The sequence below is a fragment of the Flavobacterium sp. genome (assembly GCF_036405015.1).
GTDB lineage: Bacteria > Bacteroidota > Bacteroidia > Flavobacteriales > Flavobacteriaceae > Flavobacterium.
Genome location: NZ_DASWYK010000187.1, coordinates 1 through 57,671, shown reverse-complemented (window position 1 = coordinate 57,671; position 57,671 = coordinate 1). Strand labels below are relative to the sequence as shown.

The 57,671-nt window shown below is 33.9% G+C and carries 51 protein-coding genes, 4 tRNA genes and 1 pseudogene; 13 read left to right on the top strand and 43 right to left on the bottom strand.

Annotated features, from left to right (window positions below; all coding sequences use genetic code 11):
* Window positions 1–196 precede the first annotated feature (196 nt).
* From rpoB to VGE71_RS15900, 17 genes are all read right to left on the bottom strand, one after another.
* Window positions 197–4,009: a DNA-directed RNA polymerase subunit beta gene (gene rpoB, locus VGE71_RS15980; RefSeq protein WP_144215157.1), complete on the bottom strand. Its 3,813-nt coding sequence runs from the start codon at window positions 4,007–4,009 to the stop codon at window positions 197–199.
* 255 nt (window positions 4,010–4,264) lie between these two features.
* Window positions 4,265–4,636 (bottom strand): 50S ribosomal protein L7/L12, encoded by a 372-nt coding sequence (gene rplL, locus VGE71_RS15975; protein ID WP_144215158.1) that lies wholly within the window; start codon window positions 4,634–4,636, stop codon window positions 4,265–4,267.
* Between the two features lie 89 nt (window positions 4,637–4,725).
* Window positions 4,726–5,226, bottom strand: a complete 501-nt coding sequence (gene rplJ / locus VGE71_RS15970; RefSeq protein ID WP_331139230.1) for a 50S ribosomal protein L10 — start codon at window positions 5,224–5,226, stop codon at window positions 4,726–4,728.
* Window positions 5,227–5,248: 22 nt separating this feature from the next.
* Complete coding sequence (gene rplA / locus VGE71_RS15965) at window positions 5,249–5,938, bottom strand: 50S ribosomal protein L1 (protein WP_008466920.1); 690 nt, start codon at window positions 5,936–5,938, stop codon at window positions 5,249–5,251.
* Window positions 5,939–5,951: 13 nt separating this feature from the next.
* Entirely contained in the window at window positions 5,952–6,389 is a 438-nt protein-coding gene (gene rplK / locus VGE71_RS15960; RefSeq protein WP_008466923.1) for a 50S ribosomal protein L11, read from the bottom strand.
* Between the two features lie 67 nt (window positions 6,390–6,456).
* Window positions 6,457–7,008 (bottom strand): transcription termination/antitermination protein NusG, encoded by a 552-nt coding sequence (gene nusG / locus VGE71_RS15955; protein WP_008466925.1) that lies wholly within the window; start codon window positions 7,006–7,008, stop codon window positions 6,457–6,459.
* Between the two features lie 11 nt (window positions 7,009–7,019).
* Window positions 7,020–7,217, bottom strand: a complete 198-nt coding sequence (secE, locus tag VGE71_RS15950; protein ID WP_008466927.1) for a preprotein translocase subunit SecE — start codon at window positions 7,215–7,217, stop codon at window positions 7,020–7,022.
* A gap of 18 nt (window positions 7,218–7,235) precedes the next feature.
* Window positions 7,236–7,306 (bottom strand) — tRNA-Trp (locus VGE71_RS15945).
* A gap of 55 nt (window positions 7,307–7,361) precedes the next feature.
* A complete protein-coding gene (tuf, locus tag VGE71_RS15940; RefSeq protein WP_331139229.1) occupies window positions 7,362–8,549 on the bottom strand; it encodes an elongation factor Tu in 1,188 nt (395 codons plus the stop codon).
* A gap of 55 nt (window positions 8,550–8,604) precedes the next feature.
* Window positions 8,605–8,676, bottom strand: a tRNA-Thr gene (locus tag VGE71_RS15935).
* A gap of 87 nt (window positions 8,677–8,763) precedes the next feature.
* Window positions 8,764–8,844: transfer RNA gene (locus VGE71_RS15930), tRNA-Tyr, on the bottom strand.
* 60 nt (window positions 8,845–8,904) lie between these two features.
* Window positions 8,905–8,978 (bottom strand) — tRNA-Thr (locus VGE71_RS15925).
* A gap of 90 nt (window positions 8,979–9,068) precedes the next feature.
* Entirely contained in the window at window positions 9,069–9,371 is a 303-nt protein-coding gene (hpf, locus tag VGE71_RS15920) for a ribosome hibernation-promoting factor, HPF/YfiA family (protein ID WP_008466930.1), read from the bottom strand.
* Between the two features lie 33 nt (window positions 9,372–9,404).
* Window positions 9,405–10,298 carry a tyrosine-type recombinase/integrase gene (locus VGE71_RS15915; protein ID WP_331139228.1) on the bottom strand — a complete coding sequence of 298 codons (894 nt, stop codon included), beginning with the start codon at window positions 10,296–10,298 and terminating at the stop codon, window positions 9,405–9,407.
* 99 nt (window positions 10,299–10,397) lie between these two features.
* Window positions 10,398–10,592, bottom strand: coding sequence for a 30S ribosomal protein S21 (gene rpsU, locus VGE71_RS15910; RefSeq protein ID WP_026730435.1), 195 nt, complete (start codon window positions 10,590–10,592; stop codon window positions 10,398–10,400).
* Between the two features lie 245 nt (window positions 10,593–10,837).
* On the bottom strand, window positions 10,838–11,980 hold the full coding sequence (locus tag VGE71_RS15905) for an acyl-CoA dehydrogenase family protein (RefSeq protein WP_331139227.1): 1,143 nt from the start codon (window positions 11,978–11,980) through the stop codon (window positions 10,838–10,840).
* Between the two features lie 13 nt (window positions 11,981–11,993).
* On the bottom strand, window positions 11,994–12,881 hold the full coding sequence (locus VGE71_RS15900; RefSeq protein WP_331139226.1) for a helix-hairpin-helix domain-containing protein: 888 nt from the start codon (window positions 12,879–12,881) through the stop codon (window positions 11,994–11,996).
* A 262-nt stretch (window positions 12,882–13,143) separates the two neighbouring features.
* Between VGE71_RS15900 and VGE71_RS15895 the strand changes: the two genes are divergently transcribed.
* Entirely contained in the window at window positions 13,144–14,610 is a 1,467-nt protein-coding gene (locus VGE71_RS15895; protein ID WP_331139225.1) for an APC family permease, read from the top strand.
* 51 nt (window positions 14,611–14,661) lie between these two features.
* Here the strand turns inward: VGE71_RS15895 and VGE71_RS15890 are convergent, their stop codons facing one another.
* The 5 genes and pseudogenes from VGE71_RS15890 to VGE71_RS15870 all read right to left on the bottom strand — a co-directional run bounded on the left by VGE71_RS15890 (window position 14,662) and on the right by VGE71_RS15870 (window position 20,250).
* On the bottom strand, window positions 14,662–14,889 hold the full coding sequence (locus VGE71_RS15890; RefSeq protein ID WP_008466940.1) for a PspC family transcriptional regulator: 228 nt from the start codon (window positions 14,887–14,889) through the stop codon (window positions 14,662–14,664).
* Window positions 14,890–14,948: 59 nt separating this feature from the next.
* The gene (locus tag VGE71_RS15885; RefSeq protein ID WP_331139224.1) at window positions 14,949–16,220 is read right to left on the bottom strand and encodes a DUF2851 family protein; all 1,272 of its coding nucleotides are present in this window, start codon (window positions 16,218–16,220) and stop codon (window positions 14,949–14,951) included.
* Between the two features lie 76 nt (window positions 16,221–16,296).
* Window positions 16,297–16,779, bottom strand: a pseudogene (locus VGE71_RS15880) (3'-5' exonuclease).
* Between the two features lie 81 nt (window positions 16,780–16,860).
* Window positions 16,861–18,222 carry a pyridoxal-phosphate dependent enzyme gene (locus VGE71_RS15875; RefSeq protein ID WP_331139223.1) on the bottom strand — a complete coding sequence of 454 codons (1,362 nt, stop codon included), beginning with the start codon at window positions 18,220–18,222 and terminating at the stop codon, window positions 16,861–16,863.
* 42 nt (window positions 18,223–18,264) lie between these two features.
* Window positions 18,265–20,250 carry a putative porin gene (locus VGE71_RS15870; RefSeq protein WP_331139222.1) on the bottom strand — a complete coding sequence of 662 codons (1,986 nt, stop codon included), beginning with the start codon at window positions 20,248–20,250 and terminating at the stop codon, window positions 18,265–18,267.
* 169 nt (window positions 20,251–20,419) lie between these two features.
* On the opposite strand from VGE71_RS15870, the gene VGE71_RS15865 reads away from it, so the two are divergent.
* Window positions 20,420–21,085, top strand: a complete 666-nt coding sequence (locus tag VGE71_RS15865; RefSeq protein ID WP_331139221.1) for a ribonuclease HII — start codon at window positions 20,420–20,422, stop codon at window positions 21,083–21,085.
* Between the two features lie 54 nt (window positions 21,086–21,139).
* Here the strand turns inward: VGE71_RS15865 and lipB are convergent, their stop codons facing one another.
* From lipB to VGE71_RS15845, 4 genes are all read right to left on the bottom strand, one after another.
* Complete coding sequence (gene lipB / locus VGE71_RS15860; protein WP_144215168.1) at window positions 21,140–21,838, bottom strand: lipoyl(octanoyl) transferase LipB; 699 nt, start codon at window positions 21,836–21,838, stop codon at window positions 21,140–21,142.
* Window positions 21,839–21,843: 5 nt separating this feature from the next.
* Complete coding sequence (locus VGE71_RS15855) at window positions 21,844–22,593, bottom strand: hypothetical protein (protein WP_331139220.1); 750 nt, start codon at window positions 22,591–22,593, stop codon at window positions 21,844–21,846.
* 67 nt (window positions 22,594–22,660) lie between these two features.
* A complete protein-coding gene (locus VGE71_RS15850) occupies window positions 22,661–23,443 on the bottom strand; it encodes a hypothetical protein (RefSeq protein WP_331139219.1) in 783 nt (260 codons plus the stop codon).
* Window positions 23,444–23,504: 61 nt separating this feature from the next.
* Window positions 23,505–24,230 carry a hypothetical protein gene (locus VGE71_RS15845; protein ID WP_331139218.1) on the bottom strand — a complete coding sequence of 242 codons (726 nt, stop codon included), beginning with the start codon at window positions 24,228–24,230 and terminating at the stop codon, window positions 23,505–23,507.
* A 305-nt stretch (window positions 24,231–24,535) separates the two neighbouring features.
* On the opposite strand from VGE71_RS15845, the gene lysS reads away from it, so the two are divergent.
* Entirely contained in the window at window positions 24,536–26,239 is a 1,704-nt protein-coding gene (lysS, locus tag VGE71_RS15840; protein ID WP_331139217.1) for a lysine--tRNA ligase, read from the top strand.
* 114 nt (window positions 26,240–26,353) lie between these two features.
* Window positions 26,354–26,491: a hypothetical protein gene (locus VGE71_RS15835; protein WP_331139216.1), complete on the top strand. Its 138-nt coding sequence runs from the start codon at window positions 26,354–26,356 to the stop codon at window positions 26,489–26,491.
* Window positions 26,492–26,495: 4 nt separating this feature from the next.
* Here the strand turns inward: VGE71_RS15835 and VGE71_RS15830 are convergent, their stop codons facing one another.
* The 8 genes from VGE71_RS15830 to VGE71_RS15795 all read right to left on the bottom strand — a co-directional run bounded on the left by VGE71_RS15830 (window position 26,496) and on the right by VGE71_RS15795 (window position 34,424).
* Window positions 26,496–27,092 (bottom strand): hypothetical protein, encoded by a 597-nt coding sequence (locus tag VGE71_RS15830; protein WP_331139215.1) that lies wholly within the window; start codon window positions 27,090–27,092, stop codon window positions 26,496–26,498.
* Between the two features lie 26 nt (window positions 27,093–27,118).
* Window positions 27,119–28,144 carry a 2-hydroxyacid dehydrogenase gene (locus VGE71_RS15825; protein ID WP_331139214.1) on the bottom strand — a complete coding sequence of 342 codons (1,026 nt, stop codon included), beginning with the start codon at window positions 28,142–28,144 and terminating at the stop codon, window positions 27,119–27,121.
* A 30-nt stretch (window positions 28,145–28,174) separates the two neighbouring features.
* Window positions 28,175–28,426 (bottom strand): DUF6755 family protein, encoded by a 252-nt coding sequence (locus VGE71_RS15820; RefSeq protein WP_113677752.1) that lies wholly within the window; start codon window positions 28,424–28,426, stop codon window positions 28,175–28,177.
* An 18-nt stretch (window positions 28,427–28,444) separates the two neighbouring features.
* Window positions 28,445–28,954, bottom strand: coding sequence for a Rieske (2Fe-2S) protein (locus VGE71_RS15815; protein WP_331139213.1), 510 nt, complete (start codon window positions 28,952–28,954; stop codon window positions 28,445–28,447).
* Between the two features lie 11 nt (window positions 28,955–28,965).
* Entirely contained in the window at window positions 28,966–29,535 is a 570-nt protein-coding gene (locus VGE71_RS15810; protein ID WP_331139212.1) for a 4Fe-4S dicluster domain-containing protein, read from the bottom strand.
* A gap of 19 nt (window positions 29,536–29,554) precedes the next feature.
* Window positions 29,555–31,771 carry a molybdopterin oxidoreductase family protein gene (locus VGE71_RS15805; RefSeq protein WP_331139211.1) on the bottom strand — a complete coding sequence of 739 codons (2,217 nt, stop codon included), beginning with the start codon at window positions 31,769–31,771 and terminating at the stop codon, window positions 29,555–29,557.
* Between the two features lie 127 nt (window positions 31,772–31,898).
* On the bottom strand, window positions 31,899–32,948 hold the full coding sequence (locus VGE71_RS15800; protein ID WP_331139210.1) for an MFS transporter: 1,050 nt from the start codon (window positions 32,946–32,948) through the stop codon (window positions 31,899–31,901).
* 6 nt (window positions 32,949–32,954) lie between these two features.
* Window positions 32,955–34,424: an MFS transporter gene (locus tag VGE71_RS15795; protein WP_331139209.1), complete on the bottom strand. Its 1,470-nt coding sequence runs from the start codon at window positions 34,422–34,424 to the stop codon at window positions 32,955–32,957.
* 285 nt (window positions 34,425–34,709) lie between these two features.
* On the opposite strand from VGE71_RS15795, the gene VGE71_RS15790 reads away from it, so the two are divergent.
* On the top strand, window positions 34,710–35,150 hold the full coding sequence (locus tag VGE71_RS15790) for a hypothetical protein (protein ID WP_331139208.1): 441 nt from the start codon (window positions 34,710–34,712) through the stop codon (window positions 35,148–35,150).
* A gap of 45 nt (window positions 35,151–35,195) precedes the next feature.
* On the opposite strand, the gene hemL is transcribed toward VGE71_RS15790, so the two are convergent.
* The 4 genes from hemL to VGE71_RS15770 all read right to left on the bottom strand — a co-directional run bounded on the left by hemL (window position 35,196) and on the right by VGE71_RS15770 (window position 38,716).
* Window positions 35,196–36,482, bottom strand: a complete 1,287-nt coding sequence (gene hemL / locus VGE71_RS15785; protein ID WP_331139207.1) for a glutamate-1-semialdehyde 2,1-aminomutase — start codon at window positions 36,480–36,482, stop codon at window positions 35,196–35,198.
* 107 nt (window positions 36,483–36,589) lie between these two features.
* Window positions 36,590–37,483, bottom strand: a complete 894-nt coding sequence (locus tag VGE71_RS15780; protein ID WP_331139206.1) for a glucosaminidase domain-containing protein — start codon at window positions 37,481–37,483, stop codon at window positions 36,590–36,592.
* Window positions 37,476–38,384 (bottom strand): 1-aminocyclopropane-1-carboxylate deaminase/D-cysteine desulfhydrase, encoded by a 909-nt coding sequence (locus VGE71_RS15775; protein ID WP_331139205.1) that lies wholly within the window; start codon window positions 38,382–38,384, stop codon window positions 37,476–37,478. The genes VGE71_RS15780 and VGE71_RS15775 overlap by 8 nt, the downstream gene beginning before the upstream one ends.
* Entirely contained in the window at window positions 38,381–38,716 is a 336-nt protein-coding gene (locus tag VGE71_RS15770) for a hypothetical protein (RefSeq protein ID WP_331139204.1), read from the bottom strand. Before VGE71_RS15770 ends, VGE71_RS15775 begins: the two co-directional genes overlap by 4 nt.
* A gap of 116 nt (window positions 38,717–38,832) precedes the next feature.
* Here VGE71_RS15770 and VGE71_RS15765 point away from each other — a divergent pair, with 116 nt between their 5' ends.
* The 8 genes from VGE71_RS15765 to VGE71_RS15730 all read left to right on the top strand — a co-directional run bounded on the left by VGE71_RS15765 (window position 38,833) and on the right by VGE71_RS15730 (window position 47,258).
* Window positions 38,833–39,012 carry a DUF5522 domain-containing protein gene (locus VGE71_RS15765; RefSeq protein ID WP_095928730.1) on the top strand — a complete coding sequence of 60 codons (180 nt, stop codon included), beginning with the start codon at window positions 38,833–38,835 and terminating at the stop codon, window positions 39,010–39,012.
* Between the two features lie 11 nt (window positions 39,013–39,023).
* A complete protein-coding gene (locus tag VGE71_RS15760) occupies window positions 39,024–39,998 on the top strand; it encodes a D-glycerate dehydrogenase (protein ID WP_331139203.1) in 975 nt (324 codons plus the stop codon).
* Window positions 39,999–40,299: 301 nt separating this feature from the next.
* On the top strand, window positions 40,300–42,276 hold the full coding sequence (locus tag VGE71_RS15755) for a urocanate hydratase (RefSeq protein WP_331139202.1): 1,977 nt from the start codon (window positions 40,300–40,302) through the stop codon (window positions 42,274–42,276).
* A gap of 34 nt (window positions 42,277–42,310) precedes the next feature.
* The gene (locus tag VGE71_RS15750) at window positions 42,311–42,850 is read left to right on the top strand and encodes a DUF4136 domain-containing protein (protein WP_144215190.1); all 540 of its coding nucleotides are present in this window, start codon (window positions 42,311–42,313) and stop codon (window positions 42,848–42,850) included.
* 252 nt (window positions 42,851–43,102) lie between these two features.
* Window positions 43,103–44,347: a threonine ammonia-lyase IlvA gene (gene ilvA / locus VGE71_RS15745; RefSeq protein WP_331139201.1), complete on the top strand. Its 1,245-nt coding sequence runs from the start codon at window positions 43,103–43,105 to the stop codon at window positions 44,345–44,347.
* Between the two features lie 79 nt (window positions 44,348–44,426).
* Complete coding sequence (locus VGE71_RS15740) at window positions 44,427–44,837, top strand: group III truncated hemoglobin (RefSeq protein ID WP_331139200.1); 411 nt, start codon at window positions 44,427–44,429, stop codon at window positions 44,835–44,837.
* A gap of 75 nt (window positions 44,838–44,912) precedes the next feature.
* The gene (locus VGE71_RS15735; RefSeq protein ID WP_331139199.1) at window positions 44,913–45,347 is read left to right on the top strand and encodes a hypothetical protein; all 435 of its coding nucleotides are present in this window, start codon (window positions 44,913–44,915) and stop codon (window positions 45,345–45,347) included.
* 138 nt (window positions 45,348–45,485) lie between these two features.
* On the top strand, window positions 45,486–47,258 hold the full coding sequence (locus VGE71_RS15730; protein WP_331139198.1) for an aromatic amino acid hydroxylase: 1,773 nt from the start codon (window positions 45,486–45,488) through the stop codon (window positions 47,256–47,258).
* Window positions 47,259–47,467: 209 nt separating this feature from the next.
* Here VGE71_RS15730 and VGE71_RS15725 read toward each other — a convergent pair whose 3' ends face one another.
* The 5 genes from VGE71_RS15725 to VGE71_RS15705 form a co-directional block, all read right to left on the bottom strand.
* Window positions 47,468–48,097, bottom strand: coding sequence for a DUF4230 domain-containing protein (locus VGE71_RS15725; protein ID WP_331139197.1), 630 nt, complete (start codon window positions 48,095–48,097; stop codon window positions 47,468–47,470).
* A 134-nt stretch (window positions 48,098–48,231) separates the two neighbouring features.
* Entirely contained in the window at window positions 48,232–50,550 is a 2,319-nt protein-coding gene (locus VGE71_RS15720; RefSeq protein WP_331139232.1) for a BamA/TamA family outer membrane protein, read from the bottom strand.
* A complete protein-coding gene (locus VGE71_RS15715) occupies window positions 50,534–55,642 on the bottom strand; it encodes a translocation/assembly module TamB domain-containing protein (RefSeq protein ID WP_331139196.1) in 5,109 nt (1,702 codons plus the stop codon). The genes VGE71_RS15720 and VGE71_RS15715 overlap by 17 nt, the downstream gene beginning before the upstream one ends.
* A gap of 139 nt (window positions 55,643–55,781) precedes the next feature.
* Window positions 55,782–56,738 carry a GSCFA domain-containing protein gene (locus VGE71_RS15710; protein WP_331139195.1) on the bottom strand — a complete coding sequence of 319 codons (957 nt, stop codon included), beginning with the start codon at window positions 56,736–56,738 and terminating at the stop codon, window positions 55,782–55,784.
* Between the two features lie 67 nt (window positions 56,739–56,805).
* Window positions 56,806–57,594: a hypothetical protein gene (locus VGE71_RS15705; RefSeq protein WP_331139194.1), complete on the bottom strand. Its 789-nt coding sequence runs from the start codon at window positions 57,592–57,594 to the stop codon at window positions 56,806–56,808.
* Window positions 57,595–57,671: the final 77 nt, after the last annotated feature.

Genomic DNA, 57,671 nt, shown 5'->3' with positions numbered 1-57,671 from the left:
CAGCTACTACCTCGGGTTACTTCTCTAAACTTCAAACTCTTGTTTGAAGCGCTAGTTATAAAATGCCTCGCATTGTTATAAAAAATCGGAACGGGTTACGGGTATAAATCTTTAAAAACTTGTAACATTTTGTAACAGCGTCAGTCCCAGTTTTCAGTGCTAAACTGAATACTGAGACTGTAACTGAAAACTTTTATTATTCTTCCAAACGAAGATCTAATCCTAGACCTTTCAATTCGTGCATTAATACATTGAATGATTCTGGTAAACCTGGTTCTGGCATAGTTTCCCCCTTAACGATAGCTTCGTAAGTTTTAGCTCTACCAATAACGTCATCAGACTTAACAGTTAAGATTTCACGTAGTGTACTAGAAGCTCCATAAGCCTCAAGTGCCCAAACCTCCATCTCTCCAAAACGCTGACCTCCAAATTGAGCTTTACCTCCAAGTGGCTGTTGCGTAATCAATGAGTATGGTCCGATAGAACGTGCGTGCATCTTATCATCAACCATGTGTCCTAATTTAAGCATGTAAATTACACCCACAGTCGCTTTTTGTGCAAAACGCTCACCAGTTCCACCATCAAATAGATAAGTATGTCCAAAACGTGGTACGTTAGCCTCATCAGTCAAAGCGTTGATCTCGTCTAGAGAAGCACCGTCAAAAATTGGAGTAGCAAATTTTCTACCCAAGTTCATACCAGCCCAACCTAATACAGTCTCATAAATCTGACCAATGTTCATACGCGAAGGTACCCCAAGTGGGTTCAACACGATATCAACTGGCGTTCCGTCTTCAAGGAAAGGCATATCTTCATGACGAACGATTCTAGCAACAATACCTTTGTTACCGTGACGTCCTGCCATTTTATCTCCTACTTTCAACTTACGTTTCTTAGCAATATAAATCTTAGCTAATTTCAAGATTCCAGATGGTAATTCATCTCCAACTGTAATAGTGAATTTCTCTCTTCTTAAAGATCCTTGTAAGTCGTTTAGCTTAATTTTATAGTTATGAATCAAATCATTAACCATTTTATTAGTAGCATCATCAGCAACCCATTGACCTTTGCTTAAGTGAGCGAAATCTTCTACTGCGTAAAGCATTTTTTGAGTATATTTTTTACCTTTTGGTAAAACTTCTTCACCCAAATCATTCATTACACCTTGAGATGTTTTTCCGTTAACGATCAAGAATAATTTTTCAACTAATCTGTCTTTTAATTCAACAAATTTAGTTTCAAACTCCATTTCTAAAGCCCCTAAAGCATCTTTATCTTGAGTACGTTTACGTTTATCTTTTACAGCTCTTGCAAATAATTTTTTATCAAGAACTACACCATGTAAAGATGGAGAAGCTTTTAATGAAGCATCTTTTACATCACCAGCTTTATCCCCGAAGATTGCACGAAGCAATTTCTCCTCTGGAGTTGGATCTGATTCTCCTTTTGGTGTAATTTTTCCGATCAAAATGTCGCCAGGCTTAACCTCTGCTCCAATTCTGATCATACCGTTTTCATCTAAATCTTTAGTAGCTTCTTCAGAAACGTTAGGAATATCGTTTGTTAACTCTTCGTTTCCTAACTTCGTATCTCTAACCTCTAATGAATAATCATCAACGTGGATAGATGTAAAGATATCATCACGAACTACTTTCTCAGAAATTACAATCGCATCCTCGAAGTTGTACCCTTTCCATGGCATGAACGCAACTTTTAAGTTTCTACCTAAAGCTAATTCTCCATTTTGAGTAGCATATCCTTCAGACAATACTTGTCCAGGAACAACTCTATCACCTCTTCTTACGATTGGTTTCAAGTTGATACTTGTACCTTGATTGGTTTTTCTAAATTTAATTAAATTGTACGTTTTCTCATCAGCATCAAAACTTACCATTCTCTCGTCTTCTGTACGATCGTATTTAATAGTAATGATGTTAGCATCTACGTATTCTACAGTACCATGCCCTTCAGCATTGATTAACACTCTAGAATCTGAAGCTACCTGACGCTCTAAACCTGTACCAACAATCGGTGCTTCAGGACGGATCAAAGGAACTGCCTGACGCATCATGTTTGATCCCATCAACGCACGGTTCGCATCATCATGCTCCAAGAAAGGAATCAAAGATGCAGAAATCGAAGCAATCTGGTTAGGAGCAACGTCTGTATAATGAACTACATTTGGCTCAACAACTGGGAAGTCCCCTTCCTCACGAGCAATAACATTGCTAGCTGTAATTTTACCAGTTTCATCCATTTCAATGTTTGCCTGAGCAATCATTTTTCCTTCTTCTTCTTCAGCACTTAAGTAAATTGGAGTACTTTCTAAATCAACTACACCATTAGTTACTTTACGGTATGGAGTTTCAATGAATCCCATTCCGTTTACTTTTGCATAAACACCAAGAGATGAAATCAAACCAATGTTTGGTCCCTCAGGAGTTTCAATCGGACATAAACGACCATAGTGAGTATAGTGAACGTCACGAACCTCGAAACCAGCTCTCTCTCTCGAAAGTCCACCAGGCCCAAGTGCAGAAAGTCTTCTTTTGTGTGTAATCTCAGCTAATGGATTCGTTTGATCCATAAATTGAGATAACTGGTTAGTACCAAAGAAAGAGTTGATAACTGATGATAATGTTTTAGCATTAATCAAATCAATTGGTGTAAACACCTCGTTATCTCTAACGTTCATTCTCTCACGAATAGTTCTAGCCATACGTGCTAAACCAACACCGAATTGTTGAGACAATTGTTCACCAACTGTTCTAACACGACGATTTGATAAGTGATCAATATCATCAATCTCTGCTTTAGAGTTGATCAATTCGATCAAATATTTTACGATTGTAATGATATCCTCTTTAGTAAGCACTTGCTTATCCATAGGGATATCTAAATCTAACTTTTTGTTCATTCTGTAACGACCTACTTCACCTAAGTTGTAACGTTGGTCAGAGAAGAACAATTTATCTATAATACCACGAGCAGTTTCCTCATCAGGCGGTTCAGCGTTACGCAACTGACGGTAAATGTGCTCTACAGCTTCTTTTTCAGAGTTAGTTGGATCTTTTTGTAACGTGTTGTGGATAATAGCATAATCTGCTTGGTTATTATCCTCTTTGTGTAACAAAATAGATTTTACGTTAGAATCGATGATCTCTTCAACATTATCTTTGTCGATAATAGTGTCACGATCAAGGATGATTTCGTTACGCTCGATAGAAACTACCTCTCCAGTATCCTCATCTACGAAATCCTCGTGCCATGTATTCAAAACACGCGCAGCAAGTCTTCTTCCAATATATTTTTTAATTCCTGTTTTAGAAACTTTAATTTCTTCCGCTAAGTCGAAAATCTCTAAGATATCTTTATCTCTTTCGAATCCGATAGCACGGAATAAAGTTGTTACAGGTAATTTTTTCTTTCTATCGATATAAGCGTACATTACGCTGTTGATATCTGTAGAGAACTCTATCCAAGAACCTTTAAAAGGAATTACTCTCGCAGAATAAAGTTTAGTTCCATTTGCATGGAATGATTGTCCAAAGAAAACCCCTGGAGAACGGTGTAATTGAGATACTACAACACGCTCGGCACCATTGATTACAAAAGTACCACTTGGAGTCATGTAAGGAATTGTTCCAAGATAAACATCTTGTACAATTGTTTCAAAATCTTCGTGTTCTGGATCTGTACAGTATAGTTTTAACCTAGCTTTTAAAGGCACACTATACGTAAGACCTCTCTCTATACATTCTTGAATTGTATAACGTGGTGGGTCAACAAAATAATCTAGGAACTCCAATACGAAGTTGTTTCTCGTATCTGTAATTGGAAAGTTTTCCATGAAGGTATTGTATAACCCTTCGTTGCCTCTTTCGTCAGATTTCGTTTCTAATTGAAAGAAATCTTTAAAAGATTTAACCTGTACATCCAAGAAGTCCGGATAGTCAGGGATATTTTTTGTAGAGGCAAAATTCAATCTTTCAGTCTGATTTGTTATCATCAATGGACAAAATTTTGATTAAAAAAAAGTAATTTGTTTTGTGTAAAAACACACTGTTTAATCTATACTTTCTTATTATAATCAATACATCTTTAAAAATTAATTCTAATTTTCTTTCTTCGTATTGATCAAAAACTTTTTCGTATTTTAAACTATGGGATAATAAAATTTAATATATATTTTATTATACGAAAAATGGTTTAGGCCTTTGAGTGTTAACTCAAGACCTAAACCTAGTTCTTAAACTGAGTTTAATTATTTAAGCTCAACTACAGCTCCAGCCTCTTCTAAAGCTTTCTTAAGACCTTCAGCCTCTTCTTTAGAAACACCTTCTTTAACGTTAGAAGGAGCACCGTCAACTACGTCTTTAGCTTCTTTAAGACCTAAACCAGTTAATTCTTTAACTAATTTTACAACAGCTAATTTAGAAGCTCCAGCCTCTTTTAATACAACTGTAAATTCAGTTTGTGCTTCTTCAGCAGCACCATCTCCTCCACCAGCAGCAACTACTACAGCAGCAGCAGCAGGCTCGATTCCGTACTCGTCTTTTAATATTGTTGCTAATTCGTTAACTTCTTTAACTGTTAAGTTAACTAATTGTTCTGCGAATTGTTTCAAATCTGCCATTTTTTCTATCGTTTAAAATGATTTGTAAAAATATAATTTATTTATTGTGCGCTAATTAAGCAGCGAGGAAGCAAGCTCCCTCACATGTATTACTCTGCTGCTTCTTCGCTTCCAGCGAATTTGTTTTGTAAAGCAGAAATAATTCTTTGAGCTGGAGATTGTAATAATCCAATGATTTCTCCAATAAGCTCTTCTTTAGATTTAATAGTAGCCAATGCATCTAATTGGTTATCTCCAATATATACTTCAGAGTTGATGTAAGCTCCTTTTAAAACTGGTTTATCAGATTTCTTACGGAAATCTTTAATAATTTTTCCAGGTGCGTTAGCAACATCAGAAATAAATATAGCACTGTTACCTGATAAAACTGTAGGTAAGTCACCATAATCATTAGAAGAAGCTTCCATTGCTTTTGCAAGCAAAGTGTTTTTAACAACCTCTAATTTGATACCTGCTTTGAAACAAGCTCTACGTAAGCTTGAAGTTGTCTCTGCGTTTAAACCAGAAATATCAGAAATGTAAATGATATTTGTACCAGCTAACTGCGCAGTTAAATTTTCAATCGCGATTGATTTTTCTTCTCTAGTCATACTAAAAATTTTTAACTACCAATTATACTGCTTTTGGGTCTAATGCGATAGCAGGACTCATTGTGCTTGTAAGGTGAATACCTTTAATGTATGTACCTTTAGCAGCAGTTGGTTTAAGTTTTATTAATGTTTGAATAATTTCGTGTGCGTTCTCAACGATTTGCTCAGCTCCGAAAGAAACTTTACCAATACCAGCGTGAACGATACCAGTTTTATCAACTTTAAAGTCAATTTTACCAGCTTTAACTTCTTGAACAGCTTTAGCAACATCCATAGTTACAGTACCTGTTTTAGGGTTTGGCATTAAACCTCTAGGTCCTAAAATACGACCTAATGGACCTAATTTACCCATAACTGCAGGCATAGTAATGATTACATCAACATCTGTCCAACCGTCTTTAATCTTTTGTAAGTAATCGTCAAGACCAACGTGATCTGCTCCAGCCTCTCTTGCTTCAGCTTCTTTATCTGGAGTAACCAATGCTAATACTTTAACGTCTTTTCCTGTTCCGTGAGGTAAAGTAACTACACCTCTAACCATTTGATTCGCTTTTCTTGGATCAACACCCAAACGAACTGCGATATCAACAGACTCATCAAATTTTGCAGAAGCAACAACTTTAATTAATGCAGCAGCATCTTTTAAAGAGTATAATTTGTTCTTTTCAATTTTTGAAGCAGCCTCTTTTTGCTTTTTTGTTAATTTTGCCATTTCTTTTTCTTAATTAAAAAGGAGCATCTCCTGATACAGTTATACCCATAGATCTAGCTGTTCCAGCAACCATACTCATAGCTTTCTCAATTGTGAAAGCGTTTAAGTCTGGCATTTTGTCTTCAGCAATAGTTCTAATTTGTTCCCAAGTAACGCTAGCTACTTTTTTACGATTAGGCTCACCAGAACCAGATTTTAGCTTTGCAGCTTCCATTAACTGAACTGCTGCTGGAGGAGTCTTAACAACAAAATCAAATGATTTGTCTTTGTACACAGTGATTTGCACTGGACAAATTTTGCCAGGTTTATCCTGAGTTCTAGCATTAAATTGCTTACAGAACTCCATGATGTTAACCCCAGCAGCTCCTAAAGCAGGTCCAACCGGTGGCGACGGGTTCGCAGCACCTCCCTTAACTTGTAGTTTAACTACCTTACTAATTTCTTTAGCCATTTTTAAAAAATTTAACACTGTAATCAATGGAAGCGATTACAATGGTTTATTATAGTGTAACAAAAAATTATACTTTTTCTACTTGCATAAAGCTTAATTCTAATGGAGTCTTTCTTCCGAAAATCTTAACCATTACCTCAAGTTTACGCTTCTCTTCATTGATTTTCTCAACAGATCCATTAAATCCATTGAAAGGTCCATCAATAACCTTAACCGTTTCACCAACACTAAAAGGAATAGAACGTGTATCTGTATTTACAGCCAACTCATCTACCTTACCTAACATACGGTTTACTTCAGATAGTCTTAAAGGAACAGGTTCTCCGCCTTTAGTTTCTCCTAAAAATCCAATAACACTAGTAATTGACTTAATAATATGAGGAATCTCACCAACCAAGTTAGCTTCGATCATAACATATCCAGGAAAATAAACTTTATCCTTAGATGATTTTTTCCCATCTTTTACGGTAACTACTTTTTCAGTAGGAACTAAAACTTGAGAAACATAATCCTCCATACCTAATCTAGCAATCTCAGTCTCGATATAAGCTTTCACTTTATTCTCTTGACCACTTACTGCTCTAACTACGTACCATTTTTTCACATTATTATCTGCCATCACAAAAAAAATTATCCTTTTAACCAGTTAAAAAATCCAGCCAAAGCTTTTGCAAAAAATTCGTCTACTCCCCAAGTTGCCAAAGCGAATAAGATCGAAAATACAGCCACAACAATTGTTAATTTTTGTACTTCAGCCCAAGCTGGCCAAGTAACATTTGACTTTAACTCTTCGAAAGCCTCTGATAAATAATTAGTAACTTTTGTCATTTGATATATTTTTTATTGCACGGGCGGAGGGATTCGAACCCCCATCAACGGTTTTGGAGACCGCTATTCTACCCTTGAACTACGCCCGTAATTAAAGCCAGTGATTAAAAAATAATCACTGGCTTCTCTTTTATTTTAATAGAATTACTCTACGATTTCAGTAACCTGACCAGCACCAACTGTTCTACCACCCTCACGGATAGCGAAACGTAAACCTACGTTCATAGCGATTGGGCTTAATAAAGCAACCTCGATAGTTAAGTTATCACCTGGCATTACCATCTCTACACCTGCTGGTAAAGAAATAACTCCTGTTACGTCAGTTGTACGTACGTAGAACTGTGGACGGTAGTTATTGTGGAATGGAGTGTGACGTCCACCTTCTTCTTTTTTCAAGATATAAACCTCAGCTTTGAATTTAGAGTGTGGTTTTACTGAACCTGGCTTAATAATAACCATACCTCTTTTGATATCAGCTTTATCAATACCTCTTAACAATAAACCTACGTTATCTCCAGCTTCACCTCTATCAAGGATTTTACGGAACATCTCAACTCCTGTAATAGTAGAAGTTAATTTTTCAGCTCCCATACCGATGATTTCAACAGGATCTCCAGTGTTAGCAACTCCAGTTTCGATACGACCTGTAGCAACAGTTCCACGACCTGTAATTGTAAATACGTCCTCAACTGGCATCAAGAATGGTTTAGCAACGTCACGTACTGGCTCTTCGATCCAAGCATCAACAGCTTCCATTAATTCGATAATTTTAGGTACCCAGTTTGGATCATTGTTTAATCCTCCTAAAGCAGAACCTTGAACTACAGGACCATTATCTCCATCATATTCGTAGAAAGATAATAAATCTCTAATTTCCATTTCAACAAGCTCTAATAACTCAGCATCATCAACCATATCCACTTTGTTCATGAAAACAACGATTCTTGGAATACCTACCTGACGTCCTAAAAGGATGTGCTCACGAGTTTGTGGCATTGGACCATCTGTAGCAGCAACTACTAAGATAGCACCGTCCATCTGAGCAGCACCAGTAACCATGTTCTTAACGTAATCCGCGTGACCTGGACAGTCAACGTGAGCGTAGTGACGGTTAGCAGTTTCGTACTCAACGTGTGATGTATTAATAGTAATACCTCTTTCTTTCTCCTCTGGAGCGTTATCGATTTGATCAAACGATTTTGCTTGACAGTAACCAGCATCTGACAATACTTTAGTAATTGCAGCAGTTAATGTAGTTTTTCCGTGATCTACGTGTCCAATTGTACCTATGTTTAAGTGCGGTTTGGAACGATTAAAATTCTCCTTTGCCATTTTACTTAATTTTTAATCTTAGTTATATATTAATTTTCAATTTCCTACTTACTTGAGCCAATGTCGGGATTTGAACCCGAGACCTCTTCCTTACCAAGGAAGCACTCTACCCCTGAGCTACACCGGCAGAGAGTTCTGATTTTAGAATTCAGATTTCAAATTTTAGATTTTATTAATCTAAAACCTACAACCCAAAACCTTAACTTCTTTTTAGTGGGGAGAGCAGGATTCGAACCTGCGAAGTTCACACAGCAGATTTACAGTCTGCCCTCGTTGGCCGCTTGAGTATCTCCCCTAATTTTTAAAATTCCATTATTTTAAAGAACCAATTTCAAATCGCATTTGAAATATTTTGAGCCGATAGAGGGACTCGAACCCACGACCTGCTGATTACAAATCAGCTGCTCTAGCCAGCTGAGCTACATCGGCGAATACATTAAAAAAGTCCGCTATTTCTAACGGACTGCAAATGTAGCTATTTTATCTTTTAATCAAAACATTTTTTGAAAAAAATTTCAATTATATATGCGCTCTTATTTTTTCTTTCCTTTTTACAAGCAAACGTTCTAACGATTCTGCCGAAAGCTCAACCGCTTCTTCAAAAGTTTTACACTGTTTTTTCACCAGAAAATCATCACCAGGAACATTAATCTTTATCTCCACCACCTTATTCTCTTTATCACTTGTTCTTTCAACTTTTAAAAAAACATCTGATGAAACCACTCGATCGTAGTATTTTTCCAGCTTACCCATTCTTTCTTGGATAAAATCGACCAATTTTCTGTCGACAGTAAAATTAACTGCATGAACATCTACCTTCATAATAAAAATTTTAGGATTAACATTTTAGAATCATTACTTATTTCTAGGATGCGCTCCTTTATACACTTTTTTAAGCTCCGCCAAACTATTATGAGTATAAACTTGCGTAGACGCCAAACTAGAATGCCCTAATAACTCTTTAACTGAATTCAAATCTGCCCCGTTATTCAACAAGTGAGTTGCAAAAGTATGCCGAAGCACATGCGGACTTTTTTTAACCTTTTCTGAGACCCTACTAAAGTATGAATTTATTAAACGATAAACAAAAGATTCGCTCAATTTTAACCCTTTCTTTGAAAGAAAAAAATAGTCAGAATCAACAACATCACTCAAATCCTCGCGTTCCTTTATATACAACCTGATTTGATCTGTTATAATTGGAAGAATCGGAACGATACGCTCTTTATTTCTTTTTCCTAAAACCTTTACAACACCAGATGAAAGATCCACATTTTTAATCATTAAATGAATCAACTCCGCACGACGCATTCCAGTCACATAAAACATCTCTACAATCAACTTATCCCGAATTTCTTCAAAACCAACTGGAAGCTCCATTTCAGTCAACAAATCACTCAATTCTTTCTCAGAAAAAGGAACCTGAACCACTTTTGGCATTTTTAAAGATTTATGCTTCAGCATCGGATTAACCTCAATTTGTTTTGACTTTAAAAGAAACTTATAAAAAGCCTTCAAAGAAGCCATTTTCCGATTTACCGTAACATTCGAAACATTTTGATCTACCAAGGCAACAATCCAACTTCTAACTTGACCATAATTAACCAAGTCAATACTATCCTGCTCAAACTCTTCTTTAACAAAAACCTCAAAAGCTTCCACATCTTTCAAATACGCCTGCACAGTATGAGGAGAATATTTTTTCTCCAACAAAAGATAATCCTTAAAACTTTCTTTATTTGTTTTCATACAAATTAAAAACCGACTATTATAAGCACAAAAAAACCGTTAGAATCAAAATTAAAACATTTTGATCACTAACGGTAATTATTTTTGAAAAGCTAAATATTAACTTTCTAAGCTATCTTTCAAACCTTGAATGTAAGCAGCTTTTTGAATTTGAGCTCTTTTGATAACAGAAGGCTTAATAAAAGCAGTACGTGCTCTTAATTGACGAACAGTTCCTGTTTTATCAAATTTTCTTTTATAGCGCTTTAATGCTCTATCGATATTTTCTCCGTCTTTAATTGGTATAATTAACATAATATAGACACCTCCTCTCGTTAAGGCTGCAAAAGTAAAAATTAATTATTAATTATAAGCTATAAATATTAAATTATTTTCCATAAACTCCATTTTACCTGTATGCGTGAGGGATTGCAACGGAAATCCTTTTTGTTTTTTCTTTAAAAACAAAAAGATTGCAGTGAAAAGCCCGACCTTAAAAACAAAAGCCACTCTGCACCTGCTAAATGGCTTTTGTTTTTAAGGGCACGCCCAAAATATTACTATCTTTTTAATAAATTTCTAGAAATAACAACCTTTTGAATTTCAGTTGTTCCTTCTCCTATGGTACAAAGTTTAGAATCTCGGTAAAACTTTTCTACAGGAAAATCTTTTGTATAACCATAACCTCCGTGAATTTGGACAGCATCATTAGCAATTTTGACACAAGCTTCTGAAGCATACATTTTTGCCATAGCTCCTGCTGTTGTAACCTCTTTATGCTGTTGTTTTAAAAAAGCAGCCTTTTGAAGCAATAATTCCGAAGCTTCGATTTCTGTTGCCATATCTGCGAGTTTAAAAGAAATTCCCTGAAAATTACTTATAGGCTGACCAAACTGATGTCTTTCTTTTGAATATTTTAATGCAGCCTCATATGCTCCTTTTGCAATTCCTAAGGACAAAGCACCAATAGAGATTCTTCCGCCATCAAGAATTTTCATTGCCTGAACAAAACCTTGACCAACTTCACCTAGTCTATTTGCATCGGGAACACGACAATTATCAAAAACCAATTCTGCAGTTTCACTGGCACGCATTCCAAGTTTGTTTTCTTTTTTTCCTGACGAAAAGCCTTTCATTCCTTTTTCAAAAACAAAAGCAGTCATTCCTTTAGAATCTCCTTTTTCGCCGGTACGAACTACCACAACGGCAATATCTCCTGAAATTGCATGTGTTATAAAGTTTTTTGCTCCATTTACAATCCAGTGATCTCCATCTTTTACTGCAGTTGTATTCATTCCTCCCGCATCAGATCCTGTATTGTGTTCTGTTAAACCCCAAGCACCAATATATTCTGCAGTTGCTAATTTTGGCAACCATTTTTTCTTTTGCTCTTCGTTTCCAAAAGTTAAAATATGATTGGTACATAACGAATTATGCGCTGCAACCGATAATCCTATTGAAGGATCTACTTTTGAAATTTCTTCTACTACTGTCACATATTCGTGATAACCTAAACCTGAACCTCCATATTCTTCTGGTACTAAAACTCCCATGAAGCCCATCTCCCCAAGTTGCTTGAACAATGGAATTGGAAAAATTTGTGCTTCATCCCATTCCATTATATAAGGTCTAATATTTTTTTCTGCAAAGTCTTTTATAGACTGAGCAATCATTAGTTGTGTTTCGTTGTAATCAAAGTTCATGAGTTAGTTTCTTTTAGAACTCCAAATATAAACTAATTATTTTTGCTTTTTCAACAGGAAAATCTTTAATTTTTGCTAAATCCTCAATATTTTCAAAATTTCCGTTCATGCTTCTATAAGTTACAATTTGTTTTGCCAATCCATATCTGAAATAAGAAAATTGAGCCAATTCTTTTAAAGACGCATCGTTTACGTTTATTTTCTTTAATGTCGGAGGAATTATAGCTTTAAAATGACTATTTAATTCGCTCACAACCTCAGGCGAAAGCCCCCAGATATCTTTCATTTGCTCCATTGAAACAAAACAACCTAAAATTTCTTTTTGCTTTAATATTCTTGATGACAAACCTTCGCCTATTCCGTATATCTTCATTAAATCTTCTTGAGTTGCCTGATTGATATCTAACACAGGAAGTTTTTCTTTTTTCGGAAATTCCTTTTTTACAAAATCAGGTTTATTCGATTTAAACTCTGTTTTATGTTGTACCCAATTTGGAAATTTAAATAAAGGAGAAATTTTATTTAATAATGAATCCGAAATACCTGTTACCTTCTGAAACTCTTCTGCAGAATTTACAAATTTATTTTGTTTCCGAAATGCCATTAAACGATCTATTTCTTGTACAGTCATTCCAAGTTTATATCCTTTATAATCAGAAATAAAATTTGGATTAAACAAAAAAATCGTTGGTTTTGTATTTTTCTTTACCGCTTTTTCATTGTCAATTTCAGATTGTAAAGAAAGCCATTTTTCTTTTTCAGGATTTGTTTGTTCTGAAACATTAAAATCAGAGAACAGATAAAACAACTGCAATCCTATTATGATAATAAAGAGTAAAAAAATACCAGTTCGCTGATATTTTGTAAAATGGAAATACAATTTAAAAGACCTAAAATTCATAACAAAAAACATTTTCAAAAATAAAGAAAGAAAAAACTTTCAAATCTATTAAGAAAATTAGTAAGAAAAGTAGTTTTTAAAAAATTATTGATTCTGTTAGAAAAGGTCAATTAAATTAATGAATATCAATACTTACAGAAAGTTTCTTGAGAGTCCTCTAAAAAAAATAAAGATTTTATAACTTAAAACATGATAATTGTTTTTATTTTTTACAAAAAACAATACATTTGGCACTTAATAACAAATAAACCAATAAAATAGTATGTCAATTTGGAGAGTTAAACCTATATCAGCCTTTGAGGCCGATATGAAAAAAAGTGATTTAAAGAGAGTCCTTGGAAAATGGAGTCTTACTGCCATTGGTGTTGGTGCCATTATCGGTGGAGGAATTTTTGTACTTACAGGTACAGGGGCTTATTATCATGCAGGTCCGGCATTAGCAATTTCGTTTATTATTGCAGGTATTGCCTGTGTTTTTGCAGCTCTTTGCTATTCTGAATTTGCTTCCATTTTACCTGTTGAAGGATCTGCTTATGCTTATGCTTATGGTACTATCGGAGAAGTTTTTGCCTGGATAATTGGCTGGGGACTTATTCTGGAATATGCAATGGGTTCTATGACCGTAGCTGTTTCCTGGTCCGGATACTTTAATAAATTACTTAAATTGTTTCACATCAAGCTTCCTGATTGGCTAACTACAGATCCAGCAAGTTATACTGGCGAAGGTTTTTCTATGAATCTTCCTGCTTTCCTGATTGTTATATTAGTTATTTCATTACTTATTAAAGGAACAAAAAGTGCTGCTAAAGCAAATAATGCTATTGTAATCTTAAAAGTATCTGCAGTAATATTTGTAATTATAGCTGGTCTTTTCTTTATCAATACAGCAAACTGGAGCCCATTTATTCCTGAAGCAACACAGATTATAGAAAAAGAAACCACTCATAATGCTTACGGAATTGGTGGAATTGTTTCTGGAGCTGCTGCAATTTTCTTTGCTTATGTTGGTTTTGATGCCGTTTCGACACAAGCTGGAGAAGCTATCAACCCGAAAAAAGACGTTCCATTTGCAATTATTGCTTCTTTATTGATTTGTACTACTTTATACATTCTTGTTTCATTAGTATTAACAGGAATGATGAATTACCAAGATTTTAATCCACTAGGAAAATACCCTGAAGCTATCAAAGCTCCTGTAGCTTATGCTTTTGATATTGCAGGACAAGGCTGGGCTGGTTCTATTATTACTGTTGCTGCTACTATTGGTTTGATTTCTGTATTAATGGTAATGATTATGGGACAATCTAGAATTTTCTTGGGTATGTCTAAAGATGGATTGATTCCTCCTGTTTTTTCTAAAGTAAATCCTATTTCTGGAACTCCAAAAACGAACTTAATGATTTTAGGTGGTATTATCGCAACCGTTGCTGCATTTACACCAATCAACAAATTAGCTGACATGACAAGTTTTGGTACTTTATTTGCCTTTACAATGGTTTGTATCGCAGTTTGGATTTTAAGAGTAAAACAACCTGGATTAAACAGAACTTTTAAAGTTCCTGCTTTACCAGTTATTGCTGTTTTAGGAATCGCAATTAATTCTTATTTAATTTTCAATTTAAGTTTAGATGCTCAATTATTATCATTTGGATGGCTTATAATTGGTATTCTGGTTTACTTTGGATATAGCAAGAAAAGATCAAGACTTAATGATCCAACTGAAGAATAGAAATATTATTTTAAAAATAGAAAGGCTCCAATTAAATTTGGAGCCTTTTTTTTATAAATCAAATACTGATGTTCTTTTAGAGCGAATTAGATCCTTTAATCGAATCCAAAAAGCGAGTGTCAGATAAACTCCAAAACCTAAACCAGCTGTAACAAACGAAATGTAGATAAAAAACAATCTCACGCTTGTAACACGCATTCCTAGTTTATCTGCTAATCTTGAAGAAACATGAAAACCATATTTTTCAAAAAAGAACTTAAGTTTTAAAATAGCTGACATTTATATTTTTTTAGATTCACAAAAATACAAATTATCTCATAATCTTATTTGCTAATTTTCTAATTGTTTTTGAGTAGTTCCATTCCTACCGCACATTTTAAACAAGCTTTATAATTACAATATTCATTTTTGAGTTCTAACAAAGACTGACTTTCAAATGCAGTTCTTGATTTTATCCCAAATGAATTAAACTTATCTATTATTGCATTTTTCTCCGAAGCTACTTCATTCATAAAATCAATCAAATCTTCTGCAATTGATTCTCCTAAACTACTAGAATAAGCAAACTGAATAGGAATGATTGTATTTATAACGATTAAATCTAAAAATGACTTTGAAAGCAACTTTGATTTCTTCGGGCTTTCTTTGTCAAACTGATAGTGATTCAGCCAATAAGTGCTTGCCGAAACTTGCAGTAAGTCATATACTCCATTAAGTGTTTTCAACTCTATTATTTTAGAAAACAAGTTTGGGAGTTTTTGATAGAAACTTGCTAATTGGGAAAGTCGTATAGTTGGAAAATTATCTGGACGATGTTTAAAAAACTGAACCGGTTCAACAAACGTTCGCTCTAACTGATATTTATGGAGCAAATAAAAATATCTAAATTTTAAATCTTTAAAATACACATCTTCTTTTTCTGCTTCTAACAAACTCGCTGTTCCAAAGAATAAAGCTTCTAAGTTTTCATGTTCAAAACTTTCTTTTCTGATAATTGAAAACGGAATTGATTTGGCAATTTGAAGAAAAGAAGTACCATTTGTATTTAAACCAAAATTCTTAGCCAAGAGGCAAAACAATACACTCTCCCAATCCTGATTGGTTTCTTCTAGTAATTCATAAATAAACTTTGATTTACGTTCCAAACGCTCAAAAAACAATCTTTCCTGCCAATTTTTAAAAACAAAATTATCAATATCTTTAATTTGTTTCTCACATGAAATCCATGTTTTAGGCGAGATCAATTCAGCATAATTGGATACCATTTCTTTACCAACATAATCTTTAAGAACCAGAACAGGAATTTCTGAATTATCTTCTCTAAAAATAGCCGTATCATTTTCCCAAACTACATGTAGAATTACGTTTTTGTATGCAGGATCATTTTCGTGATTGTGCAGATACCAATCAGATGATTTGACATGAATTTCTACATTTCCTGCCCATTTCTGATTTCCTATTTCAATATGAGCATTAAAAAAATCAGGTCCCGAAAGCTCCAAATAATCACCCGTTTTCAAAATTGTGATTAATTCGCCCTGAGCTGTTTTTAAATTTAAAGTATTAAACTTTTTGAATTTCCAGAGATAATGAAGAAAGTCTTCTTTCATTTTTTTAGATCTTATAACAATTTACAAAATCTAAAAATAACAAAATTTTAAAATTATTCTTACAAAAATAAATTATTTAACGAAGCATATATAATTTTGCACAAGCTCTTGCGTCAGACAAAGCTTCGTGGTGATTCAGCTGAATCTTCATTTCTCGACAACAATCACTTAATTTAGTTGGTTTTACACCTTTAGCTTTATAAATTTTTACAGTGCATTCCCATTTTGTAGCAATGTTTAAATCTTCATAAACCAAACCATGCAACAGCATTGATTTCATCAAAACATTTCGGTCAAAACTTTCGTTGTGTGCTACTACAACACGATTTTTCAATCGCTTTTCAATCTCTGGATAAATCTGAAAAAAAGATTTAGCATTGGCAGTATCTTTCGGATAAATTCCGTGAACACGAATTGTAAACGGACTGTATTCGTTGTTTGGCGGTTTTATTAATGATACATATTCGTCTACAATTATTCCATTTTCAACTGTCACAATTCCAACAGAACAAGGATGATAACCTGTAGCTGTTTAAAAATCTATTGCTGTAAAATTCATTTTATATTTTTAAAAGAGAAATCCATAAACCTGATTACAAAAGCAATCAAATTTATGGATTCATTTATTTTTATAGAAGGTTTATTTTATAGAACCAATAATATCATACTTTGTAATAATATGGTGATTTCCGTTTCCTAAATCAACTAAAACCGCATCATTTTCTTTGGTAAAAAGTTTTGATACTTCTTCAATTGGAGTTCCTAATTTTACAATTGGAAAAGGTTTTCCCATTACCTCTTTAATTGGTTTTTCGGCCACATTTTTATCTGCAACGTAACTTCTAAACAAATCTGTTTCATCTACAGAACCCACAAAACCATTGATATCCACAACAGGAATTTGAGATATTTTATACTTACGCATACGCTCAATGGCATGCGAAACCAGTTCTTCTGTACGAACAACAATTAATTCTTTATCAATATGATCTTTAATAACGTCTTCTGCTTTTGTTATGTTTTCTTCTAGGAATCCGCGTTCACGCATCCAGTCATCGTTAAACATTTTTCCAACATAACGGCTCCCAGAATCATGAAACAGAACCACAACAACATCATCTGGTTTAAAATGTTCTTTTAACTGCAACAATCCTTTAATACAAGCTCCAGCTGAATTTCCAACAAAAATGGCTTCTTCAAGTGCAATCTTTCTGGTATATACTGCAGCATCTTTATCGGTTACTTTTGTAAATCCGTCAATTAAAGAAAAATCAACATTTTTAGGCAAAATATCTTCTCCAATTCCTTCAGTGATATAAGAGTAAATTTCATTTTCATCAAAAATTCCAGTTTCGTGGTATTTCTTAAAAACAGAACCGTAAGTATCAATTCCCCAAATTTTAATGTTTGGATTTTTTTCTTTTAAGTACTTTCCAACACCAGAAATCGTTCCTCCGGTTCCAACACCTACAACAAAATGAGTGATCTTACCTTCTGTCTGTTTCCAGATTTCTGGTCCAGTCTGTTCGTAATGTGCCAATGAATTTGACATATTATCATATTGGTTTACATACCAAGAATTTGGTGTTTCTTCGGCTAAACGTTTTGAAACTGAATAATACGAACGAGGATCTGTAGGTTCAACATCTGTCGGACAAACCACTACTTTTGCTCCAACAGCACGAAGAATATCCATTTTTTCTTTTGATTGTTTATCTGAGATAACGCAAATCAATTTGTATCCTTTTACGATTGCTACAAGAGCGAGTCCCATTCCTGTATTTCCAGAAGTTCCTTCAATAATAGTTCCTCCTGGTTTTAATCTTCCATCAGCTTCTGCATCTTCAATCATTTTCACAGCCATTCTGTCTTTTACAGAATTACCTGGATTAAAAGTTTCGACTTTTGCCAATACTAACGCATCAATTTCAGCAACAATTTTGTTGAGCTTAACCAATGGTGTGTTACCAATTGTTTCTAAAATATTATTTGAAAAGTCCATTTTATTTAAGTTTAATATGTGGTTTTAAAATAAAGTAGGTTTTTATTGGAAGAAATTCCAAACTAAACCAAAACGCAATACAAAATCACGATACGGATTATTTGGTGTTGCATAATAATTACTTTGTGAAAATAAAGCATTGAAATGCTCTGCTTTTAAATAAAATCTTGTCTGACGAATTCTTGCATTTACAAAGAAATCAAATGTTGCAAAACCACCTGTCTTTTTATTTTGCTGCACAAAGAACTCGGCTATAACAGGGTTATAATCATCTCCATAATATTCAGTTAAATAATTAAACACAAGTCCCGTCTGCATGAATAATGCTTTTTTGAAGAAATGCCCTGAATAGTAAAATGTATTTCTGGTTACAAAATCTGGAACATTTAAAATCAAATCGGACTGATCTACTTTTTGATATAAAAGTGTATTGTCTAATGCAAAATGACCAAATTTAAATTCACGACTCGCTTTTATTTCCAAATAATTAATCACATTCCCATATTGAAGTGGCTTGACAATTTGAATATTGGCTGCTTTTTGTGCATCTGTACCAACATTAGCAAAATACAAATGATCTTTAAGAACCGTATATTGAACTTGTCCTGTCAACCATGGAGTTTGAATTTCAGCACTAAGCGAATTGATTTTCTCATTTTTAAAATCATTTGACCAATTGTATTCTACCCAACTACTTTGATACAAATTGTAATTATTGTTTGGTAATTTATTGATGTTTCGATATCTAAAATCAAACTTAATTTTATCATTTAAATCGTATCGCAACTTCGCATCCAAATCAGAAAGTGACTGATTGGTAATTGATCTTGAATATAAAAATCTACCGTTCCATTTGTTTTTTTGATATTCGTACTGTCCTCCAACATTATTAAATTGCAGATACAAATTTGCTGGTACAGCATGTCCTGTACTATCAATTATAATTCGCTCGTATTGATAATTTGATCTGTAATCGTCTATAAAGAAATTGAATTTCCCCAGAAGTGAATTTTCATAAGCTAGTCCCGCTTTATTATAAAGCCTTTCATACTTTGTCTTATCATTAATATTGCTAGCTGCATAAGAATCGCCAAAACGTGCTACTCGCGTACTAACATTATTATTATCAGTAACCGTAGAAAGTATTGTTGGCTGCTTATATTCATAAGTTTTACTCTCGTAATTGAACTGATGGGTTACATATAAATTATTACTTCCATCTGTTGGATTTACACGAAATGCATGATCAAAAAACAGTCTTTTTCCCTTCAAAAGAGATTCTGCATCGGTCAAATAAACCTGTAATCTTTGTCTGTTTTTATAGTCTTTATTATCGCTTTCAAAATTATCATCATTTGTAATCCCTCCATTTTCCTCATTTAAAACGTCTTGAGAAGTAAAGTGAGCGTTTATAGCATAACGTCTGCTGGTAGTAGCGTAACTTGTTGTAAATCTAAAACTTCCAGCACTAACTAATTGATTAATATAATCTCCCTCAGATCTTAAACCTCTATAGGCAATCGAAAAGTTCAGGTTTTTGGAAGTATTTAAAGTGATAAAAGAATCTACATTTTGACCTTTATTAATTGTTGTATTAAAAAACAATTCTGTAAAAGGAGTTGCAGCAGAGTAATATCTAATTTGATCTGCCTGCATGTAATTAAAATGTTTTCCGTTAAAACCAATTTCTGGATAAGGAGAAAAACTCGTTAAACTATATTGCAAAGTGTTCAACGGTTGTCCGATATTTGATAATTCCTGATATCCAAAAAGATCTTTTCTAAGATGATTTTGTCTGTAAGCACTTTTAATTGTTAGCGATGTATCAGCATAAATTGTATCGTGCTCCAAAGTGACAATTTTGTACTGATCTATCGTAGCTATTTTTTGTTTTTTCTTTTTTACGGTATCTGTAATACTTGAATATTCCGTATTCATATCTAAATTATTTTTAGAAGCTGGCTTTTTTTCCTGAGAAAACAATAATGTTGGTACAACTAATAGATATAGAAAAATGAATATTCTCATTTGATGGCTTTGTATAAATTTATTTTGACAAATTTGCTAAGCAAAGGTAAATTATAAAAACAAATAAAGAAAAAAACACTTCATTTTATACAATTGCCTTGGCTGACAGTACGAAAACGAATATTTTTGCTGAAAATTTCATCTAATTTGTTATTAAAAACCTAAAAAAATGCTCGAAAAAAATTTCTCAGGATTTGTTTTAGAAACCGGAACAGACGAAGCTGGCAGAGGATGTCTCGCTGGTCCAGTTACTGCAGCTGCTATAATTCTTCCAGCTGATTTTGAGAATTCAATTTTAAATGACAGTAAACAATTATCTGAAAAAGCAAGAGCGCTTTTAAGACCAATTATAGAAAAAGAAGCGCTTTGTTTTGCCGTGACTCATTTATTTCCAGATGAAATTGACGAAATAAACATTCTTAATGCTTCTATGAAAGGAATGCAAGAGTGTATTTTAAAATTAAAACATGTTCCTGAATTTATTATTGTTGACGGAAACCGTTCCTTAAATGCCAAACTCGGACTTAAAAATGCTTTCGGAAAACAATTTTCTCAGGACGAAATTACTCTCTTAAAATCTATTCCAAATCAAAGCATTATAAAAGGAGACGGTAAATATTTAAGTATTGCCGCAGCATCTGTTTTGGCAAAAACGTATCGCGATGAATACATGAACCAAATTCATGAAGAATTTCCAATGTACAACTGGAAAAAAAATAAAGGTTATCCAACCAAAGAACATCGTGAAGCCATTAAAGAATTTGGAACTACAAAATACCACAGAATGAGTTTTAGACTCTTACCCGACCAACTGGAACTTAATTTCTTCGAATAAAAAAAAAAGACTTATCAAAAAATGATAAGTCTTTTTTTATCTCGTTTTTTTCTTTTAAACAAATTCAGCTTCAAAAAGTTCCGTAAAATGTTTGATGATTTTAGATTTCACTTCTTCTTCATCTACTTTTTCAACACCAAGTTCTACATTCAAAGAAGTCACTCCTTTTCCGCGAATTCCACACGGAATAATATTATCAAAATAACCTAAATCAACATTTACATTTAAGGCAAATCCGTGCATGGTTACCCAACGCGAGGCACGCACACCCATTGCACAAATCTTGCGTGCAAACGGAGTTCCTACACCAAGCCAAACGCCTGTTTCACCTTCACTTCTGCCCGATTCTAAACCATATTCTGCCAAAGTCAAAATGATTGATTCTTCAAGCAAACGTAAATATTTATGAATATCGGTAAAGAAGTTTTCTAAATCCAAAATTGGATATCCCACAATTTGTCCTGGTCCGTGATATGTAATATCACCACCACGATTGATTTTATAGAATGTTGCTCCTTTGGCTTCTAGTTGTTTTTCGTTTAATAATAAATTTTCCAAATCACCGCTTTTACCTAAAGTATAAACGTGTGGATGCTCAACAAATAATAAATAATTGGGTGTTGGCAGATCAAGTTCTTCTCTTCTGTTCTTGATTTTTAAATCGACTATATCTTTGAAGATTTCTTCCTGATATTCCCAAGTTGATTTATAATCTTTTTTGCCCAGATCCTGAAGTTGGATTTTTTTATTCATTTTAATTATTTTTCAAACTCAACATCAAAGTTAAGTTTGTCAGGATTCTCCATATAATCCGTAAAAGAGTATTGAATTGTAATTGATTTTCGATCGTCGCTAAACAATGCGTTCGGATTAGAAACTTTCTTAATCTTTTTTGGGAAATGATATTTTACAATATAATTTGACGAAGCAAACATCATTTTAGACATATCTGCAGCCGAATCTTTTGCTTTTGCTGCCAACTTTTGCTGATCTATTGTTGCTTTTCTTGTAAATTTCTTTCCGTCGTAAGTATAAACTAATGTACTGCCATTGTCCCCAAAACCATTTCCAAGCGGATTTGCGTTTGCTCCTCCTTCTAATCTTTGAAATGTAGTTAACGTTTGAAGAATATCCTGCAGTTCATTTACATTTTTAAAATCAGTTCCCATTGTCATTAAAAACTGTTTCTTCTCTGAACTCATTTTTGTACTAACAACAAAATTCTCCAATTTCTTTAGTTCTTTTTGAGTTTCAGGAGACAATTTAGCGATACTGTCTTTTTTCTCTTCAAATATTTGTTTGAATGTAAAAGTAGAGTCAATATCTTTTTTAGTATCTCCCATTTGACCTGCAATCTGGTCTCCCGCCATTTCCATCAAAGCAGAACCATCCATATCTACAGAGAATTTCCCAGTTCCGTTATCGTTGATATAAATATTTTCGGTAAAAGTACAGCTTGTTAATGTCGCTATTAAAAAAGAAAAACTAAGTAATTTGTATAATTTCATCGGAGTACAATTTTTTATCAAAGATACGAACTCTATTTGAAAGAATACTGTTTTACAATCTTACTGTTTAATCTTCAAAAATTACTTTAAAACCTACTTCCATATTACTGCTATCTTCCATATTTTCTAATGGTGCATCGTAAGTAAAACTTTTTTTGTCTGGAGCAATTACAGCACCTTTTAAAGAAACAGTTTTAATTTTCTTTGGAAAATGATATTCCATTGAATACTTGCATTCTTTTAGCATTTCGTTCATTTTGGCAGAAAAAGGATCATTTTCGTCTTTTTCTTTCTTTTTACTTTTAGCTTTTGAAGGAACTTTTTTAGTGTCTTCTGAAGATATGATAGTTTTAACAAAAACTTTTCCGTCATACTTAAAAGAAGCCGAACTTTTACTTTCTGATTTTGGGGCAGCACTTAAAGCTCCAAGATTTTTTTTATCAGATAATGCTAGCTTTTCCATGGCTTGAGCTGGAGAAGCCATTTTTTGAATACTATCTAAATTCGGAAAATCAAAAGCCATGTTGTATTCCATTTGCTTTTTCTCTTCGTTGATTTTTAAGTTGATTTTGAAATTTTCAAGAATTTTAAGCATTTCTTTTTCAGCGGGTGGTAATTTTGCAATGCTGTCTTTTGCCTTATCGAAAAGTTCTTTAAAATTGAAGGTTGTATCTATAACTTTTTTATTTTTTAAAGTATCAGAACTCTTCATTCCCATTTTGTACATTCCTGCCATGTCAAATCCGTATGAGAAGGATCCGGAACCATCTTCGTTTATGGTTACTTTTTCTTTAATGGTACAACTGGAAATACTTAATGCAATGAACAAACAAAGTAGAATTCTTTTCATAATTTTAGATTTAGGTTGATGAGCGAACGAAGATACTTTGTTTTGTAAATTATTTTGATTTTTATTCTAAAATAACTTCAAGATTTGTGATTTCGGGATTTTTTAAACAATCTGCAAGCTGAAATTCTATAGTCAAAGATTTTTGGTCTGCGGCAACCATTGCTTGGGGATTCGAAATCGATTTTATTTTTTGAGGAAAATGATACTTTAAAACATAAGATTGTGTCAATTTCGCATCACCATATTTAGCTTTGAATCTTTCTGAATCGCCTTTTGCTTTTTCAAATTCGGTTGTATTTATAATGGAAACCGATCGTTTGAAAACTTTTCCATCAAAAGCGTATTCAATTCTGAAATAATGATTTTCGGCTGTCAAAGCGTAGTTATGCTGAATATCGGATGCATAATCTTCTGTTTTAAATAAATCTGGAATTTCTGAAACTTTATTAAAATGAAGAGCAAAAACAGATCTAAATTCTTTTTCGAATGAACTTCTTTTAATGTGAGTTTTCACATTGGCATATTTTTGAAATAACTGCTGTTCTTCTACTGTATATTTCTGAAAGTTCTCTTTGTATTTGGTTATATAATCTTTGAAAACATAAGTAGTATCCTGAAAAACATTTTCTTTAGAATATTCTTCTCCAACCATTTGCATATAACTGTTTTCTTCTCGAAGTTGAACTAACTCAATGTCTCCGCTGCCGTCTGAATTGATTGTTATTGTTTCTGTAATTTGACAACTTATAAAAGAAAGCAACAAGAAAAAAATGGATAAATACTTCATTTCTTTTTAAGATTCTAAGGTTTTAAACGGCTAATATAGTAAGTTTTTTCATTCACTACATTCCAACTAAAATGTCTTTTGAAAACAAAAACTTCTACTCTAGCCCCGATAGAAATGGAAATCCTTTTGTGCCGGGGTTCGGCACAAAAGATTACTTCGTCAGTTCGCTATCGCTCGTGTGAAATGGATAGCGGGACTAAAGGTAATTGAAACCCAATAATTTGATGCTGCAAAAAATCTAAAATCTGCATTCTAAAATCTACATTCTTTTCTTTATCTTTGCACACTTAAAAAAATAGCACAAAATGGCATTATCAGAACAAGAAATCATTAGAAGAGAAAAACTTCAGAACTTACGCAACTTAGGAATCAATCCTTATCCGGCTAATCTTTTTCCTGTAAATCATACATCTAAGCAGATAAAGGAAACGTTTGAAGAGGGTAAGAAGGTGATCGTTGCGGGACGTTTAATGAGTGTTCGTGATCAAGGTAAAGCTTGTTTTGCCGAGTTACAAGACAGCGAAGGACGTATTCAATTGTACGTAAATCGTGATGTTTTGTGCGAAGGTGACGATAAAACTTTGTACAATCAAGTTTTCAAAAAATTAACCGATTTAGGTGATTTTATCGGAATTGAAGGTGAATTGTTTACTACTCAAGTTGGTGCAAAATGTATTCGTGTGAGTGGTTTTACTTTCTTGAGTAAAACGTTACGTCCGCTTCCATTGCCAAAAGTTGACGAGGAAGGAAATGTACACGATGCCTTTAACGATGCTGAATTGCGTTACAGAATGCGTTATGTAGATTTAACTGTGAATCCGCAGGTTAAAGAAACTTTTATTAAACGTACCAAATTATTTACTGCAATGCGTGGTTATTTTAACGATGCAGGATATTTGGAGGTTGATACTCCAGTTTTACAGTCAATTCCTGGTGGTGCTTCTGCACGTCCGTTTATTACGCACCACAACTCGCTTGATATTCCGCTTTACATGCGTATTGCAAACGAATTGTATTTGAAAAGATTAATTGTTGGTGGATTTGAAGGTGTTTATGAGTTTTCTAGAAACTTCCGTAATGAAGGTATGGACAGAACGCATAATCCTGAGTTTACTGCAATGGAAATATATGTAGCTTACAAAGACTACAATTGGATGATGGAATTTGCAGAAGGCTTACTAGAGCATTGTGCAATTGCCGTTAACGGAACTAGCGAAGTGACTTTTGGCGAACACACAATCAACTTTAAAGCGCCTTACGCTCGTGTTACGATGACAGATTCTATCAAACATTTTACTGGTTTTGATATTTCTGGTAAAACAGAACAAGAATTGTTTGAAGCAGCACGCGGAATGGGAATCGAGGTTGACGAAACAATGGGTAAAGGAAAATTAATTGATGAGATTTTTGGAGCAAAATGTGAAGGAAATTATATTCAGCCAACTTTCATTACTGATTATCCAAAAGAAATGTCGCCGCTTTGTAAAGAGCACCGCGATAATCCAGACTTAACTGAGCGTTTTGAATTAATGGTTTGCGGAAAAGAAATCGCAAATGCTTATTCTGAATTAAATGACCCAATTGACCAAAGAGAGCGTTTTGAAGATCAAATGCGTTTGGCAGCAAAAGGTGATGATGAAGCAAACGGAATTATCGACGAGGATTTCTTAAGAGCTTTAGAATACGGTATGCCTCCAACTTCTGGAATGGGAATTGGAATGGATCGTTTGATTATGTATTTGACAAATAATGCTTCTATTCAAGAGGTTTTATTATTCCCGCAAATGCGTCCTGAGAAAAAACAAGCTCAGATCGAATTGACTGAAGAAGAAAAAGTGATCATTACTTTATTAAAAGGAAACGAAAACAAAATGGATTTATCTCAGCTTAAAGTTTCTGCTAACTTAAGCGGTAAAAAATGGGATGCTTCAATGAAAAACTTATCTAAACACGGTTTGACAAAAGTTGTTGTGGACGGTGAGTTTAAATTTGTGGAACTTGTTGGGTAAATTCCAATCCTAAAAATTCCAAATTCCAATTGGATTTTATAATATTTCAAACCCGACAGGTTTTTAAAACCCTGTCGGGTTTTTATTTAAATTCGTAAATAAAAATAATTAATTATGAACATATCTTATATTTACCAATTTGACCAGAATGAATTGGATATGCTTAAAGAAAGTGAAGAAGACATCAAACATGGAAGAGTTATTTCACAAGAAGATTTGGATAAAGAAGACCTAGAATGGCTTTCAAATTAAAAGCTTAAAACGAATACTTTTCCAATGTCTTTCCTTGAATATCTAAAACAGAAGTAGTTTCTTTAGGAACTTCGCCTTTCCATTTTTCTTCAACGGAAGGATTTGATGGATATTTTCCGTTTTTCATTTTTATGAGATGAAATGTTCCTCCGCTTTTCATTAGAAGATTATAGAATTTCTCTGTAGATTCTGTTGTTACTAAAATTGGAAAATCTGTTACGGAGAAACGATTTATTACGCTTCCATCATTGTTTAAAATATAACCTGAACAGCCTCCGCTTCCACAGAAATAAGAATTAGAGAAACCAACGAAATATTCATCTTTTTGATCATTATTCAAATCAAAAGCTTCGTAATAAAAATAGCGATCCTCTTTTGTCATTGCTGGTAAATCTTTCTTTAATAAAACCTGTAATTGCTTCTGAATTAATTCTACAGCTTTACTATCTTTTTCAGAAACTTCACTTAAATCTGCTGTTCCTCCAAGTGTTTTAGATAAAGTGTCCTGAACAATCGTTTTGATGATATTTTTTTTCTCTTCTTTATTTTGACAAGAAGACAAAACCAGAATTCCGATTAGAATTAGCATTTTATTTTTCATAATCTGATTCATTTAATTATTACTTTCTAAACTAACAAAGCAGCTTTATTCTCAATATCATTTTGCTCTAAAAGAGATTTAATATTATTGAAAGTCACTAATGCAATCTGTGTTAAAGCTTCATTGGTGAAAAATGCCTGATGCGCTGTTACCAAAACATTCGGAAAACTCATTAAACGCTGAATCACATCATCCTGAATAATATCTGCAGAAAGATCTCTAAAGAATAGTTTTTCTTCCTGTTCGTAAACATCAATTCCGAGATAACCAATCTTTCCAGCCTTTAAACCTTCAATAACTGATGAAGTTTCAATTAATCCGCCACGACTAGTGTTGATAATCATAACGCTTTCTTTCATAAAAGAAATAGACGTCTGATTGATAATATGTTTTGTTTGATCGTTTAATGGGCAATGCAATGAAATAATATCGCTTGATTTGAAAATTTCTTCTAATCCAACAAAAGAAACGCCGTCTTTTTTCATTTCTTCGCTTTCAACAATATCATAGGCTAAGACTTTACAGCCAAAGCCTAGTGCAATTTTAGAAAATGCTTTTCCGATATTTCCTGTTCCGATAATTCCGATTGTTTTTCCGAATAAATCAAAACCTAATAATCCGTTTAAAGAGAAATTCTGTTCGCGAACTCTGTTGTAGGCTTTATGTGTTTTTCTGTTTAAAGTCAGAATCATTGCCATGGCATGTTCTGCAACGGCTTGTGGAGAATAAGCGGGAACACGACAAACTTTTATATTATTTTTTTTCGCTGCTTCTAAATCAACATTATTAAATCCGGCACAACGTAAAGCGATTATTTTCACATTTTTTTCGGCTAATTGCTTGATGACGGTTTCGTTTACAATATCATTTACAAAAACACAGACAATTTCGCAGTTTTCAATTAAAATAGCAGTCTGCGGATTTAATTGCGTTTCAAAAAAATCCAATTGAAAACCAAAATCAGCATTGTATTGATTGAAGAACGTTTTATCGTAAGGCTGTGTAGAAAAAAAAGCAATTTTACTATTGCCAAAATTGGTATTTAAGCTCATAAATATTTCATTAAAATTTTGATTCGTTTCTTATGTATTATTTCTAAAATTCCCTTTAGGTAAATAATACAACCATCCAAAACCAATTAAAAACAATATAAGAGAACCAATAAATGCAGGAATTAAAATTTCTTTATTATTGTCTAATGCATTATTTAAAGCAGCGTATAATAACCAAATTTGAAGACTTACATTTAAGATCAAAACACATATTAATGTCGATAAAATTACATTCAGCTTATTTGGATTGGCTTGGTTTTGGCTTTTTCTAAATGTACTCATAATATATTTCTTAAGCAATTAACTTTCTTTGTTTTCAAACGCTTTTACAAAAATCTTTTCCCCTTTTAAAAGCACTTCTAATTGTGGCAGCGCTCTCGGCGGAGGCCCTGCAATCACATCTCCAGTCAAAGCATCAAAGGAACCTTCGTGACACGGACAATGAATAATTCCTGTTCCAGGTTTGTAATAAACAGCACAAGAAAGATGCGTGCATTTTTGTTCGTAAGCTCTAAACATACCGCTTTCTAAATGTACTAATATGTACGGAATTGTACTTCCTTCAATCACAAAACCTCTTGTTCCGCCTAACGGAATATCTTTTATTTCGCATACAAAATGTTCGCCGATAACTCCTTCGCCTGGTAATAAATATGCCTTTGCAGCAACCAAACCGCTTCCTACCATTAATCCACCAGAAACCAAGGTTAGAAATTTGGCAAAATCCCGTCGGCTGACTTGCATCGATTCTTGTTTTCTATATGGAAAATCTTTCTTCCAGTTTTCACTTAAATTATCTTCTTTAGACATGGATTATAGCTTTAGAATATTCGTAATTCGGTGCTTCCTTTTGGCATCATAATATTCACTTTGGTGTTTACGCGATCTTTTCCAAAAACAAATGAATTTACAGGCGTACTATTCGGACGCATTTCTTCAATCTGAGCGCGAGTTCCGTAAAACAAGGCACCACTCGGACAAACTGTTGCACACATTGGTTTTTTACCAACGCTGGTTCTGTCATAACACATGGTGCATTTCATCATCAAATCATATTCTTCCATTTTCTTTGGAACTCCAAAAGGACAAGCCATTACACAGTTGGAACAACCAATGCAACGTTCTGTATTTGCGGTATGAACTACTCCAAATTCGTCTTGTGAAATCGCATCAGCAGGACAAACATTGGCGCAAACAGGATCTTCACAATGCATACAAACCTGAACTGTGGTTTGAATTGTAACTTCCCGTTCTACATAATTGACATGAATCATCGATTCCTGACCGTTGGTTTCACATTCTGCGCAAGCCATCTCGCAGGCTTTACAGCCAATGCATCTTTGTAGATCTACAAAAAACTCTTCGTTTTTATTATAATTCGTCACATTCATACTTTTTGCTTTTTATAGATTAAACGCTGGCATAAGCAGTTGGTTTGTCTGATGAATTTTCGATTTCTCCTAATGGTTCGAGTTTACAAGCACAAACTTTAAACTCCGGAATTTTAGAAATCGGATCTAAAGTCCCAGGTGTTAACTGGTTGGCTGATTTTTTCCCTGGCCAGTGATACGGTACAAAAACAGTATCTTTTCGAATGGTTTCTACAATATTGGCTGGAAAAATTCCTTCGCCTCTTCGGGTTGAAACTTTTACCAATTCTCTTTGTTGAATATTATATTTTCGGGCCATTTCTGGATGAATTTCTAACAAAGGTTCTGGAAACTGATCGACCAATTTCCCGATTCTTCTGGTTTGTGTTCCGCTTAAATATTGCGATACAACTCTTCCAGTCGTTAATATTATTGGATATTCTTCATCTGTAATTTCACCTGGAAGTTTATATGGAGCGGGATTAAAATGTGCTTTTCCGTCTGGAGTTGCAAACTTTTTATCTTCCCATAATCTTGGCGTTCCAGGATGATCTTCGGTTGGACACGGCCAGAAAACGCCCATATTGTCTTCTACTTTTTTATAAGTGATTCCGTTATAATCAGCTGTTCCTCCTTTTGAAGCTACTCGCAATTCATTGAAAATGGCTTCGCTGTTGGCGTAGGTGAATCGTTCTTCTTCGCCTAATCTTTTGGCTAATTCTAATAGTATGGAAGTATCAGTTCTGGCTTCTCCCGGTGGTGTAACCGCTTGTCTAATTCGAATAACACGTCCTTCTGCAGATGTGGTTGTTCCTTCTTCTTCTTCCTGTAATGAACCTGCTAAAACAATATCCGCATGACGGGCAGTTTCATTCAAAAAGAAATCTATGGCAACGTAAAACTCCAACTTTTCAAGAGCCGAACGCACATAATTATTGTTAGGAAGAGAAACCAGCGGATTAAAACAAATTGAAATCAATCCTTTTATTTCACCGCTGTGAATGGCTTCGATAATTTCATAAGCGGTGATGCCTTTGTGTGGCATATCTTCTTCCTTAATTTTCCAGACATCAGCAATGTATCTTCGATGCTCCATATTTTCGATATCACGGTTTCCAGGCAATTGATCGCATTTGTGACCGTGTTCTCTTCCGCCTTGACCATTTCCTTGTCCAGTAATAGTTCCGTAACCGCAATACGGCCTTCCAATTCTTCCTGTTGCCAAAACCAGATTGATGCATCCAATTACATTATCAACGCCTTTTGAGTGATGTTCAATCCCTCTTGCGTGAAGTAAAAAACTTGTTTTTGCTTTTCCCCATAATTCAGCAGCGGCTTTGATTTTTTCTTTAGAAATTCCCGTAACTTCTTCTGCCCATTCCAGAGTATAATCTTTTACTACATCGATTGTTTCTTGAAATCCTGAAGTATAATTATCAATAAAATCGTGATCTAGCATATCGTGATCTACGAGATATTTTAGCATTGCTCCATATAAAGCCGAATCTGTTCCTGGTCTTACATCCAGATGAATATCTGCAGTTCTAGCCAAAGGAATTACTCGCGGATCAACTACAATCAGTTTTGCACCTCGGTCTCTGGCTTTCCAAATCCAATGCGTTAAAGTCGGAAACGTTTCACTGATATTCGCTCCTGCAACAATGATAACCTCAGCATATTCTAAATCGGAATAATTGTTTGAAGCTCGGTCTAAACCAAATGCTTTTTTATTTCCTGCACCTGCACTTACCATACAAAGACGGCCGTTGTAATCTAAATTTCTGGTTTTTAAAGCGACTCTGGCAAATTTTCCAACCAAATAACTTTTTTCATTGGTAAGCGAAACTCCTGATAACATTGAAAAAGCATGTTTCCCGTATTTTTCCTGAATTCTTTTGATTTCAGAAACGGTTTTGTCCATTGCTTCATCCCAAGTCGTTTTCTCAAATCCTTTTCCTTCTACTCTTTTTATCGGATGTAATAATCGGTCAGGATGATTGTTCTGCATATAACGCTGAACTCCTTTTGGACACAAACGTCCTTCATTGAACGGAAATTCCATCCAAGGCTCAAAACCTACGACCTTATTGTCTTTTACAGATAATTGAATACCGCATTGCATGCCACAGAAACAACAATGTGTTTTTACGGTTTTATCTGGTTCATCACGCCCTTCATATCCTTCTTTTGGAGTATAATTCAAGTGTGGACCAAATGCTTCAATTATCTTTTCAGCTGGTACAGGTAGTTTTGCCATTTTTTTTAGTTTTCGGTTTTCGGTCGCAGTTTTCAGTTATAAACTTTGACTGAGTACTTTTTATATTTTAATTTCAACACATAGTTTTTTAGCTGTAAACTAAAAACTGAGACTGAGACTTTAAAAATTATCCAAATAAATTCCCTCCCTCGATTCTGGCTTTTAAATGTGCTTTGGCTAGACGATCTCTTTTTCCTTCTGGGCTTAAATCAAGATGTGAATTGCCTTTATCATCACTAAAATCAAAACCTAATTGTTTGGTTACTATTTTCAAATCATCGATGTGAAGTTGTGTTGTAAAAGGTTTTCCTGTTTCTGGACATATCGCCATTCCTTTTTTCATTCCTTCTTTTTTATAAATATGAGCACCAATTTGAGCCGGTCTTTGAATAATATGAAAGAATTTTCCAAAGGGAATCCAAATCAAAAACATAATAACCGTTACAGCGTGAATTACAGCTAGAAAATCATACGCAAATCCCTTCATAAATTGATAGGAATACGTCAAACATAAACCTGTTACTGAAATAGCGATTAATAATATAAGAGGCAACAAATCCCCTTCAAAAGTCTGAGTAGCGATTAATCCAGGATTGGTCATGCGTCTTCTTAAATAATAAAGTGATCCGATAATAACCAAATAAGAAGACCAGTTTAAGGCATGAAAAGTTAAAAATGCCATTATAGAGCCTAATTCAAAATCCATTACTTTAAAACCAAAAAAATGAGCTTCGTAAACTGAAATTGAATTGGGAGCCAATGTAAAATGAATCCATCCAAACGTCAACGGAAAAGTGATTGCAAAAGCAGAAAAACAGCCGATTGCGATACAAAAGTGCGCAATCCAGCGGTATTTCCCTCTTGGATAAATGAATTTCTGAAAAGCGATATTCTGAACTGTTTCTTTTCCTAAAAACCACAAATGAGAAAAGACTTTTCCTGTAAATAAAAAATGAATTCCTCTTTTAAAATACATCCATGTCGGCGGACGTTGCAACCAAACCGTATATCTGTAAACTACTCCAAAAAAAGCAAACAGTGTTCCGAATAAATAGGTTATTAAAGCCGCATCAAAATTTTGCAGTTTTCTGGATCCATAGAAAACCAAAACGACCATAAAAACCGAAGCAATGGTTGCAATTAATAAAGCTTTTCTATTGAATGTTCTTTCTTTCATAACACTTTATTTTCGATCAATATCTTTCGCCATTTCAGGCAGTCTTTCTTTTGTCATTTTTACAATTACACGGTGCATCCAAATCAGGCAAGTCAGCGATAATGCTAAAATGAAGAACCATGAACTAGTCCAGAATCCCGTAAATGATAATAGATAACCGAAAATAATTGGACCAAAAAATCCACCTAAACCGCCTAATAAACCAACCATTCCGCCGATTACACCTACTTCATTCGGAAAATAATCCGGAATATGTTTGAAGACTGCGGCAGAACCAATTCCCCAAGAAATCCCGATTAGAATCACCAAAACCAAATACACCCACATATTGGCTTCAAAATGAATTTGTGTGATTCCTTCTGCCAAAAGCTCTTTCTTTTGTACTTTTTGATTTTGTTCTACAACCACTTCCTGCCATGTTTTTTTGGATGGAAAAAATTTAGAATACGGCTGATTTTCATCTTTCTGACTGATGTTGTATTCCTTACCATCAATTACAATTTTATCTGGAGCAACTGTTGTAACTGTTCCTGCTTTACTGGCTAATAATCCGCTTCCAGACGTGGTAACATCCATTTTCGGAAACAACAATAAAAAACTTAAAACGACTGAAGAACTCAAAACCCAATACATGACTTTTCTAGCTCCAAATTTATCAGACAAAAAACCTCCGAAAGCGCGAACAACTCCGGCTGGTAAACTAAAACAAGAAGTAAAGATTCCCCCAAGAATTAAAGAAGTATGATAAACATTCATAAAATTAGGAAGCAACCATTGCGAGAAAGTCACAAACGAACCAAATACTAAAAAGTAGTATGTTCCAAAACGCCAAACACGGACACTTTTTAAAGGCTGAACCAATTGTTTTAAAGTCTTAGATTGTGCTTCGCTTTTTTTGCTTTTCGCGAAAATCAGAAATACGATTCCCATCAATAAAAGAGCAGAACCATAAATTACAGGAAGCCATTTCCAACCATTTTCTGGATCGGTTTCAGAAAATTTACTTAATAATGAAGGCGCCAAAAAAGGTGTTATAGAAGCTCCCGCAGTTCCCATTCCGAAGATCCCCAAAGCTCTTCCCTGCCATTCTTTTGGATACCAAACTGATGTTGAAGCTACACCGACAGCAAAACTGGTTCCGACCATTCCGAACAAAAAACTTAAAATAGCAAAAACCGTAAAAGAAGTTGCAAAAGGTAAAAGAAATAAAGGTATTGAAGCTAAAATCAATAAAGCTGAATGCACAATTCTGCCTCCAAATTTATCTGTTAAAATTCCCATAGGCAGTCTCATAATGGATCCTGTTAATACTGGAATTCCTAAAAGCCAGCCAATCTGCACAACACTCCAGTCAAAAATTTCTTTATCAACCAAAAAAGTAACTAATACTCCATTGAGTGTCCAACAAGCAAAACAAATGGCAAAAGCCAAAGTGTTTAAAAAAAGAATGCGATGGGATTGCGAAAGATCTGCCATAGAATTAAGTATTAAATGATGTTTTTGAAAATCTATACTGAAATATGGGAATCTAAAAATCGTCTTTCATAAATCACTGAAAAACAATAGTTTCTCTAAAGTTAAAAAAAATATCTAAAGTAAACACTTACAATTATAGATTTAGCATTATGATAATCTTATTTAAACTCATTCTTAAAAAATCTGATTCTCAAATTGTTAAATAAAACACAATTTTAAAACTAAGATTAAACCTGTTTCTAAGAAAAAAGTCTAATCCCTATAAAACAATTAAAAAAACTTAAAATGAAAAAATTATTTATCGCAGCTATGTTATTTGTTGGAATAGCAAGTTTTGCACAAGACATGGACCAAAATCCATCTCGTGAACCAAGAGAAAGAATGACTCCTGAACAACGTAATGAAAAACAGCTTCAAAAACTGACAACCGAATTAAGTTTAGATGCAAGTCAGCAAGCACAAGTAAAACAGCTTTTAGCAGATAGAAGTGCCAAAGCTGAAAAATTTAGAGAAGCTAGAAAAGAAAAAAAAGACAGCAACACTAAACCAACAGCTGAAGAAAAAGCGGCTTTCAAAAAACAAATGGAAGATGAAGTCGCTGCAAACGATGCTAAAATGAAATCAATCTTAAAAGCGGATCAGTACACTAAATGGAAAGCTTTACAAGAAGAGAAAAAAGACAAAATGCGAGATAATATGAAAGAGCGCAGAAAAGATAAAATCTAATTTGATGCATAAAAAAAGAGGCTTTAAAAGCCTCTTTTTTGTTATTTAGAAAGTTTTAGACACCTTATCAATTGCGTTGATGGTAAAATCTAAATCTTCATAAGTCAAAGCATCTGTGATAAACCAAGTTTCGTATGCAGATGGAGCGATATAAACTCCTTCTTGCAATAATCCATGGAAGAATTTCTTGAAAGTTTCATTATCTCCTTTTGCAGCCGTTTGAAAATCGGTAACTGGATTTGCATCGAAATGAACCGAAATCATAGAACCTACTCTATTGATTGTAAAAACAACATTATTTGCTTTTAAAACTCTATCAATCCCAGCTTCTAAATAAGCTGTTTTTTCTTCTAAACGTGTAAAGATTTCTCTGTCTGAATCAAGAGCTTTCAACATAGCTAATCCAGCTGCCATTGCCAACGGATTTCCAGATAGTGTTCCAGCTTGATAAACTGGCCCAAGAGGCGCTAAATGATTCATGATTTCTTCACGAGCCGCGAAAGCTCCAACTGGCAATCCTCCACCAATAACTTTTCCGAAAGTTACGATATCAGCATCAATACCATATAATTCTTGAACTCCACCGCGAGCCAAACGGAAACCTGTCATTACTTCATCAAAAATCAATAAGATTCCGTTTGCTGTACACAAATCTCTTAAACCTTGCAAGAATCCTTCTTTAGGAACAATACATCCCATATTTCCTGCAACGGCTTCAATAATGATTGCGGCGATTTCTCCTTTATTCGCTTCTACCAATGTTTTTACATTTTCTAAATCATTGTATTTGGCTAACAAAGTATCTTTTGCAGTTCCTTCTGTAACTCCAGGACTGTTTGGGGAACCAAAAGTTACGGCTCCACTTCCTGCTTGAATCAAAAATGAATCTGAATGTCCGTGGTAACAACCTGCAAATTTTACAATTTTGTCTCTTTTTGTAAAGCCACGAGCTAAACGAATCGCACTCATACAAGCTTCTGTACCTGAATTTACAAAACGAATTTTATCAATATTTGGAACCATTGAAACAGCCAAAGCAGCAATTTCTGTTTCCAATTCTGTTGGCATTCCAAATGAAGTTCCTAGTTTTGCTTTTTCGATTACAGCATCAACAACCGGCTGATACGCGTGGCCCAAAACCATTGGTCCCCAAGAGTTAATATAATCGATTAATTTGTTTCCGTCTTCATCGTATAAATAAGCACCTTTGGCACTTTTTACAAAAATCGGAGTTCCGCCAACAGCTTTAAATGCTCTAACTGGTGAATTTACTCCTCCCGGAATTACTTTTTCTGCTTCAGCAAAAAGCTGACTACTTCTTTTATATAACATTTTTTATTTTAGATTTTTGAGTTCAGATTTTAGATTATAAACTGAAAACTTATTTTGGATTTTTGATTAATTTCAAAAAGACTGAAAACTGTCACTTCGACTGAAAACTATTTCACTTTCAACCTCTGTCCTATCGAAATAGCATTATCAGTTAGATTATTTTTTTTCTTTAAATCCTCAACTAATAAATTGAATTTTTTTGAAATGGAATATAGCGTATCCCCTTTTTGAACTACGTATGCATTAGGATCATAGGAATTCATATTTATCTTTGGATCAGAATAAACCGATGAACTTTTCGTTGGAAGAGTTTTATTTATCGGTTCATAATTCCTTCCTGTAACCTGACAATCATATTGATGCAAATTATAACGTTCAATATAACTGATTAATTTATCTGGGTAATTTGGATCTGTTGCGTAACCGGCCGCTCTTAATCCTTTTGCCCAAGATTTATAATCGTCTTTTTCGTAAGTAAAGAGCTTTTCATATCTTTTTTTACCAACCAAAAACAAAGCATGATCTCTGTAAGATTCTGCCGCTTCGGGATATTTTCTAAAACATTCCTGAGCCGAATCATCATCGTGGCGAACACTTTCTCCAAGCCAGTCTTTATGACATTTTATTCCGAAATGATTATTCGCTTCAAGCGCTAAATCTCCTTTTCCCGCACCCGATTCTAAAATTCCCTGAGCCAAAATAATACTAGCCGGAATTCCATAAGTTTTCATATTTCCCATTGCAATATCTTTGTACTGCAAAACATAATTAGTAATTAAATCGCTGGTAACAACTGTTTTTGAAGTAGATTGAATAACCTCAGTTGTATTATTGGTAGAAGGGTAATTTTTACCGATTGGCTTAACAGGAGTACTTCTTTTTGTTGATGCTGTTCTGGCCTGAACTGCTGCCGCTTTTTTAGTCGTCGCGATGGCAGGCTTACTAGACGAGCAGCTTGCTAAAGCTAATATTACGAGAAGTAATACAATTTTTTTAATCATTGGTTTTGAGTATTGGTAATTTCTTCTGCTTCAACTTTATATTCATTCCGTCAATTCCTTGCAATCCGCCTGTGTGAATGAGTAAAATTTTTGAATGTGCAGGAAAATAATTTTTGCTAATTAAATCTATAACGCCAAAAACCATCTTTCCTGTATAAATTGGATCTAAGGGCACTTTATTCTTTTCAAAAAAAGCATTAATAAATTCGATTAATTCTAAATTTATCTTGCCATAACCTCCAAAATGATAGTCAGAAATTAAATTCCAGTTATCTTTTTTGGCAAAAATACAAATTTCCTCCTTTAAAAAGTCACCTTTTAACGCTGGAAAACCTAAAATCTTCTGATTTGGCAACGAACTATTAATTAATCCTGAAATCGTGCCACCTGTTCCGACTGCACAGCAAACGTAATTAAAAACCGAATCTTCGTGTGTCAAAATCTCTTCGCAGCCTTTTACAGCCAATTCGTTTGTACCACCTTCTGGAACTAAATAAAAATCTCCAAATTTGGCTTTCAATTTTTCTATAAAGGATGTTTCGCTCTTTAAACGATAATCTTCTCTCGAAACAAATTCGAATTGCATTCCGTTTTCCTGAGCAAATTTCAAAGTTGGATTTTCTTCGATTTTATCAAAAAGTTCGTCTCCGCGAATGATGCCGATGGTTTTAAAACCTTGCTCTTTTCCTGCATATGCCACAGCTGCAATATGATTCGAAAATGCTCCGCCGAAAGTCAGCAAAGTATTTTTATTTTCGGCTTTCGCCTGAAGTAAATTGTATTTTAGTTTTCTGAATTTATTTCCCGACACAAAAGGATGAATGAGATCTTCACGTTTTATGGTCAGCGAAATGTCATTCGGAAACTGAATATTTAAGAATTGATTGAAAACTGGATTCATTGTAATTTAAGATAATGTAGAAACTGAAAAAGAGATCGCTTTTTCAAATAATTCAAATCGGTTTCTTTAGTGTAAGCTTCTCTTTCAAAACTAATATTTCGATACGCTAAATCTTTGTTTTTGTATTGAATCAAACGAATTAAAAATTCTAAAACGTACCAAATAAAAAACGGAAGAATCAGCAATTCCAACTGTTGGCGCAAATGTATTTTTTCATGATTTACGAAAGTTCCGTTTGTTTTATCAAAATCATATTTAACTAAAACGAAAGGAAATAAAGCCATTCCACGATATCCTTTCGGAATTAAATATTTAGCAACAATCAGAAACATTGGCTGTAAAATTTATAAATTTGTAGCTATAGAATTATTCAATTTCGATAAAATCATAATGAAATATTTTTATTTTTGATTTTAAGTTCACTCGAAATTGAACCCGAAACAGATTTATGAAAGAGCAAAGTAATGAAAATAAATTAATCGAAGGCGAAGATTTTTACTATACGCCCGAAGGTTATAAATGCTTTACTGAAAAACATCATTTAAAACGTGGTTATTGCTGTAAAAGCGGCTGTCGTCACTGTCCGTACGGATATGATAAAAAAACAGGAAGAATAAATAAAAATTAGAATACCACAACATGAAGGTTTTTATCAATAAAAATATACCCGAAGCCGGTATTAAACTGCTTCAAGACAAAGGCATTAACTTTACAATAAACCCAACAGAAAATGTATTACCAAGAGAAGAGTTTATAAAAATCTGTCAAAAACATGATGCGCTGTTAAATATTGGAACAAATAAATTAGATGAAGATTTTTTTGAGCAATGCCCGAATTTAAAAGGAATCGCTTTGTTTTCTGTCGGATTTGATGCTGTGAATATTCCATCTGCCAATAAGCGAAAAATCCCCGTTGGAAATACGCCTGATGTTTTAAGCAGAGCAACTTCAGACGTAGCTTTTTTATTGATGCAAAGTGTTGCTAGAAAATCATTTTTCAATCATAAAAGAATTTTAAATGATGATTGGGGAAGTTTTGATCCGTTAGCGAATTTAGGGCAAGAACTTTATGGCAAAACAATCGGAATTTTCGGTTTAGGAAGAATTGGTTTCGAAATGGCTCAAAAATGTAAAGCCGCATTCGGAATGAATATTATCTACCACAATCGTTCTCATAATGAAGAAGCCGAAAAAGAATTGGATGCAAAATATGTAGATTTTGAAACCCTACTTTCGGAAAGTGATGTTTTGAGTATTCATTCTAATTACAGCGAAGAAAACAACGAAATTTTCAATAAAAATGCTTTTACGAAAATGAAATCTAATGCGATTTTCATTAATACAGCAAGAGGAAAATTTCAAAATGAAGATGATTTATTTGATGCTTTGACTAACAATGTAATTTGGGGCGCTGGATTGGATGTAACGAATCCAGAACCAATGAAGTTTGATAATCCGTTATTGTCACTTCCTAATTGTTGTGTTTTACCACATATTGGTTCCGCAACTTATGAAGCCCGAAACGGAATGGCAGTTTGCGCCGCACAAAATATCATTGCGCTTTTTGAAAATAAGAAAATGCCGTTTTGTGTGAATGAAGAGATTTATAGTTAATGAGATAATGTGCCAATTTGAAAATTAGATAATCCCAATCTAAAATCTAAAATCAACAATCTAAAATATCATATATGGATATTCGTTCAAGAAAGTTTAAGATTACGATTTACAAATCGTATCACAGGTCGGATATCCGTTATCCCTAGTTTTTCGTTCGAAAATGCGCCGATTTGTAAATCTTGCATTTATCTGCTCCACTAGGAGCAGCAAATTTAATAGAACAAAAAATTAATCTGTTGTTAATCTTACAATAATACCTTAGCAACTTAGAAGCTTAGCAACTCAGCACCTTAAAAAAATGACTTTCAAAGAACAAATACAACAAGGAATACCTTCTATATTACCACCAAAGCAGGCTTACGATCCCGCTATTAATCATGCTCCGAAACGAAAAGAAATCCTTTCGGCAGAAGAAAAAAAGCTGGCACTGAAAAATGCTTTACGTTATTTTGATTCCAAACATCACGCCGAGCTACTTTCTGAATTTTCAGAAGAATTAGAAACTTACGGGCGTATTTATATGTATCGTCTTCGTCCTGATTATAAAATGTACGCAAGACCAATCGACGAATATCCAGGGAAATCATTGCAGGCAAAAGCAATTATGCACATGATTCAGAATAATTTGGATTATGCCGTGGCGCAACATCCACATGAATTGATTACCTACGGAGGAAACGGAGCGGTTTTTCAAAACTGGGCACAGTATTTATTGACGATGCAATACTTGTTTGAAATGACAGATGAGCAGACTTTAACCATGTATTCCGGACATCCAATGGGATTGTTTCCTTCTCATAAAGAAGCACCTAGAGTTGTGGTGACAAATGGAATGGTGATCCCAAATTATTCAAAACCGGACGATTGGGAAAAAATGAATGCTCTTGGAGTTTCGCAATACGGACAAATGACAGCGGGAAGTTATATGTACATTGGTCCGCAAGGAATTGTACACGGAACTACAATTACGGTTTTAAACGGTTTTAGAAAAATAAAACAGAATCCTGAGGGAAGTTTGTTTGTCACTTCTGGTCTTGGCGGTATGTCTGGAGCACAGCCAAAAGCCGGAAATATTGCAGGCTGTATTACGGTCTGCGCCGAAGTAAATCCGAAGATTACTAAAATTCGTCATGAACAAGGATGGATTAATGAAGTCGTGACTTCTACAGACGAATTGGTTGCCAGAGTCGCTTTGGCGAAAGCCAAAAAAGAAACCGTTTCTATTGCTTATCTAGGAAATGTGGTTGATGTTTGGGAACGTTTCGATCAGGAAAACATCAAAATTGATTTAGGTTCAGACCAGACTTCACTTCATAATCCGTGGGCTGGAGGTTATTATCCAGTTGGGATTTCGTTTGAAGATGCCAATAAAATGATGGCTGAAAATCCAGAATTATTCAAACAGAAAGTTCAGGAAACGTTGCGTCGTCATGCCGATGCTATCAACAAACATACTGCAAAAGGAACTTATTTCTTCGATTACGGAAATGCCTTTTTATTAGAAGCTTCGCGTGCCGGAGCAGATGTAATGGCTGAAAATAATATCGATTTTAAATATCCAAGTTACGTTCAGGATATTATGGGCCCCATGTGTTTCGATTACGGATTTGGGCCTTTCCGTTGGGTTTGTACTTCTGGAAAACCAGAGGATTTATTAAAAACCGATTCCATTGCTTATGAAGTTTTAGAAAAAATGGCGGAAACTGCACCTGATGAAATTCAGCAACAAATGCAGGATAACATTAAATGGATCAAAGGCGCTCAAGAAAACAAATTGGTTGTAGGCTCTCAAGCCCGTATTTTATATGCTGATGCAGAAGGCAGAATCAAAATTGCGGAAGCTTTTAATCAGGCTATTGCGAAAGGCGAAATTGGTGCCGTGGTTTTAGGACGCGATCATCATGACGTTTCTGGAACGGATTCTCCTTATAGAGAAACTTCAAATATTTACGACGGATCCCGTTTTACGGCCGATATGGCGATTCATAACGTGATTGGAGACAGCTTTAGAGGAGCAACTTGGGTTTCTATTCATAACGGTGGTGGCGTTGGCTGGGGAGAGGTTATAAACGGCGGATTTGGTATGGTTCTTGATGGCTCTACAGAGGCTTCAAAGCGTTTAGCTTCAATGCTTTTCTGGGATGTTAACAACGGAATATCAAGACGAAGCTGGGCCCGAAATGAAGGTGCTGTTTTTGCTATAAAAAGAGCAATGGAAGTTGAGCCTTTACTTAAAGTAACTTTACCTAATTTTATAGATGAAAATTTACTTTAGAAAATAAAATTGAGAACATTAAATTCTAATAATTATGAAAACATTCAAATTAGTTCCGCTTTTTCTGTTGCTGATTCTAAGTTCATGCAGCAGTGTTACTGTATATTCTGATTACGACAAAAATGTCGATTTTGCGCCTTACAAGACTTATGCTTTCTTTAAGCCCGGAATTGATAAAGTAGAGATTTCTGATTTGGATAAAAGACGTATTCTTCGTGCAATCGATGCTGAAATGCAAGCCAAAGGTCTTACTAAAAGTGAAAATCCAGATTTACTTGTAAATATTTTTACCAAATCAAGAGAAGAGGTAAATGTAAACCAATTTAGCGCTGGTTGGGGCTACGGTTGGGGATGGGGATGGAATCCGTGGATGATGTACGGAGGAAATCAAACAACTGTTTCGACTTCTACCGAAGGTACTTTATACATTGATTTGATCGATGCTAAAAAGAAAGAAATGATTTGGCAAGGTGAAGGTCAGGGAACTTTGACTAGAAACATTGATAAAAAAGATCAAAAAGTAGCTGAATTTGTAAACAAAATTTTAGCTCAATATCCGCCGGTTAAAAAATAATTATCTATTTTTGCTATTCAATTAGTTAAAATGACAAACTATACTAACATTATTATCGCTATTATTAACATTATTGCAATTCAGCAGTAGTGGCGAGGTGTTATATTAGTATGTAAAATATAATTTATAAAACCTCCCAACTCGGGAGGTTTTTTTATTTAAAAAATTATTTGCCACAGATTAAAGCATTTCCACAGATTTACAATCCTCTTTAATCATTTTAATCTTTGCAAAAAACAAAAACAAAACATTATGAGTTTATTTAACGAAGTACTTAACGCAAAAAAGCAATTAGAGAATGTAGTTGCCGCTACTCCACTAACACAAAACCTTAATCTTTCAGACGAATTTGAATCGACTATTTTATTAAAAAGAGAAGATTTACAAATTGTTCGTTCTTATAAAATTCGGGGTGCGTACAATAAAATGTCTTCGTTAAATGAAAGAGAAAAAGCAAACGGAACTGTATGCGCTAGTGCAGGTAATCATGCTCAGGGAGTTGCTTATTCATGTAATCTTCTGAAAATTCATGGCAAAATTTACATGCCAAAAACAACTCCAAAACAAAAAGTAAAACAGGTACAACTATTCGGGAAATCGTTTGTGGAAATTGTTTTAACAGGAGACACTTTTGATGATGCCTACGCTTCGGCAACCGCTGATGCTCTTAAAAATCATAAAACTTTTATTCATCCTTTTGATGATGAAAAAGTAATTGCAGGACAAGGAACTGTAGGTTTAGAAATTCTAGAAAACTTTAAAGAACCTATCGATTATGTTTTTGTTCCAATTGGCGGTGGCGGACTGGCTTCTGGATTGTCTGAGGTTTTCAGACATTTGAGTCCGCATACTAAAATCATTGGCGTTGAACCAAAAGGAGCGCCATCCATGAAAACTTCGATTGAAGAAAATCAAAATACGGCTTTAAAAACAATTGACAAATTTGTAGATGGTGCTGCAGTTAAGCAGGTTGGAGATAAAACCTTCGAAATCTGCCGATACAATCTGGAAGATATTATTCTGGTTCCCGAAGGAAAAGTTTGTACCACAATTTTAAGATTATACAATGAAGAAGCTATGGTTGTTGAACCAGCCGGTGCTTTAACCATTGCTGCTTTGGATTTTTATAAAGATAAAATAAAAGGAAAAAATGTTGTTTGCATTGTTAGCGGAAGCAATAATGATATTGAAAGAACTGCCGAAATAAAAGAACGTTCTTTATTGTATGAAGGTTTAATGCATTATTTTATGATTCAGTTTCCACAACGTCCTGGAGCTTTAAAAGAATTTGTAAATAATATTTTAGGACCGGATGACGACATCACTTATTTTCAATTTGCTAAGAAAAACAGTCGTGAAAAAGGTTCTGTAGTAGTGGGTTTAGAGTTAAAAAACAAAAATGACATTATGCCAATCAAAATGAAAATGACTGAAAACGGATTTGAATTTCAATATCTAAATGATAATCAGGATTTGTTTACGCAATTAATTGGATAGTGATTGTGAAGGCTGATAAATATCATTAAACAAAAAAGAAGTTATCGTATTTTTGCATTCCACTTTAAATACTAAAAAAATGGCAACTCTTAAAGATATTTCCACTATAGAAGACATTAAACAAATGGTTGACAGCTTTTACGGCAACGTTAGAAAAGATGATTTGATTGGTCCAATTTTCAATGACAAATTGCAAGATCGCTGGGAACCTCATTTACAGAAAATGTACAATTTCTGGCAGACTATTTTGTTTGATGTTCGTGCCTATTCTGGAACGCCATTTCCACCGCACAAACAACTTCCTGTTGATCAAACTCATTTTGACCGCTGGATTGCCCTTTTTAATTCAACAATAGATGCACAATTTGCTGGCCCCATTACTGAGGAAGCTAAAATGCGCGCTACCAATATGGCGTATATGTTCAGCCATAAAATTGAATATTTTAGAAATGCCGAAAACGAATTGAGAAACATAAAAAAAGACGCCTAATGCAAAATCAAAGAATAATCTTCTTAATTTTTATATATTTGGCTGCTTAATAACCCAAATATTGATTCTTACTTTATGAAAAAAATAATCTTGCTTCTTATTATTTGCTTTTCTTTTAATGCCAATGCTCAAAAATCAGCTTCAAATCTTTATAAAGGAACAATGGATGGAAAATTTCCTATAACCATTTATATCAAAACAGAAGATCATCCTTGTACTGCAGATTTAATGTATACTTCTATGTATCGTTACAACAAATCAAAAAAATGGATTCAGCTTGACGTAACTCAGAATGCTAAAAAAGAAAACGAATTTGTTTTGGTTGAACACGGTTTTAGCGGTGTTATGATTTTAAAGAAAACTGGAAATACTTTTACTGGATTATGGATTAGTCCCGATACTACTAAACAATTGAAAGTGGAATTAAAAGAAGCTCCGATGACAAAAAAAGAAATCGAAAGCTATGAAGACACCATGGAAAAAGTCAATTATGAAAATAATGACTGTTAAGATTCATGCATAAAAACAAAATCAAAAAACCAACAATAACGCAAAATAAACTGCATCTTATAAAATATTTGTGATTAATATCACTGAAAAAGCAGGTTAAATTCGTAATTTTACATTTTAACTTACAACGTTTTCGAAATGAATCCAAATATTGAAACCAATCCGCTGTTAGAAAAATTGCCTAAACATTTACAGCAATTTATTAAGCCACAAGATTATAGTGATTATACTCCTATCAATCAGGCGGTTTGGCGATATGTGATGCGTAAAAATGTAAATTATCTTTCTAAAGTAGCGCATCATTCTTATTTGGAGGGTTTGAAGAAAACCGGAATCGAAGTTGACTCTATTCCGTCTATGTATGGAATGAACCGAATTTTAAGCGAAATTGGCTGGGCTGCGGTTGCCGTTGACGGATTTATTCCGCCAAATGCGTTTATGGAATTCCAGGCTTATAATGTTTTGGTTATCGCTTCGGATATTCGTCAATTAGAACATATTGAATACACTCCTGCTCCAGATATCATTCACGAAGGTGCTGGCCACGCTCCTATTATTGCAAATCCAGAATATGCTGAATATTTGAGACGTTTTGGTGAAATTGGCTGTAAAGCGATTTCTTCTCATAAAGATTATCAAATGTATGAAGCGATTCGTTTGCTTTCGATTTTAAAAGAAGCCGAAGATACGCCACAGGAAAAAATCGATGAAGCGGAAAAAGCCGTTGCCGATTTACAAAATGATATGGGCGAATTGTCTGAAATGGCTCAAATAAGAAACTTACATTGGTGGACAGTTGAATATGGTTTGATTGGAACTGTTGAAAATCCGAAAATTTATGGTGCAGGATTGCTTTCTTCGATTGGCGAAAGTGCTCACTGTATGACCGATAATGTGAAGAAAATCCCTTACGATATTTCGGCGGCGAATCAGAATTTTGATATTACGCAGTTACAACCTCAACTTTATGTAACGCCGACATTTTCTCATTTGAGTTTGATTTTAGAAGAGTTTGCTAATAAAATGGCACTTCGAACTGGCGGTTTATCTGGAATTAAAAAACTAATTCAATCTAACGCTTTAGGAACAATTGAATTGAGTACTGGTTTACAAATTTCGGGAATTTTCACTAATGTTATTGAGGAAGAAGGAAAACCAGTTTACATTCAAACTACTGGGAAAACGGCTTTGGCTTACCGCGAAAAAGAATTAGTAGGCCACGGAACTTTAACTCATCCACATGGATTTGGAAGTCCGATTGGGAAATTGAAAGGCTTTAATCTAGCGATTGAAGATATGAGTCCGAAAGATTTACAGGCTTACAGTATTGTTGAAGGAGAAAAGATAAAACTGGAGTTTGAAGGCAATATTATTGTGGAAGGTGAAATTATCACAGGTTCGAGAAATCTTCATGGAGAAATCATTTTAATTAGTTTTAAAAACTGCACAGTTACTCACGGCGAGACTATTTTGTTTCAGCCAGATTGGGGTAATTACGATATGGCAATTGGTAAAAAAGTGATTTCTGCTTTTTCTGGTCCAGCCGATGTCAATAGTTTCGATTTAATTAATATTGTTCCTTCAACTAAAACTATTAAAGCAAAACATACAGAAGAACGTGACGAATTGGAGCATTTGTATGCAACTGTTCGTGATATTCGAAATAATAAAAATTCCAAAACTGAACTACAATCTGTTTTTGAAAAACTAAAAAACAATCATGTAAACGACTGGTTATTATCAGTTGAAATCGCTGAACTTCTGAAAGATTCAGATGAAAAACAGCTTTTACAGGAAGTTTTAGTTTATTTGGATCAATTGAAAGAAAAACGTTCTGAAATCGCGCATTTAATTTCTGGCGGATTGGATTTGATTTTTGATAGTTCGTCTAATTTGCCACAAAGGCACTAAGACGCTAAGTTTTTTTTATAGTAACTATTACGTACTGTTTGTCATTTCGACGAAGGAGAAATCTCCGCGAGTAACTCCGCAACAAAAATCAAATCTTTGTAGAGCTTCTTGCGGAGATTTCTCCTTCGTCGAAATGACAAGATTGTGAAAAAACTTTGAAACTTTGAAACTTTGTCCCTTTGTGCCTTTGTGCCTTTGAACCTCAAAAACTAAAGCTTCAAATCCTGAGTCAACTCCGTTTCAGATTCGATAGTTTTTCCGTTGTATTGCAATTTCCAGCCCATTGAATTGGTTAGAATTAAAATCTTAGACAATTCACTAATTAATCTGTTTTGGGCGTTGGTTTTAAGAGTTGATTTTTCAATTTTCTTAGCCAGATTCGCTTTTACCGATTTATTGATTTTATTGTAATCATCTCCCGTAAACGGATTCAATTTACTTTGTTCAACATCGTAAAACTTAATATCTGGATTTATAGTGATTTCTTCTTTTGGAATATTTAAAATCGTAATCGTTTTGTTTTTTTCGTCGATATCATATTTCATTTGATGTAAATCGTAAGCAACTGTAACATTTGCATTTACAACCACTAAAGCTTTCTTTTCAAAAGAAACCATGTCCATAAAATATTTCTGCTGATTTTTATAGGTAACGACTTCTGAAAAATGTCCTTCGGTTACAACCAATTTTCCGACGTTAAGAATCTGTTGCTGAATTAAATTGGTATTATAATCCATTGAAGAATCGTCGTCTTTTTTGAAATCACAATATTTAAAAGCGAGAACAATTAATAAAACGATGACACCGACACCTATAATTCTTTTGATCAAGTTTTGCATTCGAATAAAATATTTTAGACCAATTTACTTCTTTTTATTTCTTTTTTCGCCACTAATTCACGAATTTTCGCTAATCCCTTTGAGTTTAAATATATGCCTAATTTCACAAATTAAAAAAATCGTAGCACAAAAAGCTAAAACGGATATCCGATTGCAATATTCAAAATAAGATTGTCTTTTCGCCAGGAACTGCTTCCAAAATTAATATCATCGATTACCCATCTTTGTCCGTCTGGTAATGCCGGATTTCTAAGCGGAATTGCTAAATCTGTTCTTAAAACTAAAAATGACAAATCGAAACGTAAACCTGCTCCTGCTCCAACTGCAAGTTCTTTCATAAAATCTTTTGAAATTTCGGCTCCTGGTTTATTCGGATCGGCATGTAAGAGCCAAATATTACCTGCGTCTAAAAAGACAGCACCTCTCACAATACTGAATAATTTAGCACGATATTCGGTATTGAACTCTAATTTTAAATCTGCTGATTGATCGGGAGTATAATTAATATTTGTTGTCGTTGGCGGAATAACATAACTTCCCGGTCCAAGAGTTCTTGCTCTAAAGGCACGAATACTATTTGTTCCTCCCACTACAAATTGTTTTGATGTTGGAAGCATATTCGAATTTCCATAAGCAAATCCAGCTCCCAGAATTAATCGACTCGCCAATTCGCTTTCTTTACCCAATTTTAAATAATGCCTGAAATCGGTTTTAATTTTTACGTATTGGCTAAACGGAACATCAAATATCGTTTTTACCTTATCTGGATAATCTGCTCCAGTGACCAATCCCGTAATATTTCCAGCCAAATCCAATTCACCATTAAAATAAATGGTATTTTTTCGACGTTTCTGCATCGTATTAGTATAGGTGTAATTGTATGTTGGGCCAAAAATCAACTGTTTTTCAATTACTCTTTCTAATGCAGGATCTTCTTGTATGTCTTCTAAATATTCTGGCGTAACATGATTTGGACTTACATAAGTCACATCAATTACATTCAGCTGATGTTCTTTACGAATGTTTTCCTTCCACAAATAACCAAAGGAAGTATTAAAAGAATTCAAAGCATACAATTGTGTTCTTTTTTGATATTCGTAACGAATCGTCGCTTTAGTTCTTGGTACAAATTCGCTATTTCCTTCAATATTGAAAGGTGTTATAAATCGTGGCCAAGTCAAACTAACTTCGCCTCCGAGTTTATAAATATTTTTTCCTTTATTGGCTCCACCCAACTGAAAATCAGCTCCACCAAAAACAGAAGCCGTAAATAATTCTGCTCCTTTTAAAAAATTTCGATTGTTCCAGTTTACATTTAATTCGGTTCCTGTATAACTTGCCGAATTGGTTTTTCCAATCACCTCAACGCGAATGAACTTTTTTGGTAAAAGCGTTAAATAGTAATACGAATCTAACGCATTCGGAATCGAATCTGACGGCTTAAATTCGTTTTTCACAAAACTAAAAGTTCCCAAATTTACAAATCGGTTCAAGGTTAAATTGTGATCTTTTCTATTGTAGACATCACCTTTTTTGAAATAAATTGTACGATCGTAAATTCTGGGTTTAAAAGTATCTGCGGTATCAATTATCGTAAAATCTTTGTACTGCGTGATGTTTCTTTTTCTATAAACTACGCTGTCATTTGTTAGCGAATAATTTGGATATACGAAGATTTTATCAATTTTATAAGCTGTCAATGCTTTAACGGGCGTATCGTCTTTTATCACCAAGCGAATTTTTACTTCATGATCGCCTTTACTGCTGTCCACTTTCGCTAAAATATAATCGGGATTAAAGTAGAAATAACCTTTTTCTTTTAATCTCGCATCAATTCGTTCTCTTTCCGCTTTAATTACATCCAAATCATACGGATTTCCGACTTTCAACAAACTTCTTCTGTGACTTTTTGCAATGATTTTTGACATCTTAAGAGAATCGTCTGGAAATGTCACACTTTTTATAATGTACTGCTTTCTTGGTGTAACGGTATATTCTGCCGTAACTCTTTTGTTTCGAACAGTCGAATCTGCGCTAACACGTGTTTTAAAGTACCCTCGATTCTCTGTAAAATTTCTTAAAACAGAAGCATTATAATCTAAATCTACCTGACTAAAAAGAACCGGCGCCTCGCCCACTTTGTTTCGAAGCCAATATCTCGTGCCTTTGTCTTTTTTAGGTTCCCCGGCAAGATTGTAAATCCATAATTTAGGTCGAAGCCCAAAGATTTGTTTGTTCGGTTTTGGACGTAATAAACCTTCCAATTCTGTTTCCAAAGCTTTTCGGTCTTTCTTTTTCATGACCGAATCTTTTATCGTAACAGAGCCACCAGTGTACAGCAAATCGCCTTCTGGAAGATATTTCGTATTACTGCATCCTACAATAAAAAACAAGGAAAACAGTACGATACACTTTATATAAAATGGGTTTATATAATTATGTTTTAAGCTCATTTCCTTTAATTTGATTTTCTTCATTGTCTTGCAGTTTCTCTTTTTCTTTTTCCTCTTGCTTCTTTTTCTTTTCTTTCTCTTTACGGATTTTTTCTTCTTTAATTAATTCTTTTTCTTCTTCCGTACGATGAAAAAGCTCTCTGAATTTATTGTAACTCATCGTAATCACAAAGGCAACACCAGTTTCTATTACCTGACCTTCAACTGCAACCTGATATTGATTTTTACGATATGCACGAACCATATATCGACCGTCTTTTGTAAGCTGATAATCTAATGCCACATCACCTGCAATATTGGTACTTTCTTCATTGGCGCGTTCCTGACCTTCGACTCCAAAACTGCTTCCTACTGTCACTTTCAATCGGTCGTCAAGTAGTTTTTTAGAAACCTCAACATTCAAATCGGTTCGGTTTTGCATGGTTCCGGTGGTGTAATCTTCTGTCGATTCTAAATCGAAATTGACTTCAAAACCTGTAATTAAATCGCCCGCAAGATTGTTTAATTGTTGCGAAAGTATTTTACTCACACTTTGTCTCGCAAAAGATTCGGCATTTGTGCCACCGCTTTCGCTTGAAAACGGATTTTCACCCACAAATCTGTTCAATATTAAAAGAGCAAAAACCTGTTTATTCAACTCGGCTGGATCTTGTTCGAGCTGTTTTAATTTTGCCTGTGTTAATTCTACAACATCCGAAGAAACATTATAATTTCCTTCGGGAAGTACAATTCCGAAAGAGATTTCTGGTTTCAATAATTCGCCGTTCATTTTCAGTAAAGTCTGAAAAGGAAGCTTTTGTTTATAGGTATTTTGTACCGTTTGCGATTCGCCTTTCAACTGATTTCCTAATAAATCAATCGGCGCTGTGTTTACTTTATAAATTGCCGTAATATTCAAAGTTGCCATTGTCGGCTCGCCATTCCAGGTAATAAAACTTCCTTTCTGAATGTCGAATTTTCGTTTTATTCCGTTGAAATTCATCTGATAAGAACCATCTGAGAATTCATATTTTCCAGTCAAAGTGGTTTTTCCAGACTGATCGATTCCGCCGACTAATTCTGCTTCTCCTTTCAAATTCAGATAATCGCCGTTTGATTTGTCAATCAATAAGGTTAATTCTGCTTCTTTATCAATTGAAATCGCCACGTTTACGTTCATTCCTTTCAACTCTGATTGATTCAGTTTGTTCTGCATATCAACGGTTTGTTTCAAATAGGCGTTATCTTCATCAACAAATTCTACGATTCCTTCACGATCTGCAATTGAAGGATCTGATTGTGGCATAACCACTGTAAATTTGGTTTCCTTATTAATTTTTAGCGTTCCATCAATTGAAGGACTGTCTAAATCTCCTTTGATATTTAATTTTGTATCTAAAAATAAATCGCCGTAGAATAAATCATTGTCTTTTGCTTTGGAGTTGATGGCTCTAAAATCGTTTGCTTCAACTAATAAATCGAAATTGTATTTTCTAAAATCAGGCGATTTGATGTTTCCGTTTACATACAATTCGTTATCATTTTCGTCTAAAAGAGAGAATTTATCAAATGAAATTGTACCATCGTTAAAAGAGATTTTTTCGTTTTTAACTTTAAAATATGAGTTGAGTTGTGTAACTCTAAAACCGGCATCGTTAAAATTCAGTTCACCATTAATTTTTGGAGTTGTCGTATTTCCTGTAATCTTAAAATTTCCAGACAAATACCCTTTTCCTTCAGTAATATTATCCATACTGAAACCTTGAATACTCGCGATATTCAGTTTATTGATATCAACATCAAAATCAAAATTTCCAGCGTCTAATTGGTAATCTCCCGCTAGTTTAAGATCATTTCCTTCATCGCTTAAACTCACATTGACTGCAAGCGTATTGGCAGTTTTATTGTCAACTTTTATTTCTAAATCACCGACTTTATCTCCTTTAAAAGTAAAATCATCAATTTTTAAATCGGATGTGAAAGTTGGATTGGTCATCACGTTTTCGACCAAAGCATTTCCGTTGATCAAACCTTGCATTAACAGTTCGTCTTTTTTGACCATATTCATAATGGTCTCGATTTTGAAGTTTACAAAATCGACTTGCAACGGCGCATTATCTTGCGTTCCTTGCGACTGAACTTTTAATTCATTTCCGTTATTATTCAAATTGAATTTGTTGACATAAAGTCGTTTGTCTCCAAATTCAATAGCGTTTTCTGGATCAATATTCCATTTGTCATAATTTAAAATAAAGTTCTCGGCATCTAGTTTTAAGATGTTTTTCGAATCTTCTGCTTTAAACCCACCCGCAATGTAGTATTGTTGTTTTTGTTTGGCATCTTGAACTTCAAGTGCATAAGTCAAAATATTGTTTTGAACATCGCCTTTTAAACTTGTAAACGGAATTTTTAAAGAACCGCTTTCGATTGTTGCGATTGAAATAGAATATTCTAAAGCATTTTCTTTGGCTTCAATATTTATTTTTCCATCAGAAATGGTGTTGTCCGCATAAGCAATTCTCGGAATTGTTCCGCGAACTTCTAAAGAATCGGTTACATTATTATATTTTCCTGTAATTTTAATGGGCTCTAAACCTGTTAGTTTCGGAATCAATTTGAATAAAATCGGGTCGTTGTCTACAGAAAGTGTAAAAGCCAATCTTTGCTCATCTGATTCTCCATTTACTTTCGGATTCTTCAAATCGATATATTTTGACAATGATTTTTTCATTGCCGAAACAAGTGTCGTTAACTTATATTTTCCGTCAACTTCAGCTTTTAAAAACTGAGAAGAAACTTTGATATTATTTCGTGTATTATCTGAAAACGCAATGACACGAACCGAATCTAAAACAATTGGTTCTTTGTCTTGCAAAATCTGAACGTTTGATAGAAATACTTTTCCGTTCAAATAATCCGGATTACTGTTGGTAATATCAGCATCGACATTTCCACGCAATTTCATCGGACCCGCGTGTAGATTGAGTTTTTCTAAATCGGCAATATCCAAATTCAGTTTTAATTTTACTGTTGGATATTTATCTTTTGTATCGCCAGAAGCTGTTAAATCAAAATTCAGATTCGGGTCTTTCATTCCCGATTTTACGGCAAAAGAACCGTTTTCTATATTTCCTTTTAAAGCTAAATCTTTATACGTATATCGGTTAAAAACAGCTTTTTGAACTAAACCATCAATTACAGCATTTGCCGTTTTTGGGTCTAAACCAGTTCCTTTGACTTTCGCTTTAAGCGTAATTTTTCCGATAGAATCGTTTTTTATCAACCTTCCAAGATCAAATTCTTGCAAAGAAACTTCTGCATCGTATTTCTCTTTTTTCTTGATTCGTTGATCAAATAATGCATCCACTTTTGCATTTCCGAAACTGCTATTTAAAGCTAAATTGGTTTTGAAATTCTGAACAGAACCTTTAAATTTTCCTTGAAGATTTAATTGAGAAGGCAATTGAATATTTTTCGGAATTGTTCCAGCCGGCACAAACATATTAATGTCTTTTGAAGTGCTGGAAATCCTTTTAATATTCAAATCGTAATAGGCTTTTTGCGCATCTGGCAAACCGGCGATTTTCCCCGAAAGGGAAACTTTTGTAGCGCCAATTCCGCTCATTTCAAATTTAGAAATATTCAAATCTTTTACTTTTCCGCTTACACGGCTGTCCACATACAAAATCGCATTTGGATTGCTCTTAAACGGATTCGTTTTTTGTAAATCTGGAACAAATAGTAAAATGTCTTTGAAACCAATTTTTGATTGTTTTAAATTAGCATCAAGAGCCAAATTCCCCAAATCTTTTTGAAGCGATTCTAACGATTTGTATTCCGCTTTTATTTTATCCTGAACGAGCGTTTGCGGTGTTTTTAAATACAAATTATCTAAAGATGCATTTTTAGGTCCGTAAAAGAAATCGGTTTTTAAAGCTTGAATTTGCAAACCACTTTTCTCGTTTACTGTAAGTGTTTTTATATTACCTGAAATCGTATCATTTCCGTAATATAATTTCTCTGCTTTAAAGTTGAATTTATTCAAATCTAAATGCGCATAATCTAAACCTTTTGTTTTGGGTTTCGATTGCATATCATCAAACTTGAAAGCGATATTTTCTAAATTGGTTTCGTTTAATTTTACTTTCCAACCCGCTTGTTTTATGGCTGTAGTGTCGAGGTTTGGTGCCTGAATCTGCTTATCTTTTGCACCCAAACGTAAATTTCCTTTAAGATTTTTAACTTCAAAAGTATCAAAATCCAAAAGCTGTTTATTAAGATCAATCTCATTTACTAACAAATTTAAATTTCCTAAACTTATACCCGAATTTAATTTCGAGTCTTTATTATCATATAAAACATCGATTTTGGATAAAGCAATTTTATCCAATTTCAATTTGAAATCTGGTCGTTTTGAAACCGTATCAACAGTTTTAACCGAAACTTCAGCAATTTTCTCCACAACATCCTGATCTAAAACTACTTTAAGACCATTTAAGTTGATAGTCGGAATATTAAAATCCATTTGATCTAAATCGAAGTTTTTGAATTTCGTATCAAAATGCGTCAGATTTACTCGAATATCATTTTTAGAAAAATCATCTTTAAAATTAAATTTGATATTATCTAAATTGACTTTTACAACTGAAATTTTGAATGGTTTAGCATTAGGATCTTCTACTTTTGGTTCTTTAGATTCGAATGCTTTTATGATGTAATCAAAGTTGAAAACACCGTCTTTGTTTCTGGAAATGTTGGCTTTTACATTTTCAAGAGAAACAGAGTTGATTTCGAGTTCACTGCTTACGAGTTTAAAAAGATCGACATCAACTTCTAATCGTTTACCTGCCAGTAAAGTATCTTTTTTTTGATCTTCAAAATAGAAACCTTCCAGAACTACATCTTTTGGGAATTTGATTAAGATTTTATCGAGAGCAACTTTGGTTTTTATTTTACCTTCAAGATACGTAATCGCTTTATTTTTAACGAAATTCTGAACCGATGGAACCTGAATCAAAATAATTAAAAGTAATAAAAGCGTAATCACAGAACCCACACACCAAAGTAGTATACGAAGTGTTTTTTTTACATAATGAATGGATTTCTTATTCATACCTCAATAAAATCGTTTAGATTAAATTGCTTCTGGAAAAAGCAGGATTAGACATTTTACAAAAATGTAAAATTTAAACCTTAACAATTTACACAATTATGAGGAATTATTCTAAAATTTTACTGCTAAAAAGTTTTTTTTAGAATTTTATTTGCGGTTGTTTTTCTCCTAGAAGATTAATTTTCTTTTGAAGATTTGCTAAGAATTTTTGATGCTGTTCTGATTCGGGATTGAAACTTCTATGACGAAGGCTTTTCTGAATTTCGTCTACTTCTTTCATTATTGAAAATTCAGTTTCTGCAATATAATTTTCGCTGAAAAGCTTCCAAATATAATCGATCGCAATTTGATTGGGATGAAGCATGTCTTCTCCGTAAAAACGATAATCGCGAAGTTCGTCCATCATGATTTCGTATGAGGGAAAGTACTCTGATTTTAGATTGTAGATTTCAGATTTTAGAATGTTATGTAAAGCGCTAAACAAATGCGATTTACTTAACTGATTTTCTACAAATCCATCTTTAATATGACGAACGGGAGAAATGGTAAAAATGAAATTAATATTCGGATTTGAAGTCTGAATTAAACTTATTGTATTTTGCACGCTTTCGCGGATGACTTCAACCGATAATAATTCTTTTGAAAATTGTTTTTGAGGAACTTTATGGCAATTTGCGACAACTTCATTGCTTTCTGTACTTCTGTAAATCCATGAAGTCCCTAAAGTGATAATAAGATGTGTTGCTTCTTTTAATTGTTTATGCGTTTCTGTAACTGCTTTATTCAATGTTTCGAGCAATTCCTGTCTGTCTGAATTACTCAAATCAGAATGAACTTCAAAAGAATGCCAGCGTTCATTATGAAAGAAAACATCTTTTTCTCCAAATAAATCCTGATGACAAACTCTCCTAAATAATTTCTCTATCGAAACCGGATTAAAGATAATTCCAAACGGATTGGTTTCGTTCTGAAATTTGAAATAATCGAATTTCTCCGCCATATTTTCTGCAAAACAGGAACCAACAGAAAGCACTTTCGAATGATAATCGATTGGAACATTACTTTTCTGAATTGGGATTTGGGTTCTGAATTGCATGAGATTTTATTTGAACACGAATTTCGCCAATTATCAGCAATAAAAAAACCAAATACAGAAAATTAAATCAATACGTATACTCTATTTCATACTCAATTGATCCGTTACCAGCATACGAAGTATGTTTGGTTGGAAAATTTTTATCGTTATAAATATAAGTTGTCAAATAAGTAGCGGTAGAGCTTCCAGAAGGCTTGAAGGTTGTTTTTACAACATTTCCCCTTCCAATATCACTGATTTCATTTAACAGCTGATTGAAACCCTGAATATTTTTTAAAGGATTATTTTTCCCATCGTATTCATAATCTCTGCTTGATGTTCCAGAGCTGTTCGTGTTTTGCTCTTTTATAAGATTTCCATCTTTATATGTCAAAACACCTTCGCTGGTTTTTAGTTCTACTTTAGAATTTTTATCAACTGAATAGTTTACATACGAAATTGATTCATTAGAAGCATGAGTATAAACTACTTTTACAATATATTCTCCATCAGGATATTGTGCAGTAATGTTTTCTTTAAAAATTCTGGTTTTTAGTTTACCATTTTCGTAAGTATAAACCGCCTCATCTGTTTTAGTTTCTTTACCCTGATCATCTATATCAAAGACTTCTTGCTTAGTGATTAAATCTCCTGTGTAAGTAAATATAGTTTTTGAATCTTCGTCAGTACTGCTGACAATTTTATTTCCGTTATAGGTGAGTGTACTTTTTGTATTTGTTCCTAAATAAATACTGGGATATATATAAGAAATGGTTTTAGGCAATACTGATTTATCTTCTGAAGAATTACTGTCGTCACTGGAGCAAGAAAGTACAATTAGTGATAATACAGTAAATAGAAGTACTAGTTTTTTCATTTTTGGCAGGTTAAGATTTGTGATTTCAAAATAAATCAAACCTATCTAAAAAAGCAATAAAATCTTACCTTATTTTA

Coding starts and splice junctions, on each gene's coding strand:
- rpoB (WP_144215157.1), bottom strand. CDS start 4,009: ATGATAACAAATCAGACTGAAAGATTGAATTTTGCCTCTACAAAAAAT.
- rplL (WP_144215158.1), bottom strand. CDS start 4,636: ATGGCAGATTTGAAACAATTCGCAGAACAATTAGTTAACTTAACAGTT.
- rplJ (WP_331139230.1), bottom strand. CDS start 5,226: ATGACTAGAGAAGAAAAATCAATCGCGATTGAAAATTTAACTGCGCAG.
- rplA (WP_008466920.1), bottom strand. CDS start 5,938: ATGGCAAAATTAACAAAAAAGCAAAAAGAGGCTGCTTCAAAAATTGAA.
- rplK (WP_008466923.1), bottom strand. CDS start 6,389: ATGGCTAAAGAAATTAGTAAGGTAGTTAAACTACAAGTTAAGGGAGGT.
- nusG (WP_008466925.1), bottom strand. CDS start 7,008: ATGGCAGATAATAATGTGAAAAAATGGTACGTAGTTAGAGCAGTAAGT.
- secE (WP_008466927.1), bottom strand. CDS start 7,217: ATGACAAAAGTTACTAATTATTTATCAGAGGCTTTCGAAGAGTTAAAG.
- tuf (WP_331139229.1), bottom strand. CDS start 8,549: ATGGCAAAGGAGAATTTTAATCGTTCCAAACCGCACTTAAACATAGGT.
- hpf (WP_008466930.1), bottom strand. CDS start 9,371: ATGAAGGTAGATGTTCATGCAGTTAATTTTACTGTCGACAGAAAATTG.
- VGE71_RS15915 (WP_331139228.1), bottom strand. CDS start 10,298: ATGAAAACAAATAAAGAAAGTTTTAAGGATTATCTTTTGTTGGAGAAA.
- rpsU (WP_026730435.1), bottom strand. CDS start 10,592: ATGTTAATTATACCAATTAAAGACGGAGAAAATATCGATAGAGCATTA.
- VGE71_RS15905 (WP_331139227.1), bottom strand. CDS start 11,980: ATGAACTTTGATTACAACGAAACACAACTAATGATTGCTCAGTCTATA.
- VGE71_RS15900 (WP_331139226.1), bottom strand. CDS start 12,881: ATGAATTTTAGGTCTTTTAAATTGTATTTCCATTTTACAAAATATCAG.
- VGE71_RS15895 (WP_331139225.1), top strand. CDS start 13,144: ATGTCAATTTGGAGAGTTAAACCTATATCAGCCTTTGAGGCCGATATG.
- VGE71_RS15890 (WP_008466940.1), bottom strand. CDS start 14,889: ATGTCAGCTATTTTAAAACTTAAGTTCTTTTTTGAAAAATATGGTTTT.
- VGE71_RS15885 (WP_331139224.1), bottom strand. CDS start 16,220: ATGAAAGAAGACTTTCTTCATTATCTCTGGAAATTCAAAAAGTTTAAT.
- VGE71_RS15875 (WP_331139223.1), bottom strand. CDS start 18,222: ATGGACTTTTCAAATAATATTTTAGAAACAATTGGTAACACACCATTG.
- VGE71_RS15870 (WP_331139222.1), bottom strand. CDS start 20,250: ATGAGAATATTCATTTTTCTATATCTATTAGTTGTACCAACATTATTG.
- VGE71_RS15865 (WP_331139221.1), top strand. CDS start 20,420: ATGCTCGAAAAAAATTTCTCAGGATTTGTTTTAGAAACCGGAACAGAC.
- lipB (WP_144215168.1), bottom strand. CDS start 21,838: ATGAATAAAAAAATCCAACTTCAGGATCTGGGCAAAAAAGATTATAAA.
- VGE71_RS15855 (WP_331139220.1), bottom strand. CDS start 22,593: ATGAAATTATACAAATTACTTAGTTTTTCTTTTTTAATAGCGACATTA.
- VGE71_RS15850 (WP_331139219.1), bottom strand. CDS start 23,443: ATGAAAAGAATTCTACTTTGTTTGTTCATTGCATTAAGTATTTCCAGT.
- VGE71_RS15845 (WP_331139218.1), bottom strand. CDS start 24,230: ATGAAGTATTTATCCATTTTTTTCTTGTTGCTTTCTTTTATAAGTTGT.
- lysS (WP_331139217.1), top strand. CDS start 24,536: ATGGCATTATCAGAACAAGAAATCATTAGAAGAGAAAAACTTCAGAAC.
- VGE71_RS15835 (WP_331139216.1), top strand. CDS start 26,354: ATGAACATATCTTATATTTACCAATTTGACCAGAATGAATTGGATATG.
- VGE71_RS15830 (WP_331139215.1), bottom strand. CDS start 27,092: ATGAAAAATAAAATGCTAATTCTAATCGGAATTCTGGTTTTGTCTTCT.
- VGE71_RS15825 (WP_331139214.1), bottom strand. CDS start 28,144: ATGAGCTTAAATACCAATTTTGGCAATAGTAAAATTGCTTTTTTTTCT.
- VGE71_RS15820 (WP_113677752.1), bottom strand. CDS start 28,426: ATGAGTACATTTAGAAAAAGCCAAAACCAAGCCAATCCAAATAAGCTG.
- VGE71_RS15815 (WP_331139213.1), bottom strand. CDS start 28,954: ATGTCTAAAGAAGATAATTTAAGTGAAAACTGGAAGAAAGATTTTCCA.
- VGE71_RS15810 (WP_331139212.1), bottom strand. CDS start 29,535: ATGAATGTGACGAATTATAATAAAAACGAAGAGTTTTTTGTAGATCTA.
- VGE71_RS15805 (WP_331139211.1), bottom strand. CDS start 31,771: ATGGCAAAACTACCTGTACCAGCTGAAAAGATAATTGAAGCATTTGGT.
- VGE71_RS15800 (WP_331139210.1), bottom strand. CDS start 32,948: ATGAAAGAAAGAACATTCAATAGAAAAGCTTTATTAATTGCAACCATT.
- VGE71_RS15795 (WP_331139209.1), bottom strand. CDS start 34,424: ATGGCAGATCTTTCGCAATCCCATCGCATTCTTTTTTTAAACACTTTG.
- VGE71_RS15790 (WP_331139208.1), top strand. CDS start 34,710: ATGAAAAAATTATTTATCGCAGCTATGTTATTTGTTGGAATAGCAAGT.
- hemL (WP_331139207.1), bottom strand. CDS start 36,482: ATGTTATATAAAAGAAGTAGTCAGCTTTTTGCTGAAGCAGAAAAAGTA.
- VGE71_RS15780 (WP_331139206.1), bottom strand. CDS start 37,483: ATGATTAAAAAAATTGTATTACTTCTCGTAATATTAGCTTTAGCAAGC.
- VGE71_RS15775 (WP_331139205.1), bottom strand. CDS start 38,384: ATGAATCCAGTTTTCAATCAATTCTTAAATATTCAGTTTCCGAATGAC.
- VGE71_RS15770 (WP_331139204.1), bottom strand. CDS start 38,716: ATGTTTCTGATTGTTGCTAAATATTTAATTCCGAAAGGATATCGTGGA.
- VGE71_RS15765 (WP_095928730.1), top strand. CDS start 38,833: ATGAAAGAGCAAAGTAATGAAAATAAATTAATCGAAGGCGAAGATTTT.
- VGE71_RS15760 (WP_331139203.1), top strand. CDS start 39,024: ATGAAGGTTTTTATCAATAAAAATATACCCGAAGCCGGTATTAAACTG.
- VGE71_RS15755 (WP_331139202.1), top strand. CDS start 40,300: ATGACTTTCAAAGAACAAATACAACAAGGAATACCTTCTATATTACCA.
- VGE71_RS15750 (WP_144215190.1), top strand. CDS start 42,311: ATGAAAACATTCAAATTAGTTCCGCTTTTTCTGTTGCTGATTCTAAGT.
- ilvA (WP_331139201.1), top strand. CDS start 43,103: ATGAGTTTATTTAACGAAGTACTTAACGCAAAAAAGCAATTAGAGAAT.
- VGE71_RS15740 (WP_331139200.1), top strand. CDS start 44,427: ATGGCAACTCTTAAAGATATTTCCACTATAGAAGACATTAAACAAATG.
- VGE71_RS15735 (WP_331139199.1), top strand. CDS start 44,913: ATGAAAAAAATAATCTTGCTTCTTATTATTTGCTTTTCTTTTAATGCC.
- VGE71_RS15730 (WP_331139198.1), top strand. CDS start 45,486: ATGAATCCAAATATTGAAACCAATCCGCTGTTAGAAAAATTGCCTAAA.
- VGE71_RS15725 (WP_331139197.1), bottom strand. CDS start 48,097: ATGCAAAACTTGATCAAAAGAATTATAGGTGTCGGTGTCATCGTTTTA.
- VGE71_RS15720 (WP_331139232.1), bottom strand. CDS start 50,550: ATGAGCTTAAAACATAATTATATAAACCCATTTTATATAAAGTGTATC.
- VGE71_RS15715 (WP_331139196.1), bottom strand. CDS start 55,642: ATGAATAAGAAATCCATTCATTATGTAAAAAAAACACTTCGTATACTA.
- VGE71_RS15710 (WP_331139195.1), bottom strand. CDS start 56,738: ATGCAATTCAGAACCCAAATCCCAATTCAGAAAAGTAATGTTCCAATC.
- VGE71_RS15705 (WP_331139194.1), bottom strand. CDS start 57,594: ATGAAAAAACTAGTACTTCTATTTACTGTATTATCACTAATTGTACTT.